The organism is Streptomyces coffeae, from assembly GCF_016741875.1.
Lineage (GTDB): Bacteria > Actinomycetota > Actinomycetes > Streptomycetales > Streptomycetaceae > Streptomyces > Streptomyces coffeae.
The window spans coordinates 56,838-114,508 of record NZ_JAERRF010000005.1 but is presented as its reverse complement, the minus strand read 5'-3'; the positions used below and the strand labels follow the sequence as shown (position 1 = coordinate 114,508).

Annotated in this window: 44 protein-coding genes and 1 pseudogene (2 of these 45 cut by a window edge); 29 read left to right on the top strand and 16 right to left on the bottom strand. The window is 71.6% G+C overall.

Translation table 11 applies throughout. The features are described 5' to 3' along the window. A protein-coding gene (cobT, locus tag JK363_RS09760; protein ID WP_201873953.1) for a nicotinate-nucleotide--dimethylbenzimidazole phosphoribosyltransferase crosses the window boundary here: on the top strand, nucleotides 1-545 show its final stretch. 562 nt of this gene lie to the left of the window's left edge; only the last 545 of its 1,107 coding nucleotides appear in the window; its start codon lies beyond the left edge, outside the window; it ends in the stop codon at nucleotides 543-545. A 96-nt stretch (nucleotides 546-641) separates the two neighbouring features. Further along, complete coding sequence (locus JK363_RS09755; protein ID WP_201873952.1) at nucleotides 642-2,432, top strand: phosphatidylglycerol lysyltransferase domain-containing protein; 1,791 nt, start codon at nucleotides 642-644, stop codon at nucleotides 2,430-2,432. Here JK363_RS09755 and JK363_RS09750 read toward each other — a convergent pair. Next, nucleotides 2,427-3,176 carry a hypothetical protein gene (locus tag JK363_RS09750; RefSeq protein ID WP_201873950.1) on the bottom strand — a complete coding sequence of 250 codons (750 nt, stop codon included), beginning with the start codon at nucleotides 3,174-3,176 and terminating at the stop codon, nucleotides 2,427-2,429. The genes JK363_RS09755 and JK363_RS09750 overlap by 6 nt on opposite strands. A 33-nt stretch (nucleotides 3,177-3,209) precedes the next feature. On the opposite strand from JK363_RS09750, the gene JK363_RS09745 reads away from it, so the two are divergent. The 7 genes from JK363_RS09745 (at nucleotide 3,210) to JK363_RS09715 (ending at nucleotide 13,850) form a co-directional block, all read left to right on the top strand. Then, nucleotides 3,210-4,079: an adenosylcobinamide-GDP ribazoletransferase gene (locus JK363_RS09745; RefSeq protein WP_201873948.1), complete on the top strand. Its 870-nt coding sequence runs from the start codon at nucleotides 3,210-3,212 to the stop codon at nucleotides 4,077-4,079. Between the two features lie 193 nt (nucleotides 4,080-4,272). Beyond that, nucleotides 4,273-5,808 carry a leucyl aminopeptidase gene (locus tag JK363_RS09740; RefSeq protein ID WP_201873945.1) on the top strand — a complete coding sequence of 512 codons (1,536 nt, stop codon included), beginning with the start codon at nucleotides 4,273-4,275 and terminating at the stop codon, nucleotides 5,806-5,808. A 267-nt stretch (nucleotides 5,809-6,075) separates the two neighbouring features. Beyond that, a complete protein-coding gene (gene lpdA, locus JK363_RS09735) occupies nucleotides 6,076-7,464 on the top strand; it encodes a dihydrolipoyl dehydrogenase (RefSeq protein WP_201873943.1) in 1,389 nt (462 codons plus the stop codon). A 50-nt stretch (nucleotides 7,465-7,514) separates the two neighbouring features. Beyond that, on the top strand, nucleotides 7,515-9,257 hold the full coding sequence (gene sucB / locus JK363_RS09730; protein ID WP_201873941.1) for a 2-oxoglutarate dehydrogenase, E2 component, dihydrolipoamide succinyltransferase: 1,743 nt from the start codon (nucleotides 7,515-7,517) through the stop codon (nucleotides 9,255-9,257). Between the two features lie 145 nt (nucleotides 9,258-9,402). Continuing rightward, entirely contained in the window at nucleotides 9,403-10,026 is a 624-nt protein-coding gene (locus tag JK363_RS09725) for a GntR family transcriptional regulator (protein WP_201873939.1), read from the top strand. Between the two features lie 93 nt (nucleotides 10,027-10,119). After that, nucleotides 10,120-12,798, top strand: coding sequence for a pyruvate dehydrogenase (acetyl-transferring), homodimeric type (aceE, locus tag JK363_RS09720; RefSeq protein ID WP_201873937.1), 2,679 nt, complete (start codon nucleotides 10,120-10,122; stop codon nucleotides 12,796-12,798). Between the two features lie 86 nt (nucleotides 12,799-12,884). Beyond that, a complete protein-coding gene (locus tag JK363_RS09715; RefSeq protein ID WP_201873935.1) occupies nucleotides 12,885-13,850 on the top strand; it encodes a helix-turn-helix transcriptional regulator in 966 nt (321 codons plus the stop codon). 113 nt (nucleotides 13,851-13,963) lie between these two features. Here the strand turns inward: JK363_RS09715 and JK363_RS09710 are convergent, their stop codons facing one another. Then, on the bottom strand, nucleotides 13,964-14,884 hold the full coding sequence (locus JK363_RS09710) for an SDR family oxidoreductase (RefSeq protein ID WP_201873934.1): 921 nt from the start codon (nucleotides 14,882-14,884) through the stop codon (nucleotides 13,964-13,966). A 198-nt stretch (nucleotides 14,885-15,082) separates the two neighbouring features. Here JK363_RS09710 and JK363_RS09705 point away from each other — a divergent pair, with 198 nt between their 5' ends. Continuing rightward, nucleotides 15,083-15,601: a DUF4240 domain-containing protein gene (locus JK363_RS09705; RefSeq protein WP_201874424.1), complete on the top strand. Its 519-nt coding sequence runs from the start codon at nucleotides 15,083-15,085 to the stop codon at nucleotides 15,599-15,601. A 27-nt stretch (nucleotides 15,602-15,628) separates the two neighbouring features. Here JK363_RS09705 and JK363_RS09700 read toward each other — a convergent pair whose 3' ends face one another. Further along, nucleotides 15,629-16,177, bottom strand: a complete 549-nt coding sequence (locus JK363_RS09700; RefSeq protein WP_201873933.1) for a GNAT family N-acetyltransferase — start codon at nucleotides 16,175-16,177, stop codon at nucleotides 15,629-15,631. Between the two features lie 67 nt (nucleotides 16,178-16,244). Here JK363_RS09700 and JK363_RS09695 point away from each other — a divergent pair, with 67 nt between their 5' ends. Beyond that, complete coding sequence (locus JK363_RS09695) at nucleotides 16,245-17,144, top strand: TIGR01777 family oxidoreductase (RefSeq protein WP_201873932.1); 900 nt, start codon at nucleotides 16,245-16,247, stop codon at nucleotides 17,142-17,144. A gap of 294 nt (nucleotides 17,145-17,438) precedes the next feature. Further along, a complete protein-coding gene (locus tag JK363_RS09690) occupies nucleotides 17,439-18,758 on the top strand; it encodes an NAD(P)/FAD-dependent oxidoreductase (protein WP_201873931.1) in 1,320 nt (439 codons plus the stop codon). A 729-nt stretch (nucleotides 18,759-19,487) separates the two neighbouring features. Here JK363_RS09690 and JK363_RS09685 read toward each other — a convergent pair. Beyond that, nucleotides 19,488-21,053 (bottom strand): NsdA family TPR-like regulatory protein, encoded by a 1,566-nt coding sequence (locus JK363_RS09685; protein ID WP_201873925.1) that lies wholly within the window; start codon nucleotides 21,051-21,053, stop codon nucleotides 19,488-19,490. A 247-nt stretch (nucleotides 21,054-21,300) separates the two neighbouring features. On the opposite strand from JK363_RS09685, the gene lipB reads away from it, so the two are divergent. The 4 genes from lipB to JK363_RS09665 all read left to right on the top strand — a co-directional run bounded on the left by lipB (nucleotide 21,301) and on the right by JK363_RS09665 (nucleotide 24,407). Continuing rightward, nucleotides 21,301-22,116, top strand: coding sequence for a lipoyl(octanoyl) transferase LipB (lipB, locus tag JK363_RS09680; protein WP_201873923.1), 816 nt, complete (start codon nucleotides 21,301-21,303; stop codon nucleotides 22,114-22,116). A gap of 196 nt (nucleotides 22,117-22,312) precedes the next feature. Continuing rightward, on the top strand, nucleotides 22,313-23,263 hold the full coding sequence (lipA, locus tag JK363_RS09675) for a lipoyl synthase (protein WP_201873921.1): 951 nt from the start codon (nucleotides 22,313-22,315) through the stop codon (nucleotides 23,261-23,263). 255 nt (nucleotides 23,264-23,518) lie between these two features. Then, on the top strand, nucleotides 23,519-23,716 hold the full coding sequence (locus tag JK363_RS09670; protein WP_201873919.1) for an SCO2195 family GlnR-regulated protein: 198 nt from the start codon (nucleotides 23,519-23,521) through the stop codon (nucleotides 23,714-23,716). A 10-nt stretch (nucleotides 23,717-23,726) separates the two neighbouring features. After that, the gene (locus tag JK363_RS09665; RefSeq protein ID WP_201873917.1) at nucleotides 23,727-24,407 is read left to right on the top strand and encodes a DUF4191 domain-containing protein; all 681 of its coding nucleotides are present in this window, start codon (nucleotides 23,727-23,729) and stop codon (nucleotides 24,405-24,407) included. 153 nt (nucleotides 24,408-24,560) lie between these two features. Here JK363_RS09665 and JK363_RS09660 read toward each other — a convergent pair whose 3' ends face one another. Then, nucleotides 24,561-25,028, bottom strand: coding sequence for an RDD family protein (locus tag JK363_RS09660; protein WP_201873915.1), 468 nt, complete (start codon nucleotides 25,026-25,028; stop codon nucleotides 24,561-24,563). Nucleotides 25,029-25,277: 249 nt separating this feature from the next. On the opposite strand from JK363_RS09660, the gene glnA reads away from it, so the two are divergent. From glnA to JK363_RS09640, 4 genes are all read left to right on the top strand, one after another. Further along, nucleotides 25,278-26,687: a type I glutamate--ammonia ligase gene (gene glnA / locus JK363_RS09655; RefSeq protein ID WP_201873913.1), complete on the top strand. Its 1,410-nt coding sequence runs from the start codon at nucleotides 25,278-25,280 to the stop codon at nucleotides 26,685-26,687. A gap of 277 nt (nucleotides 26,688-26,964) precedes the next feature. Continuing rightward, nucleotides 26,965-27,969: an AraC-like ligand-binding domain-containing protein gene (locus tag JK363_RS09650; RefSeq protein ID WP_201873906.1), complete on the top strand. Its 1,005-nt coding sequence runs from the start codon at nucleotides 26,965-26,967 to the stop codon at nucleotides 27,967-27,969. 317 nt (nucleotides 27,970-28,286) lie between these two features. Next, entirely contained in the window at nucleotides 28,287-29,570 is a 1,284-nt protein-coding gene (locus JK363_RS44140) for a ricin-type beta-trefoil lectin domain protein (RefSeq protein WP_307821664.1), read from the top strand. Nucleotides 29,571-29,941: 371 nt separating this feature from the next. After that, nucleotides 29,942-31,765 carry an ABC transporter ATP-binding protein gene (locus JK363_RS09640; RefSeq protein ID WP_236075669.1) on the top strand — a complete coding sequence of 608 codons (1,824 nt, stop codon included), beginning with the start codon at nucleotides 29,942-29,944 and terminating at the stop codon, nucleotides 31,763-31,765. 55 nt (nucleotides 31,766-31,820) lie between these two features. On the opposite strand, the gene JK363_RS09635 is transcribed toward JK363_RS09640, so the two are convergent. After that, nucleotides 31,821-32,324, bottom strand: a complete 504-nt coding sequence (locus JK363_RS09635; RefSeq protein ID WP_201873901.1) for an inorganic diphosphatase — start codon at nucleotides 32,322-32,324, stop codon at nucleotides 31,821-31,823. A 78-nt stretch (nucleotides 32,325-32,402) separates the two neighbouring features. Continuing rightward, nucleotides 32,403-33,071 carry a TetR/AcrR family transcriptional regulator gene (locus JK363_RS09630; protein ID WP_201873899.1) on the bottom strand — a complete coding sequence of 223 codons (669 nt, stop codon included), beginning with the start codon at nucleotides 33,069-33,071 and terminating at the stop codon, nucleotides 32,403-32,405. A gap of 200 nt (nucleotides 33,072-33,271) precedes the next feature. Between JK363_RS09630 and JK363_RS09625 the strand changes: the two genes are divergently transcribed. Continuing rightward, a complete protein-coding gene (locus tag JK363_RS09625) occupies nucleotides 33,272-34,393 on the top strand; it encodes a medium chain dehydrogenase/reductase family protein (RefSeq protein ID WP_201873897.1) in 1,122 nt (373 codons plus the stop codon). A 213-nt stretch (nucleotides 34,394-34,606) separates the two neighbouring features. On the opposite strand, the gene JK363_RS09620 is transcribed toward JK363_RS09625, so the two are convergent. Then, nucleotides 34,607-35,422, bottom strand: coding sequence for a carbon-nitrogen hydrolase family protein (locus tag JK363_RS09620; RefSeq protein ID WP_201873895.1), 816 nt, complete (start codon nucleotides 35,420-35,422; stop codon nucleotides 34,607-34,609). Nucleotides 35,423-35,714: 292 nt separating this feature from the next. Next, nucleotides 35,715-36,158, bottom strand: coding sequence for an SPW repeat protein (locus JK363_RS09615; protein ID WP_201873893.1), 444 nt, complete (start codon nucleotides 36,156-36,158; stop codon nucleotides 35,715-35,717). A 208-nt stretch (nucleotides 36,159-36,366) separates the two neighbouring features. On the opposite strand from JK363_RS09615, the gene JK363_RS09610 reads away from it, so the two are divergent. After that, complete coding sequence (locus JK363_RS09610) at nucleotides 36,367-36,687, top strand: hypothetical protein (protein WP_201873890.1); 321 nt, start codon at nucleotides 36,367-36,369, stop codon at nucleotides 36,685-36,687. 375 nt (nucleotides 36,688-37,062) lie between these two features. Beyond that, nucleotides 37,063-37,668: a winged helix-turn-helix domain-containing protein gene (locus tag JK363_RS09605; RefSeq protein ID WP_201873887.1), complete on the top strand. Its 606-nt coding sequence runs from the start codon at nucleotides 37,063-37,065 to the stop codon at nucleotides 37,666-37,668. Nucleotides 37,669-37,774: 106 nt separating this feature from the next. Here the strand turns inward: JK363_RS09605 and JK363_RS09600 are convergent, their stop codons facing one another. Then, the gene (locus tag JK363_RS09600) at nucleotides 37,775-39,988 is read right to left on the bottom strand and encodes an MMPL family transporter (protein WP_201873885.1); all 2,214 of its coding nucleotides are present in this window, start codon (nucleotides 39,986-39,988) and stop codon (nucleotides 37,775-37,777) included. Between the two features lie 253 nt (nucleotides 39,989-40,241). Here JK363_RS09600 and JK363_RS09595 point away from each other — a divergent pair, with 253 nt between their 5' ends. The 6 genes and pseudogenes from JK363_RS09595 (at nucleotide 40,242) to JK363_RS09570 (ending at nucleotide 49,414) form a co-directional block, all read left to right on the top strand. Further along, the gene (locus JK363_RS09595) at nucleotides 40,242-41,519 is read left to right on the top strand and encodes a sensor histidine kinase (RefSeq protein WP_201873884.1); all 1,278 of its coding nucleotides are present in this window, start codon (nucleotides 40,242-40,244) and stop codon (nucleotides 41,517-41,519) included. 73 nt (nucleotides 41,520-41,592) lie between these two features. Next, nucleotides 41,593-42,454: pseudogene (gene aac(3), locus JK363_RS09590) on the top strand (aminoglycoside 3-N-acetyltransferase). A 227-nt stretch (nucleotides 42,455-42,681) separates the two neighbouring features. Next, nucleotides 42,682-43,275 carry a hypothetical protein gene (locus JK363_RS09585; protein ID WP_307821663.1) on the top strand — a complete coding sequence of 198 codons (594 nt, stop codon included), beginning with the start codon at nucleotides 42,682-42,684 and terminating at the stop codon, nucleotides 43,273-43,275. A gap of 197 nt (nucleotides 43,276-43,472) precedes the next feature. Further along, nucleotides 43,473-44,120 carry a LuxR C-terminal-related transcriptional regulator gene (locus tag JK363_RS09580; protein ID WP_201873879.1) on the top strand — a complete coding sequence of 216 codons (648 nt, stop codon included), beginning with the start codon at nucleotides 43,473-43,475 and terminating at the stop codon, nucleotides 44,118-44,120. A 125-nt stretch (nucleotides 44,121-44,245) separates the two neighbouring features. Continuing rightward, entirely contained in the window at nucleotides 44,246-47,386 is a 3,141-nt protein-coding gene (locus JK363_RS09575) for an alpha-N-acetylglucosaminidase (protein ID WP_201873877.1), read from the top strand. A gap of 81 nt (nucleotides 47,387-47,467) precedes the next feature. Then, a complete protein-coding gene (locus JK363_RS09570; protein ID WP_201873874.1) occupies nucleotides 47,468-49,414 on the top strand; it encodes a hypothetical protein in 1,947 nt (648 codons plus the stop codon). A gap of 183 nt (nucleotides 49,415-49,597) precedes the next feature. Here JK363_RS09570 and pulA read toward each other — a convergent pair whose 3' ends face one another. The 6 genes from pulA to JK363_RS09540 all read right to left on the bottom strand — a co-directional run. Continuing rightward, complete coding sequence (pulA, locus tag JK363_RS09565) at nucleotides 49,598-52,234, bottom strand: pullulanase-type alpha-1,6-glucosidase (protein ID WP_201873873.1); 2,637 nt, start codon at nucleotides 52,232-52,234, stop codon at nucleotides 49,598-49,600. 199 nt (nucleotides 52,235-52,433) lie between these two features. Next, entirely contained in the window at nucleotides 52,434-53,480 is a 1,047-nt protein-coding gene (locus JK363_RS09560; RefSeq protein ID WP_215910763.1) for a LacI family DNA-binding transcriptional regulator, read from the bottom strand. After that, a complete protein-coding gene (locus JK363_RS09555) occupies nucleotides 53,465-55,171 on the bottom strand; it encodes a glycoside hydrolase family 13 protein (protein ID WP_201873869.1) in 1,707 nt (568 codons plus the stop codon). Before JK363_RS09555 ends, JK363_RS09560 begins: the two co-directional genes overlap by 16 nt. Before the next feature lie 52 nt (nucleotides 55,172-55,223). Beyond that, nucleotides 55,224-56,054, bottom strand: a complete 831-nt coding sequence (locus JK363_RS09550) for a sugar ABC transporter permease (RefSeq protein WP_201873867.1) — start codon at nucleotides 56,052-56,054, stop codon at nucleotides 55,224-55,226. A 2-nt stretch (nucleotides 56,055-56,056) separates the two neighbouring features. Then, complete coding sequence (locus JK363_RS09545) at nucleotides 56,057-57,070, bottom strand: carbohydrate ABC transporter permease (protein WP_201873865.1); 1,014 nt, start codon at nucleotides 57,068-57,070, stop codon at nucleotides 56,057-56,059. Nucleotides 57,071-57,083: 13 nt separating this feature from the next. After that, nucleotides 57,084-57,671, bottom strand: partial view of an extracellular solute-binding protein gene (locus JK363_RS09540; RefSeq protein WP_201873863.1) — the end only. It continues 690 nt past the right edge of the window; the window shows 588 of its 1,278 coding nt (coding positions 691-1,278); its start codon lies off the right edge, out of view; its stop codon occupies nucleotides 57,084-57,086.

The window sequence follows — 57,671 nt, the reverse complement described above, 5'->3', positions numbered from 1 at the left end:
CGGCGACCCTGATCGCCGCGCTGTGCGGCACCGACGCCTCCGTGGTCACCGGCCGCGGCGGCGCCGGGATCGACGACCTGACCTGGATGCGCAAGTGCGCGGCGATCCGGGACGGGCTGCGCCGGGCGCGCCCGGTCCTCGGCGACCAGCTCCAGCTGCTGGCCACCGTCGGCGGCGCCGACCTCACCGCGATCACCGGCTTTCTGCTCCAGAGCGCGGTGCGCCGTACCCCGGTGATCCTGGACGGGGTGGTTTCGGCGGCGGGCGCGCTGGTCGCCCAGCGGGTGGCGTTCCGCGCCCCGGACTGGTGGCTGGCCGGTCAGAGCAGCGGGGAACCGGCGCAGGAGAAGGCGCTGGACCGGATCGCGCTCACCCCTTTGCTCGACCACGGCGTCACTGTGGGAGAGGGGACAGGGGCGCTGCTCGCCCTGCCGCTGGTGCAGGCGGCCGCGGCCCTGGCGGCGGAACTGCCCGAGCGCGAGGAGGCCGGGGCCGAGGAACCCGGGGAGACGGAACCCGGGGAGACGGAACCCGGGGAGGACTGAGCACCGGCTGAGCACTGCGGTTGAGCGGTCCGGACATATCGGACACGATGATCCGGACCGCCACCCCCCGCCTCACCCCTCCTCCGCTCGGCCGTGATGGGAGAGGAAGAGGTCCGCTTGGAACGCCACGCTTTTGCCGTCTGGCCGCCGCGCGCCGCCGCGTTCACCGTCTGGTACCTGCGGACCGTCGCCTTCGTCAATCTGCTCGGCGCGGTGTGGGTGTCGTTCGGCAACGACATCAAACGGCACAACGTCGATGAGTACTTCACCCCGTATCTGCTGACCGCGGGCTTCTTCTCGGCGGCCTTCTCGATGTTCCTGGCCATCACCATGCGCCGGCACAAGCGCGCGGCCTGGATCCTCAACCTGGGCCTGAGCGGGCTGACCCTGGTGTTGATGGCGCTCGCCATGAGCTGGGCCCCGGCCCGGCACCATCCGCAGAACTGGATCTCTCTGCTGCTCACCGCGGTGTTCGTGGCCGCGCTGCTCATCGGGCGCCGTGCGTTCTACGCCAAGGGCGACCGGTCCAACCCCAAGCTGGCCGCGGCGGTCGCGGTCGTCGGGCTGCTGATCGGCTCACTGCTGGCCGCCGCGCTGGTCACCGTCACCAACACCGCGCCCGACGAGTACCGCTCCACCTTTCTGGACCGCTGGCACTACGGCGCGCTGCGGCTGGTCTCGCTGGTGGCCGTGGAGGGGCGCTTCGAGGGCATCGAGACGCCCGGCTGGGTCAACGTGGTCATCAACGTGATGAGCACGGCCCTGCTGCTGCTTGTGCTCTGGGCGGCGTTCCGCTCCCGTCGCGCCGTCGACCCGATCTCCGCCGACGACGAACGGCGGCTGCGGGCGCTGCTGGACCGGCACGGCGACCGTGACTCACTCGGCTACTTCGCGCTGCGCCACGACAAGAGCGCGGTGTGGTCCCCGTCGGGCAAGTCGGCGGTGACCTACCGGGTGGTGGGCGGGGTGTCCCTGGCCTCCGGCGATCCCATCGGCGATCCGGAAGCCTGGCCGGGCGCGATCGACCGCTGGCTGGCCGAGGCGCGGGAGCACGGCTGGATCCCAGCGGTGATGGGCGCGAGCGAGGAGGGCGGCACGATCTACGCCCGGCACGGTCTGGACGCGCTGGAACTGGGCGACGAGGCGATCGTGGACACCGGGGAGTTCACCCTCGAGGGGCGCGCGATGCGCACCGTCCGCCAGGCGTACAACCGGGTCGGACGGGCCGGGTACACGGTCAGCATCCGCCGTCACGAGGACATCCCGGCGGCGGAGATGGCCGGTCTGCTGCGGCTGGCCGACGACTGGCGGGACGGTGAGACCGAGCGCGGCTTCTCGATGGCGCTCGGGCGGCTCGGCGACCCGTGCGACGGCCGCTGTGTGATGCTCGTCAGCACCGACGCCGAGGGCGAGCCGCGGGCGCTGCTGAGCTTTGTGCCCTGGGGGCCGCACGGGCTGTCGCTGGATCTGATGCGGCGGGACCGGGACTCCGAGAACGGCTTGGTGGAGTTCATGGTGCTCGAACTGATCCAGCGCGCGGGAGAGGTCGGGGTCGATCAGATCTCGCTCAACTTCGCCATGTTCCGGTCGGTCTTCGAGCGTGGCGCACGGCTGGGCGCGGGGCCGGTGCTGCGGCTGTGGCGCTCACTGCTCAGCTTCTTCTCCCGCTGGTGGCAGATCGAGTCGCTGTACCGGGCCAACGCCAAGTACCGGCCGATCTGGGAGCCGCGCTATCTGCTCTTCGAGAAGTCCACGGAACTGCCCCGGATCGGGATCGCCTCGGCCCGCGCGGAGGGGTTCCTGGAGGCGCCGGGGCTGCCGAAGTGGCTGAACCGCACCAGGCTGGCCAAGGGGACGCGGGTCGAGCGGGCCGAGCAAGGCTCATGAGGGCGGCGTGGGTTCGGAGAAGCCACCGATCCAGTCCTGGAGCCGCCGCCCCACCCGGTTCCAGCGGGCGTCATGCCGCTCGGCCCGCTTCTCCGCCTTCGCCCTCGCCCGCGGCCGGCGGCGGTAGCAGCGCCGGGCCCACAACGAGTCGGGGCGGGCCAGCCGCACCGCGCCGACGGTCGCCACCACGGGCACCAGCACCCCGATCACCGCGATCCGCAGCTTTCCCTTGACCAGCGCGAACAGCGCGAACACGAAGTTGGTGGCCACCTCGGCGACCACCGCCCCGCGGCTGCCCCGCTCGGCCTCCGACACCTCGTTCACCCCGAACGGAAGGAAGCCGCTGAGCACCAGGGCGACCAGCGAAGCGGTGATCACCACCACCTCGACGCTCTTGCGGCCCTGCTCGGACCAGTAGACGTCATGGAGGTGGAGGATCAGCGCGAACTCGTCCAGCACCAGCCCCGCCCCCACCCCGAACAGCACCGCCGAGATCGCGGCCCAGGTCCCCTGCCGTCCGCTGGCGACCGCGCCGAACCCGCCGATGACGGTGAGCACCACTCCGGGCACCACATGGTGGATATGCAGTCCGCCCTTGCTGATGTTGCGGAACGGGCCCCGCCCCGCCTTGATCATCCGCGTGATGGTGCGGACGATGACGAACGACAGGATGAACGAGGCCAGGGCGAGAAGCAGCGGCAGCTTGCCGGGCTCGACGATGTTCCGCTCCCACCACTGGCCCATGGCCCCTCAGCGTGCGCGATAGCCTGCCGCGCGATGGACACCACGCCGGAGCAGTCCCCCGCACGACCGCCGGAGCCGGAGCGCCCGGCGGACTCCGGGCGCTCCCCCACGTCCGACCCCGCCCCACCCCCCTCCTGGGACGACGGGATCCGCTTCGCCTTCGGCACCCTCACCGTGCTGCCCGTACGAGTGGCGCGCTGGGATCGTTCGGCGGCGCGCGCCGGAATGCTGTGCGCCCCGCTGGCCGGACTGGTGGTCGGGCTGTGCGCCGCCGCGCTGGGCGGGGCGCTGCTGCTGCTCGGCGGCGGTGCCCTGCAGGCCGCCGTCGCCACCGTGGCCGTACCCGCCGTACTGACCCGCGGTCTGCACCTCGACGGGCTCGCCGACACCGCGGACGGGCTCGGCAGCGGCAAGCCCGCCGAGGACGCGCTGCGCATCATGAAGCGCTCGGACATCGGGCCGTTCGGCGTCATCACGCTGCTGCTGGTGCTGCTCGGTCAAGTGGCCGCGCTGACGGAGCTGTACGCGGCGGGCTGGGCGCAGGGCGCGGTGGCCGCCGCGGCGGCCGGGACCGCCGCCCGCTGCGCGCTGACGCTCGCGGCCCGCGCGGGCGTGCCCGCGGCCCGGCCGGAGGGTCTTGGCGCGGCGGTCGCGGGCGCGGTGCCGTTGCGTTCGGCGCTGCTGGTGGCCGTGGGCACGGTGGCCGTCAGCACCGCGGGCGGACTGCTGTCCGGCCCGCTGTCCGCGCTGCGCCACGGGCTCGCGGTGGTGTCCGCCCTGGCCGCCGCCGAACTCCTGCTGCGCCACTGCCGCCGCCGGTTCGGCGGGGTGACGGGGGATGTCTTCGGCGCCCTGGCGGAGACCGCGGCCACCGCGGCACTGGTCGTCCTGACCCTCGGCTGACCCCCTCCGTCACCGACCGCTCGACCCGCCCGGACGCGGTGAGAGCTACGCTCGCGGTGAGCCGCGACAAGCCCGCCGCTCGGGCGTCCGGCAACCGGCGCATACGATGCCGACGGGCGCGGCCGACCGCCCCCGCCTCGCGGGGACATCCGATGTCGGCCGACGAAATCACCGGAAGAGGGACCCGACCACTGTGACTGCACTGACTCTCAGCACCTCCTCCGCCGCGACACTGCGCGCGGACGCCGTTGTCATCGGCGTGGCAAAGGGGGCGAAGGGCCCCGTCGTCGCCATCGGCGCGGAGGCCGTGGACAAGGCGTTCGGCGGCAAGCTCGGCACCGTTCTGGAGACGCTCGGCGCGACCGGTGCCGAGGGCGAAGTGACCAAGCTGCCCGCCGCGTCCGGTCTCAAGGCACCGGTCGTGCTGGCGGTCGGCCTGGGAGAGGCTCCGGCCAAGGGCGACGGCTACGACGCCGAGGCACTGCGCCGGGCCGCGGGGGCGGCCGCCCGCGCGCTGTCCGGTTCCAAGAAGGGGGCGTTCGCGCTGCCGGTGGAGGACGCGGCGGCCGCGGCGGCGGTCGCCGAGGGCGCGCTGCTGGGCGCCTACGCGTACGACAAGGCCAACAGCGGCAACGGCGGCGCGGCCAAGGACAAGAAGAAGAACGGCAACGGCCCGCTGGCCGAGGTCGCCCTGATCGGCGGCAAGCCGCGGGACAAGGCGTACAAGGCCGCAGCCGAGCGCGCGGTGGCCCTGGCCGCCGAGGTCAACCGGGCCCGCGATCTGATCAACGCGCCATCCAACGTGCTCACCCCGGCGTCCTTCGCGGCGACCGCGGTGGCGGCGGCCAAGGAGTTCGGCCTCAAGACCGAGGTACTGGACGAGAAGGCGCTCAAGAAGGGCGGGTACGGCGGCATCCTCGGCGTCGGCCAGGGCTCGGACGCCCCGCCGCGGCTGGTGCGGATCGCCTACACCCACCCCAAGGCGGAGAAGACGCTGGCGCTGGTGGGCAAGGGCATCACCTATGACTCGGGCGGTATCTCCCTCAAGCCGGCCGGTCACAACGAGACGATGAAGTGCGACATGAGCGGTGCCGCCACGGTGTTCTCCACCGTCGTCACCGCCGCCAAGCTGGGGCTGCGGGTCAATCTGACCGGCTGGCTGGCGCTGGCGGAGAACATGCCGTCCGGTTCGGCCACCCGCCCCGGCGATGTGCTGACGATGTACAGCGGCAAGACCGTCGAGGTGCTGAACACCGACGCCGAGGGGCGGCTGGTGCTCGCCGACGCGATCACCCGCGCCTGCGAGGAGAAGCCGGACGCGATCGTGGACGTGGCCACGCTCACCGGCGCGATGGTCCTCGCCCTGGGCACCCGCACCTTCGGGATCATGGCGAACGACGAGGCGTTCCGCACCACGGTCCACGAGATCGCGGAGGAGGTCGGCGAGCAGTCGTGGCCGATGCCGCTTCCGGCCGATCTCCGCAAGAGCATGGACTCGCCGGTCGCCGATCTGGCGAACATGGGAGAGCGGATGGGTGGCGGTCTGGTGGCCGGTCTGTTCCTCAAGGAATTCATCCAGGACGACATCACCTGGGCCCACCTGGACATCGCGGGTCCGGCTTTCAATGACTCCGGTCCGTCCGGCTACACCCCCAAGGGCGGCACCGGTGCCGCCGTACGCACGCTGGTGCGGCTCGCCGAGCGCACCGCGGCGGGCGATCTGGGCTGAGGCCGGGCCGAAAGTCCCGCCGATTTCGCCGTCAACGAAATCGGTGGGGCTACGGATTCCGTATACGCATGAGTAACCCCTGAACTGGGGTCTGGAGATATCTCACACCACGGCCCCGCGTCCCGCCTCACGTCAACAAGTGCGAAGATGTTGTCTCGGCAGGACAGGGCCCCCGACACCAGGGCCGAAGCAATTGCGGCCGAACAACAGCCGCCGCCCGGCCGACCAACCGGCCGGCTCCGGCGCACCATGCATGGAGGACGTGACGTGGCGAATGACGCCAGCACCGTTTTCGACCTAGTGATCCTCGGAGGCGGTAGCGGCGGTTACGCCGCTGCCCTGCGCGCGGCGCAGCTGGGTCTGGACGTCGCCCTGATCGAGAAGGACAAGCTGGGCGGCACCTGCCTGCACCGCGGCTGCATCCCCACCAAGGCTCTGCTGCACGCCGGTGAGATCGCCGACCAGGCCCGCGAGGGCTCGGAATTCGGTGTGAAGACCACCTTCGAGGGCATCGACATCGAGGGTGTGCACAAGTACAAGGACGGCGTGGTCTCGGGCCTGTACAAGGGCCTCCAGGGTCTGATCGCGTCCCGCAAGGTCACCTATGTGACGGGCGAGGGCCGGCTGTCCTCCCCGACCTCGGTCGATGTGAACGGTCAGCGCTACACCGGCCGCCACATCCTGCTCGCCACCGGCTCGGTGCCGAAGTCGCTCCCCGGTCTGGAGATCGACGGCAACCGCGTCATCTCCTCGGACCACGCCCTGGTGCTCGACCGGGTGCCGAAGTCCGCGATCGTGCTGGGCGGCGGTGTCATCGGCGTCGAGTTCGCCTCCGCGTGGAAGTCCTTCGGCGCCGACATCACCATCGTCGAGGCGCTTCCCCACCTCGTCCCGGTCGAGGACGAGAACAGCTCCAAGCTGCTGGAGCGCGCCTTCCGCAAGCGCGGTATCAACTTCTCCCTCGGCTCCCGCTTCTCAGGCGTCGAGTACACCGCCGACGGCGTCAAGGTCTCGCTGGAGAACGGCAAGACCTTCGAGGCCGAGCTGCTGCTCGTGGCTGTCGGCCGCGGCCCGGTCTCGCAGGGCCTGGGCTACGAGGAGGCCGGGGTCGCCATGGACCGCGGCTATGTCCTCGTCGACGAGTACATGCAGACCAACGTCCCGACCATCTCCGCCGTCGGTGACCTGGTCCCCACCCTCCAGCTGGCCCACGTCGGCTTCGCCGAGGGCATGCTGGTCGCCGAGCGGCTGGCCGGTCTGAAGACCGTTCCGATCGACTACGACGGTGTGCCGCGGGTGACGTACTGCCACCCCGAGGTCGCCTCCGTCGGCATCACCGAGGCCAAGGCCAAGGAGCTGTACGGCGCGGACAAGGTCGTCGCGCTGAAGTACAACCTCGCGGGCAACGGCAAGAGCAAGATCCTGAAGACCGCGGGCGAGATCAAGCTCGTCCAGGTCCGCGACGGCGCCGTCGTCGGTGTCCACATGGTGGGTGACCGGATGGGCGAGCAGGTCGGCGAGGCCCAGCTGGTCTACAACTGGGAGGCGCTGCCGGCCGAGGTCGCGCAGCTCGTCCACGCCCACCCGACCCAGAACGAGGCGCTCGGCGAGGCCCACCTGGCCCTGGCCGGCAAGCCGCTGCACTCCCACGACTAATCGCACGAGCGCGAACCATCCGTACAGATCGTTAAGGAGCAACCGAAACCATGGCGGTTTCCGTAACCCTGCCGGCGCTCGGCGAGAGCGTGACCGAGGGCACCGTCACCCGCTGGCTCAAGGCCGAGGGTGAGCGTGTCGAGGCCGACGAGCCACTGCTCGAGGTCTCCACCGACAAGGTCGACACCGAGATTCCGGCCCCGGCGGCCGGTGTGCTGACGTCCATCAAGGTCGCCGAGGACGAGACGGTCGAGGTCGGCGCCGAGCTCGCCGTCATCGACGACGGCGGCGCAGCCCCCGCCGCGGCCCCCGCCCCGGCGGCCGAGCCCGCTCCGGCGGCGCAGCCCGAGCCCGCCCCGGCGGCCGAGGCCCCCGCCCCGGCTCCGGCTCCCGCGGCCGCCCCGGCCGGTGGCGCCGAGGGCACCGATGTGGTGCTTCCGGCGCTCGGTGAGTCGGTGACCGAGGGCACCGTCACCCGCTGGCTCAAGGAGGTCGGTGACGCGGTCGAGGCCGACGAGCCGCTCCTCGAGGTCTCCACCGACAAGGTCGACACCGAGATCCCGGCCCCGGCCGCGGGCACCCTGCTGGAGATCCTCGTCGCCGAGGACGAGACCGCTGAGGTCGGCGCCAAGCTGGCCGTCATCGGTGCCGCGGGCGCCGCTCCGGCCGCCGCGCCGGCTCCGGCCGCCCCGGCTCCGCAGGCCGCCCCCGCCCCGGCCCCGGCCCCCGAGCCGGTCAAGGAGGCCCCGGCCCCGGCCCCGGCTCCGCAGGCGCCCGCCGCTCCGGCTCCGGCGCCCGCTCCGGCCCCGGCCGCCCCGGCCGCCCCATCGATCCCTGCCCCCTCGGCCCCCGAGGCCGAGGGCGCCTATGTGACCCCGCTGGTGCGCAAGCTCGCCGCCGAGAACGGCGTGGACCTGGCCACCGTCAAGGGCACCGGCGTCGGCGGCCGGATCCGCAAGCAGGACGTCATCGCCGCCGCCGAGGCTGCCAAGGCCGCCGCCCAGGCGCAGGCCCAGGCTCCGGCCGCCGCCGCGCCGGCCGCCAAGAAGGCTCCGGTCCTCGAGGTGTCCCCGCTGCGCGGCCAGACCGTCAAGATGACCCGCATGCGCAAGGTCATCGGCGACAACATGATGAAGGCGCTGCACAGCCAGGCCCAGCTGTCCTCGGTCGTCGAGGTCGACGTCACCCGGCTGATGAAGCTGCGCGCCCAGGCCAAGGACGGGTTCGCGGCGCGTGAGGGCGTCAAGCTCTCCCCGATGCCGTTCTTCGTCAAGGCCGCGGCCCAGGCGCTGAAGGCCCACCCGGTCATCAACGCCCGGATCAACGAGGACGAGGGCACCATCACCTACTTCGACTCGGAGAACGTCGGCATCGCCGTGGACTCCGAGAAGGGCCTGATGACCCCGGTCATCAAGGGTGCGGGCAACCTCAACCTGGCCGGTATCGCCAAGGCCACCGCCGACCTGGCCGGCAAGGTCCGCGCCAACAAGATCACGCCGGACGAGCTGGCCGGCGCGACCTTCACGATCAGCAACACCGGTTCGCGCGGTGCGCTGTTCGACACGATCATCGTGCCGCCGAACCAGGTCGCGATCCTGGGCATCGGCGCCACGGTGAAGCGTCCGGCCGTCATCGAGACGTCCGAGGGCACCGTCATCGGCGTCCGGGACATGACGTACCTCACGCTCTCCTACGACCACCGCCTGGTGGACGGTGCCGACGCGGCCCGCTACCTGACGGCCGTCAAGGAGATCCTGGAGGCCGGTGAGTTCGAGGTCGAGCTCGGCCTCTGACCGGCTCACGGCGGACGCCCGCGCTGTCGGCCGCGCCCCGTACGGACTTCCGTGCGGGGCGCGGCCCTTTTCCGTTCCCGGACCACGGACGTTCCGCTGCCTGGATAATGATTTTCGTTCACCGCTGGTTCCGAAGGAGCGCCCCATGACCCCGCCCGTCGTCCACTCGCTGCGCGAGCAGATCCGCGAGCACATCGTGGAGGGGATCGTCAGCGGGCGCTGGAAGCCGGGCGAGCGGATCGTGGAGCGGAGGATCGCGACGGAGCTGGACGTCAGCCAGACCCCCGTCCGGGAGGCGCTGCGGGAGCTGGAGTCGCTACGGCTGATCGAATCGGCCCCCAACAAGGGCGTCCGGGTGCGGAATCTGGCCGCCTCCGACCTCGAGGAGATCTATCCGGTACGGGCCGGACTGGAGCAGATGGCGGCGGAGCTGGCGGCGCCCCGGCTGGCCGAGGACACCTCCGCCCTGGAGCCCGAGGTGCGGGCGCTGTACGAGGCGGACCGCAGGGCCGACGGCGAGGCCCAGGTCCGGCACACCGTCGCCTTCCACCGGGAACTGGTGCGGGCCTCGGGCAACAGCGTGCTGCTGCACACCTGGGAGTCACTGGGCATCGAGATCTGGACAACGCTGTCCATCCGCTGGCTGGGCACCGTCCAGCAGTCCTACGCCGAGGAGCACCAGGCGGTCGTGGACGCGTTCCGACGCCGGGATCCGCGGGTGGGCGAACTCGTCAAGGAGCATGTGCTCGGCTGTGCACCGCGTGCCTGATTTCGCGGCACGGAATGCCACTTTCGCGGTGCGGAGCATTTTTTTGCTTCAGGGGCTTTGATCGATCATCGATCAGAACTTACAGTCGGCAGCATGACCGATCTCGCCAGCACGCAGCCGAGTGCGCTCGACCAGATCCCCGACCGGGACCCCGAGGAGACCGCGGAGTGGGGCGCCTCACTCGCGGCCGTCACCCAGGCCGCCGGTCCGCACCGCGCCGCGTACCTGATGCGCCGCACCCTGGAGCGCGCCGAGGGCGCCGGGCTCGCGCTGCCGCCGCTGCTGGAGTCGGACTACGTCAACACCATCCCGACCGCCGCGGAGCCCGCCTTCCCCGGTGACGAGGAGATGGAGCGGCGGATCACCGCCTGGAACCGGTGGAACGCGGCGGCGATGGTCACCCGCGGCAGCCGGGACGGCCTCGGCGGCCACATCGCCACCTTCGCCTCCGCCGCCTGGCTCTACGAGACCGGCTTCCAGCACTTCTTCCACGGCAAAGAGGCCGAGGGCGGCTCGGGCGACCAGCTCTACATCCAGGGCCACGCCTCCCCTGGCATCTACGCCCGCGCCTTCCTCGACGGCCGGCTGACCGAGCACCACCTCGACAACTTCCGGCGCGAGGCGGGCGGAGACGGTCTTCCCTCCTACCCGCATCCGCGCCGGCTGCCCTGGCTGTGGGAGTTCCCCACCGTCTCCATGGGGCTCGGCCCGCTCTCCGCGATCTACCAGGCGCGGTTCAACCGCTATCTGGCGAGCCGCGGCATCAAGGACACCGCGGGCTCCCACGTATGGGCCTTCCTCGGCGACGGCGAAATGGACGAGCCCGAGTCCACCGCCGCACTCGCCCTGGCCGGGCGTGAGGGCCTGGACAACCTGACCTTCGTCATCAACTGCAACCTCCAGCGGCTCGACGGCCCGGTGCGCGCCAACTTCAAGATCGTCCAGGAGCTTGAGGCGCAGTTCCGCGCGGCCGGCTGGAATGTGGTCAAGTCGCTGTGGGGCTCGGCCTGGGACGAGATGTTCGCGCTGGACACCTCGGGCGCGCTGGCGCGCCGGCTGCGCGAGGTGCCCGACGGGCAGTTCCAGACCTACGCCACCCGCGACGCCGGCTACATCCGCGAGCACTTCTTCGGCACCGATCCGGAGCTGGCCCGGCTCGCCCAGCGCGTCACCGACGCCAAGCTCACCGAGTGCTTCCACACCTCCCGCGCGGGCCATGAGCCGCGCAAGGTGCACGCCGCCTACCGCGCCGCCGTGGACCACAAGGGCGCCCCGACCGTGGTCCTCGCGCAGACCGTCAAGGGCTGGACGCTCGGCCCCGGTTTCGAGTCCCGCAACGCCAACCACCAGATGAAGAAGCTCACGGGCAAGGAGTTCCGCACCATGCGCGACCTCCTGGAGCTGCCCATCCCGGACAGCAAGCTGGACGACGAGCTCGTCCCGTACGCCCACCCCGGCGCCGACTCCCCCGAGGTGCGCTACCTCCAGGAGCGCCGCGCGGCCCTCGGCGGTCCGGCGCCCGCGCGCACGGTCCACCCGGTGGCGCTGCCCGAGCCGTCCGCCAAGCCCTTCGAGACTCTCGCCAAGGGGTCCGGCAGCCAGGAGATCGCCACCACGATGGCCTTCGTCCGGCTGGTCAAGGATCTGATGCGGGACAAGGAGACCGGCAAGCGCTGGGTGCCGATCGTGCCCGACGAGGCGCGGACGTTCGGCATGGAGTCGCTCTTCCCGACCGCCGGGATCTACTCCCCGCTCGGCCAGACCTACGACCCGGTCGACCGCGATCAGCTCCTGTACTACAAGGAGGCCACGAACGGTCAGATCCTCAACGAGGGGATCACCGAGGCCGGTTCGATGGCCGACTTCACCGCCGCCGCCACGTCGTACGCGACCCACGGCGAGCCGATGATCCCCTTCTACATCTTCTACTCGATGTTCGGCTGGCAGCGCACCGCCGACCAGATGTGGGCGCTCGCCGACCAGCTCGGCCGCGGCTTCCTGATCGGCGCCACCGCGGGCCGCACCACCATGACCGGTGAGGGCCTCCAGCACGCCGACGGCCACTCGCATCTGATCGCCTCCACCAACCCGGCGGCGCTCGCCTACGACCCGGCGTTCGCCTACGAGGTCGGGGCAATCGTGCGGGACGGCCTGCGGCGGATGTACGGCCCGGACGCCGAGGACGTCTTCTACTACCTGACCGTCTACAACGAGACCAAGGTCCAGCCGCCCATGCCCCAGGGCGAGGGCGTCGAGGAGGGCATCCTCAAGGGCCTGTACCGCTACCGGGAGGCCGAGGCGCCCGCCGCCGGCGCCCCCCGGATCCAGCTCCTCGCCTCCGGCACCGCCATCCACTGGGCGCTGGAGGCCCAGAAACTCCTCGCCGACGACTGGGGTGTGGCCGCCGACGTGTGGTCCGCCACCTCCTGGAGCGAGCTGCGCCGTGACGCCCTGTCCTGTGACACGGCGCGGCTCACTGGCGAAGACCGGGTCCCGTACGTCACCCGTGCCCTGGCAGGCGCACCGGGCCCGGTCCTCGCGGTCAGCGACTGGATGCGCGCGGTACCCGACCAGATCAGCCAGTGGGTGGAGCAGGACTGGTACTCCCTGGGCACCGACGGCTTCGGCCTCTCCGACACCCGCGAGGCCGCCCGCCGCCACTTCGGCGTGGACGCCCCGGCGATCGTGGTGACGGCCCTGGACCGGCTGGCCCGGCGCGGCGAGGTGAGCGCCACCGCCGCCAAGGAGGCCGCCCGCCACTACGGGCTGTAGCCGGCCCGATCCCCCGGCTCCGCCGTTGTGCGGCCGCGTCTGGCGGTCGCACAACGGCGGTTCTCATGCCGAGGCATGATGGGCGGGTGCGTGCTGCCCGGCTGATCAAGATGGTGCTTCTGCTCCAGGCCCGGCCCTCGATGACGGGGGCCGAGCTCGCCCGTGAGCTGGAGGTCTCCGAGCGGACCGTCACCCGCGACGCCGCCGCGCTCTCCGAGGCGGGTGTCCCGGTCTACGCGGACCGGGGGCGCGCCGGGGGCTACCGGCTCGTCGGCGGCTACCGCACCCGGCTCACCGGGCTGGGGCGGACCGAGGCCGAGGCGCTGTTCCTGTCCGGCGTACCGTCCGCACTGCGCGAGATGGGGCTCGCGGACGCCGCCTCCGCGGCCCGGCTGAAGGTGTCCGCGGCCCTCCTCCCGGAGCTGCGCGACGCCTCCCACAGCGTGGCCCAGCGCTTCCATCTGGACGCCCCCGGCTGGTGGCAGCCGCCGCAGACACCCGAGCTGCTGCCACCGCTGGCCGACGCGGTCTGGGACGACCAGTGGATCACGGTCCGCTACCGGCGCCGGGAGACGGAGGTGGCACGGGAGCTGGAGCCGTACGGCCTCGTGCTCAAGGCGGGCGTCTGGTATCTGGCGGCCCGCGCGGAGGGCGACTTCCGGGTGTACCGGGTGGACCGCTTCGCCTCCGTCGCGCCCCGTGGTGACCGCTTCGACCGGGTCGAGGAGTTCGATCTGCCCGCCTTCTGGGAGGAGCGGGCAGCCCAGTTCGCCCGCTCGATCCTGCGGGAGAAGACCGTGCTGCGGCTCACCCCGGACGGGGCCCGGCGGCTGCCGTACGTCACGGACCGCACGGCGGGCGAGGAGGCGGTGCGCGGGGCCGGGGAGCCCGACGGACAGGGGCGGATCACCGTCACCCTGCCCGTCGAGTCGCACGATGTGGCGTACGCGCAGCTGCTCGCGCTCGGCCCGGAGGCCGAGGTGCTCGAACCACCGGAGCTGCGGGAACGGTTCGCCGAGGCGGCGCACCGCACCGCGCGGCTCTACCGATAGCGCTCCGCGGGATGTGCCATGGGGCGCCGTCCTTCGTCTGCGGCCGCGTCGTGGCTGGTCGCGCCCACGCGGCGGAGCCGCACATCGGCACGGCCCCGCGCCCCTTCGGGGCGCTACCGGTAGTCCTCCGCGGTGCCCGCCTTGCCGCCGAAGACGACGTCGCGGAAATAGCCGACGCCGTCCGGCCGGGAGCCGTCGAGGTCGGTGAAACCGTAGACCTTGGCCAGTTCACCGCTGAAGACTGACTTCCCGTTCCAGCGGGCCCGGTCCGGGTCGGCGGCGAGCGCGGCGACCGCCCGCCCGACGAAGTGCGGCGTCTCGGCGATGGCGAAGTGCGGCTCCTTCTCCACCGCGTCCCGCCAGTTCTCCTCTGTCACCCCGAAGTGGTCCAGCATCTGCTCGGAGCGCAGGAAGCCCGGGGAGACGCACACCGCCGTGGCGTCGAACTCCTTCAGCTCCTGAGCGAGCCCATACGCCGTGCGGATGGGCGCGTTCTTGGTGATGTCGAAGAAGAGGTTCACCCGGTAGGTCTCGTTGAACTCCTCGTCCCCGTCGGTGATCTCGACCACCAGCCCGCCCGGGTTCCGGACCAGCAGCGGCAGTGCGTAGTAGTGGGTGATCAGGTGGGTCTCGATACCGAGCCGGAGCATCCGCAGCCCGCTCGTCAGGTTCGTCTCCCAGGTCTTCTTGTTGAATTCGATCAGCGCCTCACCGCCCCAGACGTCGTTGACCAGGACGTCCAGTCGCCCCTGCTCCCGGTCGATACGCTCGATGAGCGCCCGTACCTGCTCCGGTTCCAGGTGGTCCGTCGGCACCGCGATGCCCGTGCCACCCGCCGCCGTGATCAGTTCCGCGGTCTCCTCGATGGTCTCCGTCGCCCGCCCGACCTCGCTGACCCGGTCCCGGGTGGTGCGCCCCGTCGCGTAGACGGTGGCACCCGCCGCGCCCAGCTCGACCGCCATGGCCCGGCCCGCGCCGCGCGTCGCCCCCGCGACGAGTGCGATCCTGCCCGCCAGCGCGCCCTGTGTGCTCACGAATCCGTGTCCCTTCGATGGGTGTCCGGTATGGCTGTGCGTTCGACGGTCGCAGGGAAACCCGACATCTCCTGTCGCTTTTTGTTCGCACTTCCCCCGGGTCTCCGGCGGCCGGGGCCCTCTCGATAACGAGAGGGCCGCATCCGGGTCGCTCCGCGTGCGGGGGCGACGGGGAGGGCCGATCCTGGTCCCGTGATGATGGACGAGACGGAGTTCTGGGGGCTGGTCGACAGCGCTCGGGAGGCCGCCGAGGGCGACCCCGAGGACCAGTCCGACCTGCTCGTCGAGCAACTGTCCCAGCTCGACCCGGACGCCGTGCTGGACTTCGCGCGGCACTTCGAGGCCCGTTCCAACCGGGCGTACCGCTGGGATGTGTGGGGTGCGGCCTGGGTGCTGCTGGGCGGGGTCGGCGATGACGCGTTCGAGGCGTTCCGCTTCTGGCTGATCGGTCAGGGCCGGGAGGTCTTCGAGGGGGCGCTGCACGAGCCGGACGCGCTCGCCGAACTTCTGGACGACTTCGATGAACAGGTGGACGGGGACTGCGAGGACCTGGGATTCGCCGCGGACGAGGCGTATGAGCGGCTGACCGGCGCGGCCCTGCCGGAGCTGGGGCTCCCGGCGCCGCCGAACGAACCGCAGGGCGCGGCCATCGACTTCGAGGACGAGCGGGAGCTGGTGGAGCGTTACCCCCGGCTGTGGGAGCGCTTCCGGGCCTGACGGCCCGGTGTCCGTGGCGGCGTGAGATCAGCCGGTGAGGCCGCGGGCCATCAGGACGTCGTCCACATACGTCCCCTCGATCAGGAACTCCCCCCGCAGGACGCCCTCCACGGTGAACCCCTCGGACTCGTACAGCCGCCGCGCGGGGGCGTTGGGGCCCAGCACCCGCAGGGTGATGCGGGTGGCGCCCGCCCGCCGTGCCTTCTCGTACGCCGCGCCCAGCAGCGCCCGCGCCGCTCCCCTGCCACGCGCCTGCTCGTCGACCGCGAGCCCCTGGATCTGCTGGACATGGGCGTTGGAGGCGAGCGGGGTCGCCGGGACGAGCCGGAGGTAGCCGACCGGGCGCCCGCCGAGCTCGGCCACGAGGATGTGGCCGGGGCGGTTGCGGTCGTGGAAGAAGGGATCGTAGGGCGGCTGGGGGCGCGGCTGTACCGAGTGCAGCGGTGACCAGGCGCGACGGTCCAGTTCGGCCAGCGCGGTCTCGTCCTCGGCCACGGCGGCGCGGACGATGAGCTCGTCCGGGTCGGCCACCCGGTCCGGTACGTCGGGCCGGGACGGCACGGTCTGCTCGGACATGTGGGCCAGTGTGCCATCCGGCCCCGTCGTCCGACATCCCTTTCAAGATCGGGGGCAGGATGGTGCCATGCGAATCGCGGTCACCGGCTCCACCGGACTCATCGGCACGGCTCTCGTCCACGCGCTGCGCGAGGACGGCCACCAGGTCGTACGGCTGGTGCGGCGCACCCCGCGCGGGGAGGGCGAGGTCGAGTGGGATCCACAGCGGCAGTGGGTGGACACCGCCGGGCTGACGGGGTGTGACGCGGTGGTCCATCTCGCGGGCGCGGGTGTCGGTGACCACCGCTGGACCGACGCGTACAAGAAGGAGCTGCGGGACAGCCGGGTGCTGGGCACCGCCGCCATCGCCGAGGCGGTGGCCACGCTGGACACTCCGCCGCGGGTGCTGGTCAGCGGAAGCGCCGTCGGGTTCTACGGGGACACGGGGGCGCGCGCGGTCGACGAGAACGCGCCCCCCGGCGACGGCTTCCTCGCGCATCTGTGCCAGGAGTGGGAGGAGGCGACCGCGGCGGCCCAGGAGGCGGGCATCCGCACGGTGTTCGCGCGCACCGGACTGGTCATCGCCCCCGAAGGCGGGGCGTGGGGACGGCTGTTCCCCCTGTTCAAGGCGGGGCTGGGCGGGCGGATGGGCAGTGGCCGCCAGTACTGGAGCTTCATCGCCCTGTACGACCACATCGCCGCGCTGCGCCATGTCATCGCCACCGACGAACTCGCGGGTCCGGTCAATCTCACGGCGCCCACGCCGGTCACCAACCGCGAGGTCACGGCTGCCATGGGCCGGGTGCTGCACCGCCCCACGCTGTTGAGCGTGCCGTCCCCGGCACTGCGGCTCGCGCTGGGCGAGATGTCCGGCGATGTGCTCGGCAGTGTGCGGGCGCTGCCCCGCCGGCTGATGGACTCCGGTTTCGCCTTCACCTATCCGCATATCGACGAGGCCCTGCGCGCGGCGCTGAAGAATCGGCGCTGAGCCCGCCACGCCGACGGTCCGCCGGAGGGGGTGCACGGGGCGGCGTCGGGCGGCATTGACGGAGCGTCAACTCAGCCTGAGCCGGGCCGTTTTGGGGCCGTGGCCGACCGGCGTGCGACCGTTGTGCGACCGTGCTCGGTCCATGCGCGACTGCCCTCGAACGTTTTTCTGACTACCGTCACGTACGTCTGGCGTTACCCACCTCACGGAGCCGTGTCGCGGAACTCACGCTTCCGGGCCGCTGGTTGGGGCATCAGGCCCCCGTAGCGTACGCACCGACCTCGAGGAGGGCACGTGCTCAGCAGCGCGCACCGCACGGACGTCGTCATCGTGGGAGCCGGTCTCGCGGGGCTGGCCGCGGCTCAACTGCTGGCCGGCGCCGGGGTGGCGGTCACGGTCCTGGAGGCCGCGCCACGGGTGGGCGGCCGGATGACGACGGACAGCGTGGACGGCTTCCGGCTGGACCGCACCGGACAGTTGATGAACACCTCCTTCCCGGAGCTGCGGCGCACTCCGGGGCTCGGCTCGCTCGCCCTGCGCCCGTTCACCCAGGGCGTGCTGATCCACAGCGAGGGCCGCACCCAGCGGTTCGGCACCCCCCGGAGCATGAGGGGCGCATTCACGTCGGCGCGCGCCTTGGCGAACGCCGCCCGTGCTCCCCTGGGCAACGGGCTCGACCAAGCCCGACTCGGTGCCGCGCTCGGCAGGCTCGCCACCCTGCCCGCGGACCGCCTGCTCGCCCGCCCCGACCGGCCGGTCCACGAGACCCTGGGGGGGCGGGGCCTACCTGCCCGCACGGTCCAGGGGGTGCTGCGTCCACTGCTGGTGTCGCTGCTCAGCGACCCGGAGCTGACCACCTCGAGCCGCTGTGCCGATCTGGCCCTGCGCGGCTACGCACGCGGCCGCCTCTGCCTCCCGGCGGGCGGCGCGTCCACCGTCCCCGAGCTGCTGGCCGCCACGCTGCCGCCGGGGACGGTGCACACCGGCGTCCGCGCGGTATCGGCCTCCACCACCGCCGTGGCCACCGCGGAACACGGCGAGATCGGCTGCCGCGCCGTCCTGGTGGCCACCGGGGCGCATGACGCCGCGGCCCTCCTGCCCGGTCTGCGGCTGCCGGCCTTCCACCCGGTGACGGTGCTTCACCACACCGCCGACCGGCCGCCGCTGCGCGAACCCGCGCTGGTCCTCGCGGCGAGCGGCTCGGGCCCGGTGGCCCACACCATGGTGGCCAGCGAGGTGGACCCCTCGCGCACCCCGCCCGGCCGGGTGCTGATCACCTCCACGGTGCTCGGTCCCGCCGCCGGACGGCCCACCGCCGAGCTCGACCGGGCCGCCCGGGGCCAACTGGCCGCGGTCTACGGCACCTCCACCGCAGACTGGGAGCTGCTGGCCGCGCGCCACGACCCGTACGCCGTCCCGGCCATGCCCGCGCCCCACGATCTGCGCCGCCCGGTGCGGCTGCTGTCCGGGCTGTACGTCTGCGGCGACCACCGCGACTCCAGCTCGGTGCAGGGCGCCCTCGTCTCCGGCCGCCGCGCGGCCCGCGCGGTCCTCACCGACTTCGGCGCCCCACCGGGATCCGGCACCACCCCCAGCCTCCCGGCCGCGGCCTGACCCCACGGCCGGGACGCGCCATCCGGTTCAGACCGGATGGCGCGGACTGCCGGACGCCCGGCACGGGCTGAGCGGCCGGTGCTCCGGTGGCCAGGACCGCGCGGTAGGACTCCCGGATCCGGCCACCGGCCAGGGTCCGGGCATGCGGGCCGGACCGCCGCGCGTGCGCGAGGAAACCCGCCCGGCGACGGGACGGCCGCCGCGCCGCACCCGCCGTCCCGGACCGCTCCGCGTCGGCAGCCGCCTCACCGCGTGACGCCCAGCCACGAACGGGGCACCGGACCCGCAGTGGTGCGGGCCGGACCGCCACGCGTGGCGAGGCGCGGCCCGGTCCGCGCGGCGGGACCGCTCCGCGTCGGGCGAGCGACCGCCGCACCACTGCGTGGCACCGCCCCAGGGCTGCTGAACCGCCGCCCGACGCCCGGATTTCAACCCGCTGTGAACGCGGGAACGCACGCCCCGACGCGGCGGCCCGACAGCGGGGGCACGGCCTCGGACGTACGGGCCGGACCGCCGCACGTGCGCGAGGAGGCGGCCGGGGCTCGGCCGCCCCGGGCCGGGCCACCGGCCGGTCCCGCAGTGGTGCGGGCCGGACCGCCGCGGGCGGCGAGGAAGGCGGCCGCGGCCCGGTCCGCGCGGCGGGACGGCCGCCATCGTCCGCCACGGACCGTTCCGCGTCGGGCGGGCGGCCGCCGCACCGCTACCGCTACGTGGCGGCCGCCGACGGGGCTACTGAAGCGCCGCCACCCGCTCGCGGTAACCCCGCACCGGCGCCGCGTCCCGGTACGGCTCGAGACGGCGCTCAAAGTCCCGTACGTAGTCCAGCGCCCGCATCGACCGCATCTCCGACGCCTGCTGCGCCGCCTCCGCGCCCAGCGCACACGCCTGCTCCAGCTCACCGAGACCCAGCCGCGCCGTCGCCAGTACCACCCGGCAAAACAGCCTGCTGCGCGCGTATCCGCTGCCGCGCAGCTGGAGCGAGCGCTCGGCGTGCTGGGCGGCGGCCCGGTACTGCTGGAGATCGCGGTGACAATGGCCGAACTCGTCGGCGAGCTGCGCATCGTCGAAGAACCGCGCCCAGTACGGCACATCGTCGCCCGGCCGCGCCGTTTCCAGCGCCCGTTCCGCCCGGGCCAGCGACGCGGTGCAGGCCCGCACCTCGCCGAGCACTCCGTGGCCGCGCGCCTCGACCGCGTGCAGCAGCGACTGGAGCACCGGCGGGGCGCCGCCGCCGACGCCCTGCTGGGCCACCCGGGCCAGTTGCACGGCCTCCCGGCCATGGCCCAGATAGACGGCCTGGCGGCTCATCGTGACCAGCACATAGCTGCCGTACGCCCGGTCCCCGGCCGCCTGCGCCAGCCGCAGCGCCTGGACGAAATAGCGCTGCGCCAGACCGTGGGCGGCGATGTCGTACGAGGTCCACCCGGCCAGCCGGGTCAGATCCGCGACCGCCCCGAACAGCCGCCGCCCCACCGCCTCGCTGTAGGTGCCGCGCAGCATCGGCTCGCCCTCGTGCTCGAGATAGCGCACCAGGGCCTGGCGGGCATGGCCGCCGCCGTAGGTCTGGTCCAGCGTCCGGAACAGCTCGCTGACCGAGCGCAGCGCCGCGATGTCCCCGGTGGTCACCCGGTGGCCCGGGCCGCGCTGGCAGCGGTCCGCCTGCCGCTGCCGGGGCACCGGGGCCCGGCCCACCGCGGGCGCGCGTCCGGCCCCGGCGGGCTGGCCGCCCGGTCGGCCGCCCTGGGCGGGCAGCCGTACGGCCGCCGCCGCGCCCGCGCCACCGGCTCCCGGGGCGCCCGCGCCGGGCGTCCCGGACGGTCCCGCGCCCACCGGGGGCTCACCGCGCGCCACCCGGTCGTCGGGCCGTCCGATCAGCCAGTCACGGCTGGGGACCACCAGACCCGCCGGGGTGAACGCGATCTTCCGTAACTCCGCATGGCTGCCGGAGTCCTTCCGCCACAGCCCGCTGACGATGTCCACCGCCTCCTGCGGGGTAGCGGCGAACTCCAGCCCCGCGTAGACCGGCGCACAGGCGTCCAGGCCCAGGTCCTGGGCCGTCAGCCGGCGCCCCAGACGCCGGGTGAACACCTCGGCGATCAGCGCCGGGGTGGTGCCGCGCGGCTGCTGTCCGCGCAGCCAGCGGGTCACCGACGTCTTGTCGTAGCGCAGGTCCAGGCCGTGCTCCAGACCGAGCTGGTCCACCCGCCGGGCCAGCCCCGCGTTGGAGAAGCCCGCCTCGGCAATGAGCGCCGCGAGCTGACGATTGGGAATGCGCTGCGGGGGTCGTTCCGTCATCAGCTTGCCGGTCTCCCTGATCGCCCTGTGGAACGGCGCGAATTTAACTGCCGCTCGAGGGCTGATCGCGGCCGTCGGGCGGCATTCATCCGATCGTGTGAGAACGAGCCCGATGGGGACGTACCGCTCCGCGGTCGTAGAGTGGCTGGGGCGCCGCCGCCAGGCTTCGCCACCCACGTGTACGAGGTGACTTGGTACGAGGTGACTCGTACGAGGTCCTTGAACGAGGTCCGAACAGGAGCGTGCCGTGACCGCATCGTCCCCGGGGGAGATCCCCGGCTCCTCGTCGCTGCGCTATGTCCGCCTGGGATTCGGCGCGGACGCGGTGGACTACGAGGAGGCGTGGCAGGAGCAGCGCCGGGTGCACGCCGCGCGCTTCGCGGACGAGATCCCCGACACCTGTCTGCTGCTGGAGCACCCGGCGGTCTACACCGCGGGGCGGCGCACGGCCGACAACGAGCGCCCGCTCGACGGCACCCCGGTGGTGGACGTGGACCGCGGCGGCAAGATCACCTGGCATGGCCCCGGCCAGCTGGTGGGCTATCCCATCCTGAAGCTGCCGCGTCCGGTGGATGTGATCGCGCATGTCCGGCGCCTGGAGGAGGCGCTCCTGCTGACCTGCGCGGAGTTCGGTGTGGAGACCAGCCGGGTGGAGGGCCGCAGCGGGGTGTGGGTGCTGGGCGATCCGCTCGAGGAGCGCCGGGCGCTCGGCGGGCTGAGCCTGGACTTCGACCCCCGGATCGACGACGAGGAGTTCGATCCGCGGATGAACGGCCCGGAGTACGCCCCGTCCAACGCCGGGCAGCGCCGTGAGGACCGCAAAATGGCCGCGATCGGGGTGCGGATCGCCAAGGGCGTGACCATGCATGGCTTCGCGCTGAACTGCAATCCGGACAACACCTGGTTCGACCGGATCGTGCCGTGCGGGATCCGGGACGCGGGCGTGACCTCGCTCTCGGAGGAGCTGGGCCGGGACGTCCCGGTCGCGGAGGTGCTCCCGGTGGTCGAGAAGCATCTGCGGGCCGTCCTGGAGACGTCGGTCCCGATGCCGCGGGCCGTCTAGGCCCCCCGCCGCACCGCGCCGGGGCCCGCACCGTCCCGGCGCTCACGGGGCCCCGGGGAATGCGGCCTGAGGCCCATGGGTTGCCCTGGACGTAAATCCGTACGAATGACGGGCGTACCCTGGTGACCGCCGACGATTCGAAAGCCGCGCCAGCAAACTCGCCAGCCGAGCCGCCAAGCAAAGAGGAGTGCCGGACGTGTCCGCAGTCGCACCCGACGGACGGAAGATGCTGCGTCTGGAGGTCCGGAACAGCCAGACCCCCATCGAGCGCAAGCCGGAGTGGATCAAGACCCGGGCGAAGATGGGTCCCGAGTACACCGAGCTGCACGGCCTGGTGAAGCGCGAGGGCCTGCACACGGTGTGCCAGGAGGCAGGCTGTCCGAACATCTTCGAGTGCTGGGAGGACCGCGAGGCGACGTTCCTCGTCGGTGGTGAACAGTGCACCCGGCGCTGTGACTTCTGCCTGATCGACACCGGCAAGCCGGAGCCTCTGGACCGCGACGAGCCGCGCCGGGTGGCCGAATCCGTACGCACCATGGAGCTGAAGTACGCCACGATCACCGGTGTCGCCCGTGACGACCTGGAGGACGGCGGCGCCTGGCTGTACGCGGAGACCGTCCGCCAGATCCACTCCCTGATGCCGGACACCGGTGTCGAGCTGCTGATCCCCGACTTCAACGCGGTTCCCGAGCAGCTCGCCGAGGTCTTCTCGTCCCGTCCCGAGGTGCTCGCGCACAACGTGGAGACGGTCCCGCGGATCTTCAAGCGGATCCGTCCCGGCTTCCGCTACGAGCGCTCGCTCGAGGTCATCACCAAGGCGCGCGAGGCTGGTCTGGTCACCAAGTCCAACCTGATCCTGGGCATGGGCGAGGAGCGCGAGGAGATCAGCCAGGCGCTCCAGGACCTCTACGACGCGGGCTGCGAACTCATCACGATCACGCAGTATCTGCGGCCGTCCGCCCGCCACCACCCGGTGGACCGCTGGGTCAAGCCGCAGGAGTTCGTCGAGCTCAAGGAGGAAGCGGAGGAGATCGGCTACGCCGGTGTCATGTCCGGCCCCCTCGTCCGCTCGTCGTACCGCGCGGGGCGCCTCTACCAGCAGGCGATCGAGAAGCGTAACGTCGCAGTGGCCTCACAGGCCGTTTGAACCACACAGCACGCACACGGCTCACCCAACAACCCCCTGTGTGAGCAGCAACACGCTGTGTGAGTACCGGCACACCCACGCACCACCGGCCCGCGCCCTTCCGCAGGTCAGGGGACGGGTACGGGCCGTATCCAGGCTTCATCGGTGTTTGACCGCCTGGTCACGCACTGGTAACACCATTGGGTAACGATTGAGCCACGCACTGCTTATCAGTAGTGCATGCGTCGTGATCATCCGCTGCTTCGAGGGGATCCCATGCCGGCTGCGCCCGTACGCCCGTCCGTCACCGACGCACTGCTCGCTCTGGAGGGTCTGCTGCTGCGCGGCGGGCAACGCACCGCCCGCCGCAACGCCTGGACCGCGGTACTGGAAGACCGGCGCCGTGCCAAGGACCGGCACGAGGCCGAGCATGTACTGGAGGCCGTGTCCGCCGGGGCTTCTCAGGCCACGTAAACTTCGCTGTATGGCGAGGAAGGAAACATCCGAGAACCCCGGGCGGCTGAAGCAGATCGCCCTGACCTACAAGATGACCAAGCGGGTCGACTCGAAGGTCGGCCTTGTCGTCGCTGGCGTGGGGATCGTCACCTTCGGTGTCCTCCTCGCGATCGGCTTCTGGATCGGCCATCCGATCTTCCTGGGCATCCTGGGCTTCGTCCTGGCCTTCCTCGCGATGGCGATCGTTTTCGGCCGCCGGGCCGAGCGGGCGGCCTTCGGACAGATGGAGGGCCAGCCCGGCGCCGCGGCCGCGGTCCTGGAGAACGTGGGACGCGGCTGGTCGGTGACGCCCGCGGTGGCCATGAACCGTAGCCAGGACGTCGTCCACCGCGCCGTGGGCAAGGCGGGCATCGTGCTGGTCGGCGAGGGCAACCCGAACCGGCTCAAGGGCATGCTGGCGGCCGAGAAGAAGAAGATGGCGCGCGTCGTGGCGGATGTCCCGGTGCACGATGTGATCGTGGGCTCCGGCGAGGGCCAGGTGGAGATCAAGAAGCTCCGCACCACGCTGATGAAGCTGCCGCGGGTGCTGCCGGGCGGGCAGGTGACCGTGGTCAACGACCGGCTCCGGGCGCTGGGCGACCTGATGAGCAACATGCCGATCCCGAAGGGTCCGATGCCCAAGGGCATGCGAATGCCGAAGGGGCGCTGAGCACATGCCGCGTCACAGAGCGCGATGAACGTCGGTATACGAATGGCGGCCGGGATCCTGTCCCGGCCGCCATTCGTATGCGATCCGCTCGTATGCGATCCGCCGTTCCCGGGCGGCGCATTCCGCTGAATTGCCGTTCCGCCGGGGGTCCCGCTAGACCCGGATCTGCACGGAGCGGGAGAGCCGGTCGTGCAGTCCCCGGGTGTCCCGGTCCCAGACGACGGCGGGGATCACCAGGCCGAGCAGCACACTGCGCAGCACGGCCCGCGGCAGTGTGAGCCGCACCCCACCCTCACCGATGACCCGCAGCTTCAGCAGCAGCTTGCCGGGGGTGGCACCGACCGTGCCCACGGTCAGCACGCTCAGTACGAGGAAGACCACGAGCGCCCAGTTCCCGGCCGCCCGTGCGTCACCGCCGGACAGCAGCCCCCAGCCGACCAGCAGACACAGCCCCCAGTCGATGAAGAGCGCCCCGAAGCGGCGCCCGAGCGGCGCGATGGCGCCCGGTCCGCTCTCGGGCAGCCCCAGCCCCTGGCCCCGGTAGCCCATGTCGACGCCCAGGTCCTCGGCGGCCGCGCGGGGTCCGGAAAGCCACGATCCGATTGCTTGCCTCTTGTCCACCCGACCACGTTACTGCGACCGCATACGTTTCCCGGGAGCCGGGTGCCGCCCGCGTCCCGCAGGAGGCCCATGATCGCCTGTTGGGCCCCGTCATTTCGGCTCTCGGCCGGTTAACCTGGGTGAAACAAATGGGTCATGCCCGGGAAATCCCGTCTGCCTATGGTCGGGCTCAGCACACCACGCTTATGGACCGTCGGACCGTGCGACCGAACAAATCCCGTCCCCCCGGGCCGGGCTAGGAGGAGTTGGATGTTCCAGAACGCCGACGACGCTCGGAAGTTCATCTCGGACGAGGACGTGAAGTTCATCGACGTCCGTTTCTGTGACCTTCCCGGCGTCATGCAGCACTTCACCGTACCGGCGGAGGCGTTCGACCCGCACGAGGAGCTCGCCTTCGACGGCTCGTCGATCCGCGGTTTCCAGGCGATCCACGAGTCGGACATGGCGCTCCGTGCGGATCTGTCCACGGCGCGTGTCGACCCGTTCCGCCGGGACAAGACGCTCAACATCAACTTCTTCATCCACGACCCGATCACCGGCGAGCAGTACAGCCGTGACCCGCGGAACATCGCCAAGAAGGCCGAGGCCTACCTCGCCTCCACCGGTATCGCGGACACCGCGTTCTTCGGTCCCGAGGCCGAGTTCTACGTCTTCGACAGCGTGCGTTTCAACACCACCGCGAACGAGTCCTTCTACCACGTCGACTCCGAGGCGGGCGCCTGGAACACCGGCGCGCTGGAGGACAACCGCGGTTACAAGGTCCGCTACAAGGGCGGCTACTTCCCGGTCCCGCCGGTCGACCACTTCGCCGACCTGCGCGCCGAGATCAGCCTCGAGCTGGAGCGCGCGGGCCTGAAGGTCGAGCGCCAGCACCACGAGGTGGGCACCGCCGGCCAGGCCGAGATCAACTACAAGTTCAACACGCTGCTGGCCGCGGCCGACGACCTCCAGCTGTTCAAGTACATCGTCAAGAACGTGGCGTGGAAGAACGGCAAGACCGCGACCTTCATGCCGAAGCCGATCTTCGGTGACAACGGCTCCGGTATGCACGTCCACCAGTCGCTGTGGAGCAACGGCGAGCCCCTCTTCTACGACGAGCAGGGCTACGCGGGCCTCTCGGACACCGCCCGCTACTACATCGGCGGCATCCTCCGGCACGCCCCGTCGCTGCTGGCCTTCACCAACCCGACGGTGAACTCCTACCACCGCCTGGTCCCCGGCTTCGAGGCCCCGGTCAACCTGGTGTACTCGCAGCGCAACCGTTCCGCCGCGATGCGTATCCCGATCACCGGCTCGAACCCGAAGGCCAAGCGCGTCGAGTTCCGTGCCCCGGACTCCTCCGGCAACCCGTACCTGGCCTTCTCGGCCCTGCTGCTGGCCGGTCTGGACGGCATCAAGAACAAGATCGAGCCGGCCGAGCCGATCGACAAGGACCTCTACGAGCTGGCCCCCGAGGAGCACGCGGGCGTCCCGCAGGTGCCCACCTCCCTCCCGGCGGTGCTCGACTCCCTCGAGGCCGACCACGAGTTCCTGCTCCAGGGCGGGGTGTTCACCTCGGACCTGATCGAGACCTGGATCGACTACAAGCGGACGAACGAGATCGCCCCGCTCCAGCTGCGGCCGCACCCGCACGAGTTCGAGCTGTACTTCGACGTCTAAAGAGCGTCGCGGGTCACAGCGGGCTCTCGCGCTGACGACCAGCCACGATCCGTCGGCCGTGTGCTTCCCCTCGCCGGGAGGCCACGGCCGACGGCTTTGTCGTGTCCGGCCGCGGTTCCGCGCGGAACCGCCGACCGCTCCCCGCCCGTGATCAGTGGCGAGAGGAACAAGCCGAGGTCGGCGTGAGATCGTGCGCTGAGCAGAAGTGAGAGGGGGACTCACGACCAGGTCGCGGGGGCACGGTACGCGACCACGGCAGGGAATTGGGGAGAGTCACTTGCTGGACGAGATGGTGTTCCGGACCGAAGAGGTGGCCGCGGCGGACCGGTTCGACTCCTGGGTGGAACGGATGGGCCGCACCCATGCCCCCATGGAGCTGCGCAGTGACCACACCGAGGACTACCGGGCCTCCCAGCGCGTCCTGGGGCTCGGACCGGTTGTCGTGTGGCCGTCCGAGTTCCAGCCGGTGGTCTTCCGCCGCACACGGAAGCTGATCCGGCAGTCCGACCCCGAGATGTACCACCTCTCGCTCCTCCTGCACGGCACCGGGGCGGGGGTGTGGGGACACCACGAGACCGCTTACCGGCCACTCGACCTGCATGTCAACTCCTCCTCGTTGGACTACGAGCTCCACAGCACGGGGAACCCGGTCAGGACCGTGGGCGTGGAGATCCCCCAGGCGCTGGTGCCGCTGTCGCACGACAAGGTGCGCCGGATCATCGCGCGGCCCATGTCGGCGCGTGAGGGAGTCGGCGCGCTGCTGTCGGGGTTCCTCACCCAGCTGGCCGCCGACACGTCCGCGTACCGGCCCTCCGACGCGCCCCGGCTGGGCAGGGTCGCGAGCGACCTGGTCGCCTCGCTCTTCGCCCATGTGCTCGAGGACGAGAACGCGTTGCCTCCGGAGACCCATCAGCGGTCCCTCACCCTGCGCATCCAGGCGTTCATCCGCGCGCATCTGCACGACCCCGGACTCACGCCGGGGTCCATCGCCGCGGCCCACCACATCTCCGTCAGCTATCTGCACCGCCTCTTCCAGGACGAGGAAGACACCGTCGCCGACGGGATCCGCCGTCTGCGCCTGGAGGCGGCCCACCGTGACCTCACCGACCCGGCGCTCGGCACCACCCCCATCCACGCCATCGCCACCCGCTGGGGCTTCCCCCGCGCGTCCACCTTCAGCCGGGCCTACCGCGCTGCCTATGGCACCACCCCCAAGGACCACCGCTGCCGGGCGTTCACTGGCGGCGGCTTCGGCGGCCGGGGGCTCGGAAGCCGGGAGTGAACGGATTGCCAACACGACTGTGGACTCTGTGCTCACGACATCTCCCGGCGTGCGGGGCATCCTGATGGTCCATGCGTCGGGGGGAAGCGGCCTTCGTCAACGGGCCCCTTCGCCGCCGCGCATGGCGCCGCGGCGGCTCAGCCACCCCTGTGGTCCGCAGGCATCCCCGCCATCCCCTTGAGCGGACCTCCGGTTGGCCGCCGCGGCTTTCCGCGCCGGTTCCGGTCCGGCGGCGAGCCCTTCCTATCGGTGTGATCCGGATGGATTCAAAAGGGCCTGATCACGACAACTTCATCGACAGAAAAGGAAACGGGGACGTGGGATTCACAGGTAAACGCCGAATATCGATCATCGCGGCATGTGCGGGGGCGGCAGCGGTCGCGGGGGGCCTCCAGCTTTCGTCCAGCGCGTTCGGCACCGACGACAACGAACCGGGCGACAGGCACCGCCCCGTGGCGGCGGCGCCCCACTCGGAGGACTTCGGCGTCTCCGACACCGATGGGACGGCTTTCAAGGACGGCGTCATGCCGGTGAAGACGTCGGGCGTGCGCGGTATGGCCGCGGCCACCCCGCCGCACGGCGAGGGGTGGAAGCTCGCCGGTCCGCGGAAGTCGCTGTCCACCGGCTACACGATCAGGTTCTACGACCAGAAGTCGGTGGACTGGCTGGGCCGTTATGTGAAGGCGGCGGCCACGGACCTCCGGCGCATCACCAATCTGCCGATCAACGTGGACACCAAGCCGGTGGGCTGGGACCACGTCCGGCCCAAGGGCGAGGTGGTCATCGGTGTGCTGAAGCGCCCGTGCGTCCCGCCCAAGGACGGCGGACAGCACGGCTGGAAGGTCGTACGCGACGGGTCCGGCAGCAAGAATCTGAGCTGCGGCCTCATCGCCTCCTCCGTCCCCGACACGGTGACCAGCGGACACGCCTACATCGACAGCGAGTTCTTCACCTCGGCCGGAAAGCCCCTGCCCTCCAGGGGCGAGACGCGCATGCGCAACCACATCAGCCATGAACTCGGCCACACCATGGGTCTGACCCACGCCAACCGCAGCCCGGAGCGGGGCGACTGTGCCGTCGCCGGCGACTCCCAGGAAATGCCGGTCCTGTGCTCACCGGCCGGGGGGTACAGGGACAGCCGCGCGGGCACCTACGTCCAGCAGTTCGACGTCCAGGGCCTGCGCCGCCTCGCCAAGGGTGCCGGCGCGGCGGTGTCCCCGCAGGGCAAGGTGACCGGCCTCGGCGGCAAGTGTCTGGACGTCAAGGCGGGCAACCCGGCCAACGGTACGCAGATCCAGCTCTACAGGTGCAACGGCTCGGCGACCCAGTCGTGGATCCTGGACAGGGACGGCACGTTCCACGCCCTGGGCAAGTGCCTGGACAACGCGCACAACGCGACCGCCGACGGCAACAAGATCCAGCTCTCCGACTGCAACGGCGGTGCGTCGCAGCGCTGGTCGGTCAACGCCAAGGGCCAGATCGTGCACGTCGCCTCGGGCAAGGTCCTCGACGTGACCGGCGGCAGGACCACCGACGGCACCAAGATCCAGCTCCACTCGGCGAACTCGTACCAGCGCCAGGTCTGGGTCGCACCGAAGTAACCCACGCCGCACGCGCCCCCGCGGGTCCGGACAGGCAGGCCCTGTCCGGACCCGCGGCATTGCACAGCCCCCGCCGGCGGGCGACCGACGGCCTCTCCGCGGGTCGGGTGAGCCACCGGGCGAGGAGCACCGCGGCGCGACCATCAGCGGGCGCGGCGGAAATAAACGCCCCGATCGTGTGACTTCGCCCGGACGCCCCGCGTCCGGTGACGGCATCCGGCAGTCTGACCCCTGTCGCACCGGAAACACACCATCAGGGGGGATTTGTGGCAACGCGTACCACTGAGCAGCCCGGTGAGGAACAGAGCGGACAACCGAGGAACGAACAGCCCGGTGAGGAGCTGAGGTTCCGGCCCCCGTCACTGGTGGCGATGGAGAACAACCCGATCACCACCCGGTCGATGGTGCGCAGACTGCCGCAACTGGTGCGGAGATCACTGGCGTTGGCCTGGAAGGTGGACCGCAGGGCGGTGGTGGCGCTGCTGGTGTGCCAGGCGCTGTCGGGGTTCTTTGAAGCGTTCGGACTGCTGGCCACCACCGGCACCATCACCGCGCTGATCTCCTCCGGGCAGATCACCGAACGGCTGCGGGAGGCGCTGCCGTCGCTCGCGATACTGGCCGTGGCGGCCGGGCTGCGGGCGCTGCTGGGGATCGCGGTCAACAACATCTCCAGCAGGCTGTCCCCGCGGATCTCGCGGGAGGCCGAGACACAGATGCTGGACGCGGCGATCAACGCCGAGCTGGCGGCGTACGACAACCCCGGGTTCAACGACAAGTGGGACGCGGCGGACCGGGGCGCCGAGGTCGCACAGGATCTGATCACCGAGTCGCAGCAGCTCATGGCCTGCGTGGCATCGCTGATCGCCGCGGCGGGCGTGGTCACGGTGCTCCATCCGGCGCTGCTGCCACTGCTGTTGCTGGCGGCGCTGCCGCAGGGGATCGCCGGGATGAAGGCGGCCCGGGTCCAGTACGAGACCAGCCGGGCGATGAGCGCGGACCGCCGCACCCTGAGTCTGCTGCGCTGGTTCATGATCGACAAGGACATCGCCGATCAGCTCCGGTCCGGCACCATGGCCGACTTTCTGCTGGCGCGGTACCGGGCCATCGGGGCGCGGGTGGACACCGCGACCGACAAGGCCGTGCACCGGGGCGCGCGGTACGCACTGCTGGGGGCGGTGGCCGGAGGGCTCGCCTCCGGGCTGGTGTGGGTGTCGCTGGCGCTGCTGCTGGGCGCGGGGCAGATGTCGGTGGCCTCGGCGGGGACCGCCGTCTTCGCGCTGCGTACGGTGGCCACGTCGTTGCAGGGCATGGTCGGGTACGGGACCCGGCTGTTCCGTACCGGGCTGTATCTGGACGACTGGGCGGAGTTCATCGAGGAGGCGGGCGGCCACCGGATACGGCGCGGCAGCGGTGTCCCGGCGGTACCGCGGGTGATCCGGGCCGAGGGGCTGACCTACGCCTATCCGGAGTCCGACGCCCCGGCGCTGGACGATGTCACCCTCGAGGTACGGCGCGGTGAGGTCCTGGCACTGGTCGGGGAGAACGGTTCGGGCAAGACCACGCTCAGCAAGCTGCTCACCGGGCTCTATCTGCCCACCAAGGGCGCGGTGACCTGGGACGGCGCCAATGTGGGGGAGCTGGATCCGCAGGCGATGTGGCGGCATACGGCCGTGGTTCCGCAGGACTACGCCCACTGGCCGCTGAGCGCCCGGGACAACATCACGCTGGGCCAGCCGCACGGCGGGGACGAGGCGGTGCGGACGGCGGCGGCGCACTCCGGTGCCCATGAGGTGCTGGACGGGCTGCGCAGCGGACTGGACACCCTGCTGGCCCGGCAGTGGTGGGGCGGGGTGGAGCTGTCCGGTGGGCAGTGGCAGCGCATCGCGCTGGCCCGGGCGTTCCACCGGCCCGCCGGGCTGCTGGTGATGGACGAGCCGACCAGCGCCCTCGACGCCCGTGCCGAACACCGGATCTTCGCGGGGCTGCGGCGGATGGCGGAGGACCGGGCGGTGGTCCTGGTGACCCACCGGCTGGCGAATGTGGCCGTGGCCGACCGGATCGTGGTGCTCGACCACGGGCGGGTGATCCAGGAGGGAACGTTCAAGGAACTGACCCGATCGCCGGGGCTCTTCCGGGAGTTGTGGGAGCTCCAGAACGATCGCGGGGTCCCGGCGCAGCGTGGCGAGCTGTCCTGACGGGGGCTCCGAGGTGTGCTGAGGCCCGCCGCGCCGGGCTGGGCGCGCCGGTGACTCAGTGGGGGCGGACGGCCTCGGCGGCGCGGGCGCGGGAGGCGGCTATCTCCGCGTACGCGTCGTCGCGGCCCTCCCAGTGGGAACCCTCCACCGACTTGCCCGGCTCGAGGTCCTTGTAGACCTCGAAGAAATGGGTGATCTCCATCCGGTCGAATTCGGGCACGTCGTGGATGTCCTGGACATCGGTGTAGCGCGGATCGTGGGCGGGGACGCAGAGCACCTTCTCGTCCGGCCCCTTCTCGTCGCTCATCACATACATGCCGATGGCCCGGCAGAGGATGACACAGCCGGGGAAGGTGGGCTCGCCGACCGTGACCAGGGCGTCGAGCGGATCGCCGTCCCGGCCGAGGGTGTGATCGATATAGCCGTAGTCCGCCGGGTATTTCGTGGCGGTGAACAGCATCCGGTCCAACCGGATCCGGCCTGCCTCGTGGTCCATCTCGTACTTGTTGCGGGACCCTTCCGGGATCTCCACGACCACATCGAACTCGGCGGACTCCATCGCGACCTCCGGTCACCCGTGCGCTCCGGTGTGCTTCCAGTGTGCGCCGTGAGCGCCGGGCGGGCAGCTCGGGGGGCCTCAAACGCCGCGCGCGAGGGCCTCGACCTCGGCCTCGAAGAGCATCCCAGGGTCGAAGCCCATCCCGCTGAACTGGCCCTGCACATCGAGGCTGATCACACCGTGCAGCCGGGTCCAGGTGCGCAGGGCACGGCCCTTCAACTCGCCGCCGGAATCCGCCCCGTCGGCCCAGGGGCCGACGTCCTCGAGCCGGCGTGCGAGCTCCGCTTCGAGGGGGGACGCGGGCGCACCGGCGACCGTGTCGCCCAGGCCCGCGCAGGCGTCGAGGATCGTGCGCATCAGCGCACGGGCGATCTCGGTGGTCTCCGGCGGTGCCTGGTAACCGGGCACCGGGGTGCCATAGATGAGCAGATAGCGGTCGGGCTGCGCCGTGGCCCAGTCACGGATGGCGTGGGCCAGCGCGCGGAACCGGTCGTCGGGGGCGGCATCGGCGACGGCGGCGGCCGTGGACTCGGCCAGATCGCGGTAGGCGTCGGTGATCAGCTCGGTGAGCAGCTCGTCCCGGCCCGCGAAATAGCGGTAGAGCGCGGGGCCGGTCATGCCCATCGACTTCGCGATCGCGTTCACCGAGATGCCCGCCGTGCCCGCCTCGGCGAGCTGGGTCAGGGCCACGGCCTTGGCCTCCTCGCGGGTCTGCTTGCGGTAGCGCTCTCGCCGTGCTGTCGCCATGGACGCGCCTTTCACCGTTCGTACGGGCGGCTCGGAACCGGCCGCCGGGGCCGGTCCGGAACCGGCTCGGAATCCGGCTCGGAACCGGGGTTGACACATCGAGGGTAACAGGTTCATTGTTTTGTTAGAAATTCTCACGGAAGAGAGAAGCCCTCACGGCCTCACGGCGGTCGTGAGGCCCACGAAAGACGAGGTTCGCCATGCTCACCGAAGTTGTGCTCCCCGGTCTGGTGGAGCCGGAAGGGCTCCGGCTCCGCACCCGCCCGCTGCCCGAGACCGGCCCCGGCCAGGCCCTGGTCGAGGTCGAGGCGTCCGGTGTCTCGTTCGCCGAGCAGCAGATGCGCAGGGGCAAGTACTACGACCAGCCGCCGTTCCCCTTCGTGCCCGGCTATGACCTGGTGGGGAGGGTCACTGCCACGGGCGCCGGGGTGGATCCCGCGCTGCGGGGCCGCCGGTTCGCAGTGCTGACGAAGACGGGCGGCTGGGCCACGCACACGCTGGTCGACGCTGGGGATCTGGTCGCGGTGCCGGAGGAGGTCGGCGCGGCCGAGGCGGAGACGGTGGTGGTCAACGGGATCACGGCATGGCAGATGCTCCACCGGATGGCCAAGGTCCGCTCCGGGGCGACGATCCTGGTCCTCGGTGCCAACGGCGGAGTGGGGTCCACCCTCGTCCAGCTCGCCCGTCACGCGGGCATCAGGGTCATCGGCACCGCCTCACCGCGCCATCACGGGGCGGTACGGACACTGGGCGCCATCCCGCTGGACTACCGCGACCCCGATCTGCCCGCGCGGGTGCGCGAGTTGGCCCCCGGCGGGGTGGACGCGGTCTTCGACCATGTGGGCGGCGAGGGCATCGTGGACTCCTTCCGCCTGCTGGCCCGTGGCGGCACGCTCGTCTCCTACGGCACGGCTGCCACCCGGGATGTCCCGGGCTCGTCACGGGCGCCGGTGCTCAAGCTGTTCGCCCGGCTGCTGCTGTGGAATCTGCTGCCGAACGGACGGCGGGCACACTTCTACAACCTGTGGGCGGGACGGCGGCGGTTGGCCGGCTATCAGGCGCGGGTCCGTGCCGATCTGGGCCAGGTACTGGAGCTGCTGGCGAGCGGGGATTTCTCCGCCCAGGTGGCGGCGCGGATTCCGCTGACCGAGGCGCCGAAGGCGATGCGGCTGGCCGAGTCCGGCACGGTCACCGGCAAGGTCGTCCTGGTCACGGGAGCCACCGGAGTCACAGAGGAAGCCGCCGGTCACCGCGCCGCCGAGGGCGGTCCGCGGCTGGTGGACGGGAGCGCAGGGCGGACCGGCGGCGAGGGCCCGCGATGAGCGTCGCCGGGACGCTGTACCACCGGCCATCGCGCCTCCGTGTCGCGGGAGTCGGCCCGGCCCTGCCCCGCGGTCCATGGCTGCCGGGCTCCTTCCCGGACCCTGGTTCCCAGCGCACAGGGCAGTGCCGTGGGACCCGCTGACCTCCGCGGCCAGGATCCGTTCGCCGACGCCGCCCGCGACCTCATCCTCCCGGCGACTGCCGGTTACCGCTCAGGGCCGTACGCCCAGCTTGCGGTTGTCCAGAACGGACACCGTGCGGCGCACCGTGGTGACCTCCTCGGGATCGATGTCCACGACAAGCAGACCCGGGGCGGCCTCCAACCGCTCCCGCACCGTGCCATCGGGGCCGATCAGGGCACTGTGGCCGATACCGGTGGGGGCACTCCCGGCCGGGGCGGGACCGGCCCCGGACGCGGCCGGATCGGCCTGTCCCACGGCGGCGAGCCATACGGTGGCGTCGAGCGCCCGTGCGCGGGTCAGCAGCTCCCACTGTTCGAGCTTGCCCGGTCCCGCGCCCCAGGAGACAGAGAGCAGCGAGACCACCGCACCGGCGTCGGCATGGGCCCGGAAGAGTTCCGGGAAGCGTACGTCGTAGCAGGTGGCGAGGCCGATCCTGACGCCGTCGAGATCGAAGGTGACCACTTGGGTGCCCGGGGCCACGGTGTCGGACTCCCTGAAACCGAAGGCGTCATACAGATGGATCTTGTCGTAGGCGGCCTCCACCCCGGGGCCGGTGGCCAGCAGGGTGTTGGTGACGCGTCCGTCGGGTGCGGGGGTGAACATGCCCGCGACCACCACCAATCCGCTGTCCCGCGCGATCTGCCGGACCTCCGTGGCCCAGGGGCCGTCCAGCGGTTCGGCGAGCGGACCGAGCCGGGTGCCGAAGCACGCCATGGTCGCCTCCGGGAACGCGACCAGCCGGGCCCCGGCCTCCGCAGCCCGCTGTGTCTCCCGGCGCAGCAGGTCAAGGTTCGACGCCGGGTCCGGACCGGTGGTGATCTGGCTCAGTGCGATGCGGAGGGGCATGGCGGATGCTGCCTCATTTCCTGGTCGGGAGATCGGAGTCTAGGCGGGGTGCGCCGTCGGGGTCAGGGCCATGACCATGGTTCCAAATGGACGCTTGTCATGGCAGACGACGGTGAGCTACCGCTGACCACCACCTGCGACCGCACCGACCGGGAAACCGAGCGAAAGCCGCCTGCCGCACGACCTCATCGGGGCGTGCGGTGGGCGGCCTTCTCCATTTGGTCTCGGTTGTCCCAGGTCTCGGTTGTCCGGCCTCAAGGCCGGTGTCCCGATGACACTTTCGTCGAAACGGTCAGGTCTCCCCCCGGCCCTTCCGCATGACCATTCCTGCGGCCACCAGCCCGAACAGGCAGGTGATGGCGCCGACCACGACGTTGTTCCAGATCATCCCGGCGTCGGGGCCCCCCGCGACCACCCAGGGAGAGATGATCATCCATACACCGATCGCGGCCATGGTCCAGCACAGGCTGTACATCCTCCTCGGGGCCGTGGTGAGGCCGATCCCCAGCAACGCGATGGCGAGGCCGAGGATGAGGTTGTGGACCATGAGGTTGGGGCTGGTGCTCGCGAAGTGCACCACCCAGGGAGAGATGGCGAAGTACAGACCGGCGAGAAGCACCGGTCCGTCGAGGAAGACAACATCACGAGCGTCCATCATGCGGGCGTAGCGCTCCCGCATTTCGGTCACGTCAGGGTGGCCCGTGATGTCCCCTCTGGCGCGTGAGACGTCGGCCATACGACTCGCCTCCTTCGATCCATGCAAGTCTGACCGCGCAGTGCGGTAAACCACCGCACCACCATTGTGCGCCTCGCCTTGGTTTATAGGTAGATGTCTGGTTGGCTCCGATGCTCCTTGGTTCCGCACCAGCTGTCTCCGCAGGGCGCCGCGCGCGGCAGGCAGGGGGGCGATACGCGTGGAGCGGTACGGCGAGCAGCCAGAGCCCGTGATCGGACGCGATGAGCTGCTGGTACGAGGGCGTGAACAGCTGGCGCGGGGCGGTCGCCGACGAGGTGTCGGGGCCCTGCCCGCGTCCCAGCGCACCGTCCTGGACGCGGCGCTCACCGGTCGGCAGAGCCCGTCGGAGCAGCACGGCGGGCTGGCGCTGCGGCTGGCCGTCTGTCGGTGTTCCGGGCGCCGGCCGAGCGGGGACCGGTGCTGGTGGTGGCCGGCCGATGACCTTCAGTGGATGGGCGACCGGCTGGACGAGGCGCGTACGGCGGGCGGGGCGCTCGTCCGGATCGCCGAGGGAGGGGCACCCTCATGACATGCCCGCCCGTCCGGCCGCGTGGCCCCCGCGGGCCGCGCGCCGGGCGGGTTGTCTGCTTCAATAGGGGCATGGTCAGCCTCCAGCACGCCGCGACGGGTCATCCCGACCTCGAGCCGTTCTGGCCGTCCCGGCAGGCGCACCATTTCGACCGCGAGTGTTGCCGCGCATCCCGTGCGCGGGCCCGCTCGCTCGGCCGCTGAACCATCCGCCACTGAACCTTCCGCCGCTGCCTCTTCCGGCACCGCCCCTTCCGGCGAACGCGGCGACATGGCGAAACGGCGACGGCACACCTCGGCCAGGCCGCCCAGCCCGCGCGCACGACGTCCATCGACGCCCCTCGACGACCTCTCGAGCGCGAAAGAGCTGACTCCCATGACAAACGTCCGTAGTCTGTCGTCCTCCCCCGCCCTCGCCACCCCGCCCGGCGCCCCGGTGGCGTCCGCCCACCGTCAACGGTTGCGCGCCGTTGCGCCGGACGAGGTGCCGCCGGTCGCGGAGCTGCTGCACCCGGGTGCGACCTGGCTGCCCGCTCCTCCGCACACTCTGCCCGCACTGCCCGGCCATCCGCCGATGGTGGGCTATCTGGTGCTGGTCCCCGCCGACCGGCAGGATCCCGCGGCCTCCGCGGCGGCCCCGTCACCGTCCACCGCGGCCGTGACGGCGGGCGGCGGCGACGGGCTGGTGCGGATCGACCCCGACCACCGGACCGCGCAGATCGCGGGCCGGCCGCTGGAGCTGACCTATCTCGAGTTCGAGCTGCTGGCCCATCTGGTCGCCCATCCGCACCGGGTGCACACCCGTGATCAGCTGGTGACCACGGTGTGGGGGTACGGACATGTCGGCGACGGCCGGACCGTCGATGTCCATGTGGCCCGGCTGCGCCGTAAGTTGGGCGCCGAGCACCGGGGGACGATCGTGACGGTGCGGCGGGTGGGCTACAAGTACGCGCCCCCCGCGCCCCCCGCGCCCACCGGCTGACGCACCCCGGAATCCGCGTCACGCGCCGCCGCCCCGGCAGGTCCACGGACCTGTCCGGGGCGGCGATGCCACGACCGATGCCATGAGCGATTGCCGTGAGCGGATGTCAGCGGCCCGCCGACACCGGCGGCTGCGGGGCCGCGGCCGACCCGGCCGGGTTCGGCACCGGCTCCTCACCGTGTCCGAGCCGCGGCAGCCACCGCAGGGCTCGCGGCAGATACCAGGCGCGCTCGCCCAGCAGCGCCAGCACCGAGGGCAGCAGCACCATCCGCACCAGCGTGGCGTCCACCAGCACCGCCACCGCGAGACCGACGCCCATCTGCTGCATGTCCTGCATCTGGAGCAGGGCGAAGACCGCGAACACCGCGACCATGATGGCGGCCGCCCCGGTGACCGAACCCGCCGTGGTCCGGATGCCCTCGCGGATCGCGTCGCGGGTGGTCAGACCCCGGACATGGGCCTCACGGATCCGCGAGACCACGAAGACGTGGTAGTCCATCGACAGCCCGAAGAGGATGACCAGGACGAACAGCGGCATCCACGACTCGATCGCGCCCGCCGGTTCCATCCCCAGCAGTTCGGCGCCCCAGCCGTGCTGGAAGACGGCGGTCATCGTGCCGTACGCGGCGCCCACCGACAGCAGGTTGAGCAGGATCGAGGCGAGGGCGATCGGCACCGACCGGAAGCACACCAGCATCAGCAGGAAGGTCACGGCCGCGATGAAGAGGAAGACGGGGGCGATATCGCTCTCCAGTTGGTCGTTGTAGTCCCGGTCCGCGGCCAGTTGACCGCCCACGTACGCCTTCTCGGAGACCGGACCGAGGATGCGCGGCACCAGATCGTCGCGCAGGGTGTCCAGGGCGCGCTCGGAGGCGGCGTTCTTGCCGTCGCCGGACAGCGGCACCTCGATCCGAGCCACACCCTCCTTCCGGTGCAGCTCCACATCGACCGGCTTCCGGAACCGGTCCGACGCGGCGATCTCCTTCTTCAGATCGGCGACGGCCGCGCCGAAGCGGGACGAGCCGACGTCATCGGCGCGCACGACCACCTCGGCCGGGTCCGGGCCGCCGGGGAACGCTCCGGTGATCTCCTCGAAGGCCACGGTCAGTTCGGCGTCGGAGCCGAACTGCTTCTCCATGCCGAGCTGTTCGGTCTTCATCCCCAGCGCGGGGGCGCACAGGACCAGCAGCAGCGCACCGGAGACGACGGCGAACACCTTCGGCCTGGCCAGCACGGGGCGCATCAGCCGTACGGAGAGACCGCCGCTGGTGTGCACGCCCTTCTTCCGGCGGCGGTTCAGCAGCGGGAGCCGCCCGGCCTCGATACGGTCGCCCAGCCAGGACAACATCGCGGGCAGCACCGTCACCGAACCGAGCATCGCCATCAGCACGACCAGGATGGTGGCGACGGCGAAACCCTTGAAGAGCAGCAGCCCTGACAGGAACATGCCCGACATCGCCAGCATGACCGTGATCCCGGAGACCAGCACCGCCCGGCCGCTGGTGGCCGCCGCGATCCGCAGCGCCGTGGCCGCGTCCCGGCCCGCGGCCCGCTCATCGCGCTCCCGCCGCAGATAGAACAGACAGTAGTCGACGCCGACGGCCAGCCCGACCAGGAACATCACCGAGTTGGTGGACTCGAACAGCGGCAGCCGATGGCTGATCAACGCCAGCAGTCCGAAGGTGCCGACACAGGCCGTCACCCCGAGCAGCACCGGCAGCAGCGCCGCCACCAGCGCGCCGAAGACCACCAGCAGAATGCCGAGCGCCAGCGGCACCGCCGTGAGCTCGGCCTTCTTGAGGTCGTCGGTGAGCATTCCGTTCAGCATGTGGTCGAAGCCGGCGTCGCCGAACTCATGGATGGTGATGCCCTGGTGGGCGGCCTCGGTGGCCCGGACCGCGTCGAGCACCGGCTCCACCCGTTCCCCGGCGGTGTCCGGATCGCCCTTGATCTCAAAGCTGATCAGCGCCTCACGTCCATTCTCCGAACGCACCGGGGGCTGGATCCGCACCGCCTCCCCGGTCCTCTCCAGACGTGCGGTGAGATCACGGGCGGCGGCGCGCCAGCCGTCCGGCCGCTCGCCGCGCACCATCACCATCTCCCCGGCGGGGGTTTGGAGTCCGGCGTCCTCCAGGATCTTCTCGGCGCGTGCGGAATCGCCCGTACCGCCCTCGGACTCCGTCATCTCCCTGGCCCCGGACATCCCGCCGACCACGGCGACGACCACGACGAACAGCAGCCATCCGATGATCGCGGTTTTGCGGTGGCGGGTACTCCACCCGCCCAGCCGCACGGCCAGGCCCTGCCTCGATGCGCTCATGGCGTCTCTCCCGTGGAGGTACGGACTGATTCGGTCATGTCCTCGACGCTAGAAATCCGCGCGCTCGCGCCCCAGCCGGACAGCCACCCGCTCGCGGAGCCGAAAGGCGAGGCCAGGAGGTGGGGCCAGCTACACCCCCGGACGGGGCCGATCCCCCGTGACCGCGAGGTGAGCACACCGGCAGACTGAACGTGCCCAGCCATGCTCCGGCAGCACCACCACGGCCAACGAACACCAGCAAGGGGGATGACGGATGAAGCCACGCAGCGGGTTCACGGCCTGCGCACGAGGGCTGGCGCTGTTGTTCATCACGGCGCTCGGATCGATCCCGCTGTTCACGCTGATGGTGCTGTCCGTCTGCTTCATTCCGCTGGGACTGGGGGTGCTCACCACCCCCGCGATGGTGAAGCTGGTACGTATGCACGCCGATCAGCGGCGGCTGCTGGCCGCCCGGTGGTCGGATGTGAAGATCCCGGTGCCCTACCGTCCGCTGCCCGAGGACCGGCGGGCCGGTATCACCGGCCAGGTGGAGCTGTGCGCCTTCCTGCTGAAGGACCCGGCGACCTGGCGCGATCTGCTGTGGCTGTTCTACGACATGATCGGCGGTCTGTTCCTGGCCGCGCTGGCCTTCGCGTTCATCCCCTACGGGGTGGAGGGGTGGGTCATGGCCGCGGGTGTGTGGGAGCCGGTGGTGAACGCGGGCGGCACCTACTGGTACGCGTTCATCCCCGTCGACTCCCAGTCGACCGCCCTCCTCGCCGGGCTGCTCGGTGTGGTCTTCTTCGGTATCGGTCTGGTGATCTCGCCCCTGCTGCTGCGCACCGGGTTCCTGGTGTCCCGGGCGTTCCTCGCCCCCACCCCGCAGATGACGCTGGCCGCGCGGGTGCGGCGGCTGACCGAGACCCGGCATGACGCGGTCGACACCTCCGCCGCCGAACTGCGCCGTATCGAACGCGATCTGCACGACGGCGCCCAGGCCCGGCTGGTGGCCATGGGCATGAGCCTGGGCACCATCGAGGCGCTGATCGAGAAGGATCCGGCCAAGGCCAAGGAGCTGCTCGCCGCGGCCCGGACCGACTCGGCGGAGGCTCTGACCGAACTGCGCGACCTGGTCCGCGGCATCCATCCGCCCGTGCTGGCCGAACGCGGTCTGGGCGACGCGGTACGGGCGCTGGGCTTGCGGATGACGATCCCCGTCGAGGTGGACGTGGAGCTGCCGGGCCGGGCCGACGAACCGGTGGAGTCGGCGGCGTACTTCGCGGTCAGCGAGGTGCTCACCAACGCGGCCAAGCACTCCGGCGCCACCCGGATGTGGGTCGATCTCCAGCACGACGGCGGCACCCTGCGGATCGTGGTGACCGACGACGGCCACGGCGGCGCCCGGATCGCGCCGGGCGGCGGTCTGAGCGGGGTCGAACGGCGCCTGGGCACCTTCGACGGCATTTTCGCGGTCAGCAGCCCGCCCGGCGGACCGACCATGGTGACGATGGAGATCCCCTGCGTCCTCGGCGCGCCCCGGCCCACGGTCTGATCCACTCCGCCCCGGCAGAAGCCCCGGGCAAAAAGGTGATGCCGTATCAGCCCGCCTTTGCTTGGGTGGCGGTGTGGACGAGATGGAACTCTTGGAGCGCTCCGGCGGACCGGTGACCAGGACCCGGCTGGCCGCGGAGCTGCGGGCGCTCGGTCTGGCCGAGGGCGACACGGTCATGTTTCACACCCGGATGTCCGCCCTCGGCTATGTGGCGGGCGGCCCGCCCACCGTCATCGGCGCGCTGCTGGATGTCGTGGGCGAGAACGGCACCCTGATGGCGTCCTGTGGCTGGAACGACGCTCCGCCGTACGAGCTGGACGAGTGGCCGGAGGAGTGGCAGCGGGCCGTCCGCGCCGAACACCCCGCCTACGACCCGGAGCTGAGCGAGGCGGACCACAACAAACGGCAGGCTGCCGGAGGCGCTGCGGCACTGGCCGGGGGCGGTCCGCAGCCGCCATCCCGACGCGAGCTTCGTGGCGGTCGGGGCGGCGGCCGGGGAGTTGATGGCCGACCACCCGTGGGACGAACCGCACGGCCCCGGCAGCCCGCTGGCGCGCCTGGTCGCGCGGGGCGGGCGGGTGCTGCTGCTCGGCGCCCCGCTGGACACGATCACGCTGCTGCACCACGCCGAGGCGCTGGCGGAGGCGCCCGGCAAGCGGTACGTCAGCTATGAACAGCCGATCCTGGTCGACGGGCGGCGGGAGTGGCGGCGCTTCCATGACATCGACACCGAGGAGGAGGCGTTCGACTACTCCGCGGTGGTGCCCGAGGGCGAGTGGCCGTTCACGGTGATCGCGCGGGACATGCTGGCCGCGGGGTTCGGTGTCCGGGGCACGGTCGGCGCGGCCGAGAGCCATCTGTTCGAGGCGCCTGAGGTGGTGCGCTTCGGCGTCGGCTGGATCGAGGAGAAGCTCGGCGGGCGGACCCGTCCGTAGGGCCCGTCGTCAAAGGGGCCGCCACCTGACGACGAGATCCGGCCACTCGCTAACATCTTCCCGACGTCATGTCCCCCGGCATCATCCGCGCTGCCGCGCCTTCGCGCGCCCGCGCACGGCCGGAGGGGCCCGCGTCTCGACTCGGCGCAGATGCCATGGAACGGCCGGCCGGGATCGCACTACGCAACGGGGAGAGTGAGGACAACATGCGAACGTGGGCTCGTGCTGTGCCGGCGACGCTGGGCGCGGTGGCGCTTGCCGTGGCCCTGACGGGTTGCAACGGCTCGGACTCCAAGGGGAAGTCCGACGGAAAGAAGAAGGGCAAGGTGTCCAGCTCCGCGCCGGCGAAGAAGGAGCAGCAGACCTTCCGCCTCGGTGAGGCCAGCCCGCCGCAGAAGAGCGATATGAAGGAATCCTCCGGCGCCACCTTCACGGTCACGCCCACCAAGGTGGTGACCGGCACCAAGGCCGAAATGGACGCCTCCGGCCTGAAGAAGGACAAGGAGGACGGTCCGCAGATTCCGGTCCATGTCTGGTCCACGCTCACCCACAAGAGCGGCAAGGCCATGGAGATCGACGACATGGACGACGACTTGGTCATGCGGACCAACGTCGAGAAGCGCACCCGCGCCCTCATCGTGCTCCTGGGCGAGGCGAAGTGGAAGGACTGCCCGGCGCCCGACGACACCAAGAAGCTCACGCCGGGGCAGTCGGAGAAGATCTGCACCACCTTCCTCATCCCGGAGGGCCAGAAGGCCGCCGCGGTGGAGCTGACGCAGGGCTTCTACAACGAGCCCCTGGAGTGGCCCGTCAAGGGCTGATCCATCGCCCACCGGGCGGGCCGGACCCTCAGGGACCGGCCCGCCCGGTGCGTTCTGCCCGGCCGCCGCGCGGACCCGGGAACTGCCCCCCGGGAGCGGTACATTCAACGCGTTCGCCCTGCCACCGCCCTGTCCGTCCCGTCGCCCCGGCCGCCCTGTCGGGGGACTGGGGCCCGATGACTTCATGGAGCCGTCACGTGCGCGTTGTGATCGCCGAGGACCTGTTTCTGCTCAGGGACGGGCTGGTGCGGATGCTGGAGGCGTACGACTTCGAGATCGCGGCCGCCGTCGACAGCGGCCCCGGGCTCACCCGGGCCTTCGAGGAGCTGAAGCCCGATGTGGCGGTGGTGGACGTACGGCTGCCGCCGTCCTTCACCGACGAGGGGTTGCAGTGTGCCCTGGCCGCGCGCCGGGCCCGGCCCGGCCTTCCGGTGCTGGTGCTCTCCCAGCATGTGGAGCAGCTGTACGCGCGTGAGTTGCTGGCCGACGGCAGCGGTGGCATCGGCTATCTGCTCAAGGACCGGGTGTTCGACGCGGACCAGTTCGTGGACGCGGTGCGGCGGGTGGCCGAGGGCGGCACCGCGATGGACCCTCAGGTGATCTCACAGCTGCTGGACCGGCGTTCCCAGGACCGGCCGATCGGCCGGCTCACCCCGCGCGAGCGTGAGGTGATGGAGCTGATGGCGCAGGGGCGGTCCAACGCGGCGATCGCGGCACAGCTGGTGGTCACCGAGCGGGCGGTGGCCAAGCACACCTCGAACATCTTCGGCAAGCTGGGGCTGCCGCCCTCCGACGACGACAACCGCCGGGTGCTGGCCGTCCTGGCCTATCTCGACCACGGCTGAGCACATGACGGGCCCGGTGGCACGGCGGAACGTCCGCGCCTCGCGCGCCCCATTGCTCCCACCTCGCAACGCTGGTTAAGTGCCGTGCGGAGATGGACCGTTGGCCGTTGTCCGTTGGGGGGCGCATGAGCGACCTGAGCAGACGCACGCTGATCGGAACCGCCGGAGCACTCGGAGCCGGAACCGCGCTGGGGAGCTCCCTCCCCGCCGCAGCGGAGAGTCGGACCGGGGCGCGGCACAGCCCACAGGATCCCGCCGTGACCGCTTTTGACACCGGACCCGCGCACGCCGCGCTGCGGCGGCTCCTCCCGGACCACGCGGAGCAGTTCCGGCTGAAGGCACTGGAGCCCGAGAAGGGCGAGGACCGGTTCGAGGTCACCGGCTCCCCGGGGCGGCTGACCGTGGCCGGGACCGGTCCGGCGGTGCTGCTCACCGGCGTCCACTGGTATCTGAAGTACTGCTGCCACGCCCAGCTCACCTGGTCCGGCGACCAGCTGAACCTGCCGCGGACGCTGCCCGCGCCGCACCGCCCGGTCCGGCGGTCCACCGCGCTCCCGCACCGCTTCGCGTTCAACGACACCCACGACGGCTACACCGCGCCGTTCGCCGACTGGGATCGCTGGGAGCACCTGATCGATATCGCGGCCCTGCACGGCTGCAACGAACTTCTGGTCACCGCGGGCCAGGAGGTCGTCTCCCACCGGCTGCTGAAGGACTTCGGCTACTCCGACGCCGAGGCCCGCGCCTGGATTCCCGCCCCCTCCCACCAGCCCTGGTGGCTGCTCCAGAACATGAGTGCCTACGGCGGTCCCGTCTCCCCCGAACTGCTGGCCAAGCGGGCCGAGCTGGGGCGCCGGATCGCCGACCGGCTGCGCGAACTGGGGATGCGGCCGGTGCTCCCGGGCTACTTCGGCACCGTCCCCGACGGCTTCGCCGACCGCAACGCGGGGGCGCGTACGGTGCCACAGGGCGACTGGGCAGGGCTCAAGCGCCCCGACTGGCTCGACCCGCGCACCGAGTCCTTCCGGAAGGTGGCCGCCGCCTTCTACCGGCATCAGCACGATCTCTTCGGACCGGTCGACCTGTTCAAGATGGATCTGCTGCACGAGGGCGGCGACCCCGGCGACGTTCCGGTGCCCGATGCCGCCCGCGCGGTGGAGAAGGCGCTCCGGACCGCCCGGCCCGGCGCCACCTGGGTCATCCTCGGCTGGCAGGAGAACCCCCGGCGGGATCTGCTGGACGCGGTGGACCACGACCACATGCTCGTGGTGGACGGTCTGTCGGACCTGGACACGGTGACCGACCGGGAGAAGGACTGGGGCTCGGTGCCGTACGCGTTCGGCACCATCCCGAACTTCGGTGGCCGCACCACCATCGGCGCCAAGACCCATATGTGGGCGAAGCGGTTCACCGAGTGGCGCGACAAGGCGGGCAGCACACTGGTCGGCACGGCCTATATGGCCGAGGCGGCCGAGCGTGACCCGGCGGCCTTCGAGCTGTTCAGCGAGCTGGCGTGGCGGGACGAGCCGGTGGACCGCACCGCCTGGTTCCAGGATTACGCGGACATCCGGCTCGGCGGTCGTGACGACCGGGCCCGCGAGGCGTACGCCGCGCTGCGCGACACCGCGTACGAGATCAGCAGCAGGGACGGCCGTCCGCATGACTCCGTCTTCGCCGCCCGGCCGAGCCTCACCGCGCGCTCCGGCACCCACTACGCCACCCACACCCCCGCCTTCGACCCGGCGGCCTTCGATCCGGCCCTGGCGGCGCTGCTGGCGGTGCGGCCCGCGCTGCGCGACAGTGACGCCTACCGCCACGATCTGACCGATATCGCCCGGCAGGCGCTGGCCAACCGGTCCTGGCAACTGATCCCCCAGCTCCAGGCGGCGTACCAGCGCAAGGACCTCACCACCTTCCGCGCGCTGTCCCGGCTGTGGCTGAAACTGATGCGGCTGAGCGATGACATGACCGGCGCGCACCGCCGCTTCCTCCTCGGCCCCTGGCTGGCGGACGCCACCCGCATGGCCACCGGCGAGACGGAGTCCGCTCAGCTCGAGCGCGCCGCCCGGACCCTGATCACCACCTGGGCGGACAAGGTCACCGCCGACGGCGGCAAACTGGCCAACTACGCCAACCGCGACTGGAACGGCCTCATCGCCGACTTCCACCTCCCCCAGTGGCGCCGCTATCTCGACGAGCTGGAGGACGCGCTCGCCGAAGGGCGGGCCCCGGGTGCCTTCGACTGGTACGCCATGGAGGAGCCATGGACCCGGGAGCGCACCGGCTATCCGGTGCGGCCGACCACCGACGCCCACCGCACCGCACAGCGGGTCCACGAAACCCTGGCCAAGGCCCCGTACCAGGGCACGCTGAGCGTCACCGCGGAACCGGCCGCCATGCCGCCCGGAGGCACCGCCGCCGTCATCGCGGCGCTGCGCAACGTCAACGGGCTGCGCGCCACCGGCCGCGTGGACTTCGAGCTGACCGTGACCGGTACGGAGCCTGAGCCCCAGGGGCCCACCTCGCTGGACTCGGTCCGGGCGGGCGGCACCGGTGAGGTCCACTGGCGCGCCACCGCCCCCGCCGATCCGCTGGAGCACCCGCTCAAGGCCCTGCCGTACGAACTGGGCGTGACCTACGGGCCGCGCGGTGAGGACCGGGTACGGGCGTTGAGCACCGGCACCCTGTGGATCGCCGGTCCGCTCGCCGACGGCTGGCGGACCGTCACCAACAACGGTGCGGTCTTCGGGCAGTTGGCGCAGGCGTTCGCCATCGACGGCGCGGGCCAGGACCTGTGGAAAGCCACCGCCGAGTTCGGCGCGGCCTATCGCGAAGGGGCCCTGACCGTGGGGAAGTCGGCCACCGTCACGGTGAACGCGCAGTCGGTCACCGGCCCGTGGGCACGCGCCGGGATCGTCGTCCGCAACGCGCTGGCCACAGCGGGCTCGCCCGGCTTCGTCAATCTGTCCGTCACCCCGGCCAACGGGGTGGTGCTGTCGTACGACGCCAACGGCGACGGCACGCTGGACACCTACCAGCGGATCACCGGCGTCAAGGCGCCCGTGCTGCTGCGGCTGACCCGCGCCTCCGCCGCCACCTTCACCGGCGAGATGTCCACCGACGAGGGCGCGAGCTGGCGAAAGGTGGCCACGGTGACCGTGCCGGGCGCGGCGGCGGCGCAGGACGCCGGGATGTTCATGAGCGCGGCGAGCGGCGGCAGCGGGGCCCGCGGCACCGTGGAGTTCAGCGGCTGGAAGGTTTCCTGAAGGCTCCGGCGGCCCCGCGGCGGGTGACCGTCGCGGGGTCCCCGAGGTGACCAACCCGCCCCGCCACTCGTTCTACGGAACGTGGAACAGCAGCAGGCGACAGCCACCCTCGACGACGACACCACCGGCCCGATCGACGTCGAGCAGGCCGAGGCCGCCATCGTCGAGCACTACCCGCGGCTGGTGCGGCTGGGATATCTCATCCTGCCGCCCGGTATGGGGCGCACCCGCCGGGTGCTGGCCGCGCACGCGCTCGCGCAGCGCGCGCTGCCGCGCAACCGGACCGGCGGCGGGCCCGAGCCGCACCCCGATCTCGAACTGCCCTGGCAGCGCGGGACGAAGGGCGCGGCGGCCGACGCGGGCTACGCCTACGTCCGGCTGCGGGTGCTGCGCACCGCGCTGCGGGCCGCCGGGCCGCGCCGCTGGTGGCAGCTTCCGCCGCTGCTGCCGCAGGTGTTCGGGCTGCGGCTGTTCCCACGCTCGGGCGGGGCGGATGAACTCGCCCTGGACCAGGCGCTGTCCGAGCTCTCCGGCCCCGGCCGCGCCGCGTATGTGCTGCGGGAGCTGGAGCGTCTTGAGGACCGCGAGGTGCGCAAGCTGCTCCAGTCCGCCGGGGTCGACGACGCGCGCGGCGCCCTCGCCGAGGCGGACGATGTGCCGGAGCCCGCGGGCAGCCGGGACGGATCGCCGCTGGAGTCGGCCGAGTTCGACCCGTGTTCGCTCCAGGCGCGGCCGACCGACCTGATGCGCCGCCGTCAGCATCTGCGGGCGCTGCTGGTGGCCGTGGTGGCGCTGCTGGTGTGCGGCACCCTCCTGGGGATGCCGGGCGAGGGCTGGGGGCCCAGCGGTGCCGCGGCGCCCTCGTACGCCCGTAACCCCGCTTCCGAACGGGCCCTGGATCCACACCGGTTGACCCGTGCGGCACCGGAGGCGTGGCGCACCGCGAGCCGGGTGGACTTCTCGGCGTGGCCGGCGCGCGGCGAGCGGACGCATGACACCGCACTGCTGCGCCGTGCGCTGGCGGTCTGGGCGCGGCCCGGCCGCTCGGTGCGGATCTCGACCACGGCGGGGACCCAGTCCGGACCGCCGTCCGGGCCGCCACAGCTGCTGTACGCGGGCGAGGTGGACCAGGCCGCGGTGGTGCTGCTGTACGACGGGCTGCGGATCGCGCGGTACGCGGAGGCGGACGGCGCCGAGGGCGGTGCGGTGGCGCTGGACCTGGCCCGGCTCGACGCCGCGGACGCGGCCACCGCCACGGCGCTGGTGCTGACCCGCGCGGACGGCAATGTGCGCTATCTGACGGCGCCGTGGGTGCGCCGCGCCTCGGTGCGGGACCTGTTGCACCCGGCCCAGCGGCCGCGTCCGCTGCACCGCGCCCCGGACGGGGTGACCGATCCGGTGCGGACGATGCCGCAGCTGCGGCCGTGCCGTGGCCGGCCCGCGCTCCAGCTGGGCTCGCGGCTGGTGGTCGACCTCGGTGAGCTGTCCCCGGCCCGGCTGACGTACGGCGCGCCGGGGCGGCGGGCGCCGCACGATGTGGCGGGCCGCGCGGCGCGGACGAGCTGGGCGCACACGGCCTGCCGGCTGCCGCTGATGCAGGCGCGCGGGGTGCGCAGTGTGAACACCTGGCGGTTCGCGGCCCAGTCGCTGCCGGAGGCGGGCGGCCGGGCGGCCTGGCTGTGCACCCGGGCGGAGACCTGGCGGGGCCGGGGCAGCCGGGTGCTGGCCCAGTTCCAGCCGTGGGGTGTGCGGCGGGGCGCGGCGGGTGCCGTGGCCGCGAGCGCCGACAACTCCCCGGCGTGCGGGCCGCGCGAGCCGCGGGTGCTGGCCGGGGTGCTGTGGAAGTCGCAGGCCGGGCGGTGGTATCTGCTGGCGGCGGGCAGCCGTCAGGTGACCGCGATCTCGGCGAGCGGCGGGGTCCGGGGCCGGGCGTGGGGCCGGGCGCTGACGCTGCCCGCCAAGGCCGGGGCGCACGCGGACCTCAAGGCCCGGCTGTCGGGCGGTGACCGGCTCGGCGCCCTGCGCTGAGCGCTCCGCGGGAAGTGCCGCGAGATGCCGTCTTGCGTCTGCGGCCGCGTCGTGGCCGGTCGCCCACGCGGCGGAGCCGCACATCGACACAGCCCCGCGCCCCTTCGGGGCGCACCCGAACCGCACCGGACGTCAGCGAGGCCGCTCAGGGGCCCTGGAGCCGGTCACCTCGGGCCCGGCCCGCTACCGCCGGGTGAAGACCGCGACCGTCCGGCCGGGGACGGTGAAGGTGCCCGATGACCGCTCGTACGAGGCCGTCCTGACCGTGGGGTCGGCGCCGTGCGCCTGCACCGGATGCAGGGCGTACGGGGTGCCCGCGAGGTCCGCCACGGCTTGCGTCCGCCGGTCCGGGGTGGCGTTGAAGACCACCACCAGATCGCCGAGCCGCATGGTGATGACGCCCGGTGTTTCTCCGGTCCCGGACAGCGGGAAGGAGAGCGCCCGCTGCACCCCCTCGGCCGTGGCCTGGCTGAACGCTTTCTCCGTGGTGCGGATCCGCAGCAGGTCCCGGTAAGCGGCGGAGGCGGAGGTGATCTCGGCGCAGCCGGGGCGGGCCGCCGGGTCGGTCAGCAGCGGCCTGGCGTAGGGCCACTTGGCCTTGTTGTCGGCGGCCGGGGGCAGTCCGCGGCCGAAGCCGTTGCCGTCCTGGCAGCGCCAGTGCAGGGCGTTGAACCAGTCGCCGCTGTCGAAGGAGTTGCGGTCCAGGGACTTGGAGCGCAGCAGGTCGGTTCCGGCCTGGCTGAGCGCCGGGCCCTGGGAGAGGGTGGCCGTGGCCATGGCCAGCACCTGCATCCGGGCCCGGTCGGCGGCCGGGGTGCGGGCGGGCAGCTTGTAGGTGAGCGCGTCGTAGAGGGTTTCGTTGTCATGGGCGTCGGCGTAGGCGAGGGCGTCGCCGGGAGCCCTGGCATAGCCCGCCGGGGAACCGTTGTAGTCGACTTCGGAGCCCTTGACCCGGTGGCCGGTGGTGTCGGTGAAGGTGAAGTCGGCGAGATTGCCGGAGAGTCCGACCTTGATCAGGTCCTGGCTGTGCAGCAGCCGGGACTTCTGCTGGTCCGGGGTGCCGTTGGCCGGGGAGGAGTTGGGGTCGGTGTACAGACCGGAGGCGAAGCCCTGCACCCGCGGGTCCTCGTCGAAGGGCCCGCCGCCGCGCACCGCGTCCCGGGCCCGGTCGCTGAAGGTGGCGATCCCGGTGCCGGCCATGTTCTTCTGGGTGGCCTGGACGAAGCGGGCGTCGTTCGCCACCTCGCCGAAGTTCCAGCCCTCGCCGTAGAGCAGGATCGCCTTGCCATCCACCCCGTCCTTGGCGGGGGTGAGGGCGTCGAGCGCCGTGCGGACGGCCAGGATGTTGGCCTTGGGGTGGTGGCCCATGAGGTCGAAGCGGAAGCCGTCGACCTTGTACTGCCGGGCCCAGGTGACCACGGAGTCGACCACCAGCTTGCCCATCATGGCGTGTTCGGGCGCGGTGTTGGCGCAGCAGGTGGAGGTGGCCACGGTGCCGTCGTCCAGCAGCCGGTGGTAGTAGCCGGGCACGATCCGGTCGAGCACGGACGTCGGGTCCTGTCCGGAGGCCACGGTGTGGTTGTAGACGACGTCCATGACGGTGCGCAGCCCGGCGCGGTTCAGCCCCTGCACCATCCGCCGGAACTCGCGGGTGCGGGCCGGTCCGTCGGGGTCAGCGGCGTACGAACCCTCGGGCACGGTGTAGTGCAGGGGGTCGTAGCCCCAGTTGAAGCCGTCCTTGGCGGCCGTCCTGCCCACGCAGGACTGCTGTTCCTCGGAGTCTGCGGGCAGGGAGTCCAGTGCGCAGCCGGGCTCGGTCTGGTCGGAGCGGCGCTCGGGGACGGTGCCGAAGTCGAACGCGGGGAGCAGGTGGACGTAGGAGGTACCGGCGCGGGCCAGCTCTCTCAGGTGCTTCATCCCGTCCGAGCGGCGGTCGGTGAAGGCGAGGTACTGGCCGCGGTGGGCGCTGGTGCGGTCCGCGATGGAGAAGTCGCGGATGTGCAGCTCCTCGATCCGGGCGTCGCGCTCGGGTACGGCCTTCGGCTTCTTCAGCGACGCCCAGCCGGCCGGGGCCAGCTTCGGATCGGCGAGATCGGTGACCAGGCTGTGGGTGGAGTCGGCGGTCAGGGCGGTGGCGTAGGGGTCGGTCACCTTATGGGTGACCACCTTCCGCACGGTGGGCGCCCAGACCCGGACCCGGTAGCGGTAGGGCTTGTCCCGCCAGTCGGCGCCACCGGTCACGCTCCACACCCCGCTCGCGGCATCCCGTCGCATCGGGACGGTGCGCCCGTCGAGTTCGAGCGCCACACTCTCGGCGGTGGGCGCCCAGACCGAGAGGGTGGGGCGGCCGTCGCGGAAAACCGGGCCGAGGTGGGCGCGGCGGGCGGCCGGTGCGTAGAGGTCGTCCAGCACTCCGGGGATCTGCACATCGGTGCGGCGCAGGACGCGGTGGTCACCGGTGGACTCCTGCTGGACGGCGGTGACATGGCCGCGCAGTGCGGTCGCGGCCTTGTCGCGGTCCCGGGGGTCGACGGCGAAGGCGGGGAAGGACGCGAGATGGGGATAGGCCGCCTTCTGGGCTCCGGTCAGCGAGGTCGGGGACAGCCGCAGCGCTCCGCCGCGCGAGGAGCGCAGCTCCTCGGCGGTGGAGTCGCCGGGCTCGACCTTCCACACCACGGTGGAGCGGTCGATCCACTGAGCCGCGGCGGTGGGGGCCTTGGCGGAAGCGGCGGCGGATTGCTGCCGCGCCGCGGGGGCGGCCGCCGTGCACAACGCCAGGGCGGCGAGGGCGGCGGCGGTGCGGCGGAGGGTGCGGTTCACGGGGTGGGGACTCCTTCGTGGTCCGGGGCGCGGACGATTCCTTGCTGCAAGACCTTTCGCAAGCGATTGCGGCGGTGTTACGTTCAAGCACGTCTCCGGTCCGGCCGGCCGGGGGCCCGTGCGCGGGCCCCACGCGCCCGGCCGGTCGGACCGGTCATCTCCCCCTCGGCGGTCCTCCCTTGGTGATCCGCCCCGGTGGTCATCCGCCGCGGCGGACCTGCGCGGTGGAGCCGCGCACCACCAGATCGGGCTGGAAGACGAACTCGGTGCACGACACCGGGTTTCCGGCGATCTCCTCCAGCAGCGCGCCCACCGCCGCGGTGGCCATCGCCTGCACCGGCTGGCGGACCGTGGTCAGCGGCGGGTCGGTGAAGGGGATCAGCGGGGAGTCGTCGAAGCCGACCACCGAGACGTCCCCCGGCACCGTCAGCCCCCGCCGGGACGCCTCCCGGATCACCCCCAGCGCCATCAGGTCGCTGCCGCACACAAAGCCGGTGCAGCCCTGGTCCAGCAGTGCGGCCGCGGCCACCTGCCCACCCTCGACGCTGAACAGGGTGTGCCGCACCAACTCCCCCGCCTCCGCGGGCGTGACGCCGAAGAGCTCGCCCATGGCCGCCGTGAACCCCTCGACCTTGCGCCGCGCCGGAACGTACCGCGCGGGCCCGACCGCGAGCCCGATCCGCTCATGGCCGAGCGCGGCGAGGTGGGTCACGGCCATCCGCGCCGCCGACCGGTCGTCGGGGGACACGAACGGCGCCCGGATGCCCTCGTGGTAGCCGTTGATGAGTACGAACGGCACCCGGCGCTCGGCCAGCCGCAGATAGGTGGCCGGATCGGCGGTGGTGTCGGAGTGCTGTCCGGACATGAAGACGATGCCGACCACATCGCGCTCCTCGAGCTGCTCCACCAGCTCGTCCTCGGTGGCACCGCCGGGCAACTGGGTGCACAGCACCGGGGTGTAGCCGTGTCCGGCCAGCACCTGTTCGATGACCTGCGCGAAGGCGGGGAAGACCGGGTTGATGAGCTCCGGGATCACCAGGCCCACCAGTCCGGCGCTGCGCCGCCGCAGCCGTACCGGCCGCTCGTAGCCGAGGACGTCGAGGGCGGCGAGCACCCGCTGCCGGGTGGTGTCCGCGACCCCCGTCCTGCCGTTGAGCACCCGGCTGACGGTGGCCTCGCTGACCCGTGCCTGGACGGCGATGTCGGCGAGCCGCGGCGGCAGGGGTGCGCTCACACCGCCCACCAGACGGCCGTGTCGGCGGGCAGCGTGAACTCCCCGTCGCAGCCGGGTGGTTCCCCGTCGCTGGACAGCAGCGCCCGGCCCGGTACGGGCAGGGTGACCGGCTCCCCGGTGGTGTTGACCGTGCAGGCGAAGTCCGGTCCCTCGCCGTACGCCCGGCGGCGGAAGGCCAGTACCCCGTCGGGCGCCGTCAGCCACTCCACCGACTCCCCCGCGCCGAGCGCCGGATGGGTACCGCGGATTGCCAGCGCCTCGCGGTACAGCTCCAGCGTCGAACCCGGCCGGCCGGTCTGGGCCTCGACGCTGAGCGCGGCCCAGCTGTCGGGCTGGGGCAGCCAGCTGGGGCCGCCCGCGTGGGGGCCGAAGCCGTACGGGGCCTCGGTGCCCGACCACGGGATCGGCACCCGGCAGCCGTCCCGCAGCCCGTCCTGGCCGCCGCCCGCGGCGCGCCGGAAGAACGCGGGATCCTGCCGGGCCTCGTCGGGCAGTTCGGTGACCTCGGGAAGCCCCAGCTCCTCGCCCTGGTAGAGATAGGCGGAGCCGGGCAGCGCCAGCATCAGCAGGGTCGCGGCGCGGGCCCGGCGCAGCCCGCGCCCGGGGTCGCCGTCGGCATAGCGGGTGGTGTGCCGGACCACGTCGTGGTTGGAGAGCACCCAGGTGGTGGGGGCGCCGACCGGCCGCATCGCGTCCAGGGAGTCGTCGATGACCTCGCGCAGCCGTGCCGCGTCCCAGTCGGCGGCCAGGAAGTGGAAGTTGAACGCCTGGTGCAGTTCGTCGGGGCGGACGTACAGCGCGGTGCGCTCGGTGGTGGGCGTCCACGCCTCGGCGACCCCGATGCGCTCACCGGGGTATTCGTCCAGGACGGTGCGCCAGCTGCGATAGATGTGGTGCACCCCGTCCTGGTCGAAGAACGGCAGGACGTCATTGCCCAGCAGCTTCAGCTGTTCGGCGCGGCCGAGGTCGGGCAGCCCCGCCGCCTTGACCAGACCGTGGGCGACGTCGATGCGGAAGCCGTCGACGCCGAGGTCGAGCCAGAAGCGCAGCACCGAGCGGAACTCGTCCTGGACGGCGGGGTGTTCCCAGTTGAAGTCGGGCTGCTCGGGGGCGAAGAGGTGCAGATACCACTCCCCCGGGGTGCCGTCGGGGTTCTCGGCACGGGTCCAGGCCGGCCCGCCGAAGATCGACTCCCAGTCGTTGGGCGGCAGTTCCCCGTCCGCGCCCTGTCCGGGGCGGAAGTGGAACCGCTCGCGCAGCGGGGAGCCGGGACCCTCCTCAAGCGCCCGGCGGAACCACAGGTGCTGGTCGGAGCAGTGGTTGGGGACCAGGTCGACGATGATGCGCAGGCCCAGGGCGTGGGCGTCGCGGATCAGCGCGTCGGCGTCGTGCAGGGTGCCGAACATGGGGTCGATGGCCCGGTAGTCGGCGACGTCGTATCCGCCGTCGGCCTGCGGGGAGGCGTAGAAGGGGCTGAGCCAGACGGCGTCCACGCCCAGCTCCTTCAGATAGGGCAGCCGGGCGCGGATGCCGTCGAGGTCGCCCATGCCGTCCCCGTTGCCGTCGGCGAAGGACCGCGGATAGACCTGGTAGATCACCGCGTCCCGCCACCAGGCCGGGACATTCCCGCCTCCGGATGAAAGCGCCCGGAGGCGAACCGAGCCCGAAGAGTCGGCCGAGGGGTCGGCGAGGTACTGCGTCATGGTGTCCTTGGATTCATCGGAAAGCGTCGGTTCGATCACGGGTCGCGCGGGGTCAGGACTTGGTGGCACCGGCGGTCAGACCGGCCACCAGATGGCGCTGGGCCCACGAGAACACCAGGGCGGCCGGGATGGCGATCATGACGGCGGCTGCGGTCATCGAGCCCCAGTCCGAGGTGTACTGGTTGACGAAGGTCTGGAGCCCCGCGGCGAGGGTGAGGTTCTTCTCGCCCGTCATGAAGGCGGAGGCATAGGCGACTTCGGCCCAGGCGGTGATGAAGGTGTAGAAGGCGGTGACCGCGAGGCCGGGCTTGGCCAGCGGGACGACCAGCCGCCAGAAGGTGCCGAAGGGGTTGAGACCGTCGACCCGGCCCGATTCGTCGATCTCCACCGGGATGGTGTCGAAGAAGCCCTTCATCATCCAGGCGCAGAACGGCACGGCCACGGTGAGGTAGGTGACGATCAGCGAGATCGGCTGGTTGAGCCAGCCCAGCGTCGACATGATGTTGTACAGCGGCACGATGAGGATGGCCACCGGGAACATCTGGGTGATCAGCAGCAGCCACATCAGCGGGCGCATACCGGGGAACCGGAAGCGGCTGACGGCGTAGCCGGTGGTGGCCGCGATGAAGACGCCCAGGATCGTGGTGAAGACCACGATGAACAGCGAGTTGCCGAACCAGGTGAGGAACTCGGTGTCGTTCAGGACGTGTGCGTAGTTGGCGAGGGTGGGGTTCTTCACCACATCGGTGCTGAACGCCTCGCTCTTCGGCTTGAACGAGGTCACCAGCAGCCACAGCGGCGGGAAGACCGCCACGGCGGAGGCGATGACCAGGGTGGTGTGCAGCCCGACGGAGGCGAGCGGGCTGCGGCGGCGGTCGCGCATGGCTACCAGACCTCTCCCTGCTTGCGGAGCGAACGGCGGTAGACCACCGCGAAGAGCATGAGGATGATCAGGATCAGCACGCCCCAGGAGGAGGCGCCCGCGAAGTCACGGGGACTGTTGACGAACGAGAGCCGGTAGGCGTAGGTCACCAGGATCTCGGTGCTGTCCCCCGGTCCGCCGCGGGTGAGCAGGTAGATCACCGCGAACATGTTGAACGTCCAGATGGTGGAGAGCAGGATCACGGTGGAGCTGACCGAGCGCAGTCCGGGCAGGGTGATGTGGCGGAACCGCTGCCAGGGGCTCGCGCCGTCCATCTCGGCGGCCTCGTAGAGCTCACCGGGGATGGACTGGAGTCCGCCGAGCAGGGCGACCAGCATGAACGGCACCCCGAGCCAGATGTTCACGGCGATCACCGAGACCTTGGCCAGGGTGGGGTCATTCAGCCAGGGCACCGCGTCGATGCCGCCGCCCTCCAGCACCTTGTTGAGGATGCCGTTCTTCTCGTTGTAGAGCAGCCGCCAGGCGAAGACGGAGACGAAGGCGGGCACCGCCCAGGGCAGGATCAGCAGCGACCGGTAGACGGTGCGGCCCGCGAACCGGCGGTTGAGCAGGATGGCGAGGCCGAGGCCGAGCGCGAAGGTGACAGCGACACAGGAGAGGGTCCAGGTGGCCGTCCAGCTCAGCCGGTCCCAGAAGACCGGGTCCTCCAGAATGGCTTGGAAGTTGTCGAGGCCGACCGTCTGGTAGGTGGCGGGGATGTGGTTGACCCCGATGGTGCGCTCGACATTGGCCTCATTGGCGTCGGTCAGCGACAGATAGACGCCGCGGACCAGCGGATAGCCGATGATCAGCCCGATGACGATCACAACGGGCGCGACCATGGCCCAGGCGTACCAGTGCCGGGTCAGCACGGCGCGGATCCGGCCGGGTGGTTTGTCCCCGGTCCGGCGGACCCGGCCGCGGGTGCTCTTGGCGCCCGCGGCCGGATGCGCCGACCGGCTGGTGTCGACAGCCATCGTTCGCCGGTCCTTACTTCCAGTCGCCCTTGAGGAGCTTGCGGTAGGCGTCGCCGACGGAGTTCGCGGCCTTCTCGGGAGAGGTCTTGCCGGTCAGGACGCCCGGGAACTGCACCAGGATCGCCTGGAAGAGGCTGTTGCCCTCGGGGATCCAGGGGCGCTCGACGGCCTTGTCCACCGCGGCCTTGAAGAACTTCACATTGGCGTTCGCCGCGACCTTCTTGTTCCGGTAGACGGAGGTGCGGGTGGGCAGCAGGCTGAGTTCCTCGGTGGTCTTGGCCTGCACGTCGGCCGAGCTCATGTACGCGGCGAAGGCGTAGGAGGCGTCCAGGTTCTTGGAGCCCGCGTAGACGGTGAGGTTCTGGCCGCCCTGCGGGGCACCCTGGCCGGCGCCTCCGGCCGGGACCGGGACCACGCCGAGGTTGGACTTGTCCTTGAACGCCTTGCCCGCGAGGGTGTCCTCGATCGCCCACGGCCCGTTGATCGTCATCGCGACGTCGCCGTTCTTGATGGCGTTCTGCATGTTGTCCCAGCCGTCGGTGGCGTCGGTCTCCGCCGCTCCCGAGGTGACCAGGTCCCGGGCGGCGGCGAACGCCTTGAC

Bases quoted from the DNA above. Each gene is read 5' to 3' on its own strand.
- JK363_RS09755 (WP_201873952.1), top strand. From the start codon at position 642: ATGGGAGAGGAAGAGGTCCGCTTGGAACGCCACGCTTTTGCCGTCTGG.
- JK363_RS09750 (WP_201873950.1), bottom strand. From the start codon at position 3,176: ATGGGCCAGTGGTGGGAGCGGAACATCGTCGAGCCCGGCAAGCTGCCG.
- JK363_RS09745 (WP_201873948.1), top strand. From the start codon at position 3,210: ATGGACACCACGCCGGAGCAGTCCCCCGCACGACCGCCGGAGCCGGAG.
- sucB (WP_201873941.1), top strand. From the start codon at position 7,515: ATGGCGGTTTCCGTAACCCTGCCGGCGCTCGGCGAGAGCGTGACCGAG.
- JK363_RS09725 (WP_201873939.1), top strand. From the start codon at position 9,403: ATGACCCCGCCCGTCGTCCACTCGCTGCGCGAGCAGATCCGCGAGCAC.
- aceE (WP_201873937.1), top strand. From the start codon at position 10,120: ATGACCGATCTCGCCAGCACGCAGCCGAGTGCGCTCGACCAGATCCCC.
- JK363_RS09705 (WP_201874424.1), top strand. From the start codon at position 15,083: ATGGACGAGACGGAGTTCTGGGGGCTGGTCGACAGCGCTCGGGAGGCC.
- JK363_RS09700 (WP_201873933.1), bottom strand. From the start codon at position 16,177: ATGTCCGAGCAGACCGTGCCGTCCCGGCCCGACGTACCGGACCGGGTG.
- JK363_RS09695 (WP_201873932.1), top strand. From the start codon at position 16,245: ATGCGAATCGCGGTCACCGGCTCCACCGGACTCATCGGCACGGCTCTC.
- JK363_RS09685 (WP_201873925.1), bottom strand. From the start codon at position 21,053: ATGACGGAACGACCCCCGCAGCGCATTCCCAATCGTCAGCTCGCGGCG.
- JK363_RS09670 (WP_201873919.1), top strand. From the start codon at position 23,519: ATGCCGGCTGCGCCCGTACGCCCGTCCGTCACCGACGCACTGCTCGCT.
- JK363_RS09665 (WP_201873917.1), top strand. From the start codon at position 23,727: ATGGCGAGGAAGGAAACATCCGAGAACCCCGGGCGGCTGAAGCAGATC.
- glnA (WP_201873913.1), top strand. From the start codon at position 25,278: ATGTTCCAGAACGCCGACGACGCTCGGAAGTTCATCTCGGACGAGGAC.
- JK363_RS09640 (WP_236075669.1), top strand. From the start codon at position 29,942: ATGGAGAACAACCCGATCACCACCCGGTCGATGGTGCGCAGACTGCCG.
- JK363_RS09635 (WP_201873901.1), bottom strand. From the start codon at position 32,324: ATGGAGTCCGCCGAGTTCGATGTGGTCGTGGAGATCCCGGAAGGGTCC.
- JK363_RS09630 (WP_201873899.1), bottom strand. From the start codon at position 33,071: ATGGCGACAGCACGGCGAGAGCGCTACCGCAAGCAGACCCGCGAGGAG.
- JK363_RS09625 (WP_201873897.1), top strand. From the start codon at position 33,272: ATGCTCACCGAAGTTGTGCTCCCCGGTCTGGTGGAGCCGGAAGGGCTC.
- JK363_RS09620 (WP_201873895.1), bottom strand. From the start codon at position 35,422: ATGCCCCTCCGCATCGCACTGAGCCAGATCACCACCGGTCCGGACCCG.
- JK363_RS09615 (WP_201873893.1), bottom strand. From the start codon at position 36,158: ATGGCCGACGTCTCACGCGCCAGAGGGGACATCACGGGCCACCCTGAC.
- JK363_RS09605 (WP_201873887.1), top strand. From the start codon at position 37,063: ATGACAAACGTCCGTAGTCTGTCGTCCTCCCCCGCCCTCGCCACCCCG.
- JK363_RS09600 (WP_201873885.1), bottom strand. From the start codon at position 39,988: ATGAGCGCATCGAGGCAGGGCCTGGCCGTGCGGCTGGGCGGGTGGAGT.
- JK363_RS09595 (WP_201873884.1), top strand. From the start codon at position 40,242: ATGAAGCCACGCAGCGGGTTCACGGCCTGCGCACGAGGGCTGGCGCTG.
- JK363_RS09575 (WP_201873877.1), top strand. From the start codon at position 44,246: ATGAGCGACCTGAGCAGACGCACGCTGATCGGAACCGCCGGAGCACTC.
- JK363_RS09555 (WP_201873869.1), bottom strand. From the start codon at position 55,171: ATGACGCAGTACCTCGCCGACCCCTCGGCCGACTCTTCGGGCTCGGTT.
- JK363_RS09550 (WP_201873867.1), bottom strand. From the start codon at position 56,054: ATGCGCGACCGCCGCCGCAGCCCGCTCGCCTCCGTCGGGCTGCACACC.
- JK363_RS09545 (WP_201873865.1), bottom strand. From the start codon at position 57,070: ATGGCTGTCGACACCAGCCGGTCGGCGCATCCGGCCGCGGGCGCCAAG.